This is a genomic window from Cupriavidus sp. FW306-01-F10A, from assembly GCF_058782785.1.
The window spans coordinates 163,142-220,812 of the sequence record NZ_JBYSYA010000010.1 but is presented as its reverse complement, the minus strand read 5'-3'; the positions used below and the strand labels follow the sequence as shown (position 1 = coordinate 220,812).

The 57,671-nt window shown below is 59.4% G+C and carries 43 protein-coding genes and 2 pseudogenes (1 of these 45 cut by a window edge); 20 read left to right on the top strand and 25 right to left on the bottom strand.

From position 1 onward, the window contains the following. Positions 1 to 275: 275 nt before the first annotated feature. Complete coding sequence (locus AC3WLF_RS17025; RefSeq protein ID WP_492352509.1) at positions 276 to 1,268, bottom strand: Bug family tripartite tricarboxylate transporter substrate binding protein; 993 nt, start codon at positions 1,266 to 1,268, stop codon at positions 276 to 278. A gap of 106 nt (positions 1,269 to 1,374) precedes the next feature. Here AC3WLF_RS17025 and AC3WLF_RS17020 point away from each other — a divergent pair, with 106 nt between their 5' ends. Further along, positions 1,375 to 2,316, top strand: a complete 942-nt coding sequence (locus AC3WLF_RS17020) for a LysR family transcriptional regulator (RefSeq protein ID WP_492358544.1) — start codon at positions 1,375 to 1,377, stop codon at positions 2,314 to 2,316. Between the two features lie 29 nt (positions 2,317 to 2,345). On the opposite strand, the gene AC3WLF_RS17015 is transcribed toward AC3WLF_RS17020, so the two are convergent. Further along, entirely contained in the window at positions 2,346 to 3,668 is a 1,323-nt protein-coding gene (locus tag AC3WLF_RS17015) for an MFS transporter (RefSeq protein ID WP_492358543.1), read from the bottom strand. 186 nt (positions 3,669 to 3,854) lie between these two features. Here AC3WLF_RS17015 and AC3WLF_RS17010 point away from each other — a divergent pair, with 186 nt between their 5' ends. Continuing rightward, a complete protein-coding gene (locus AC3WLF_RS17010) occupies positions 3,855 to 4,490 on the top strand; it encodes a TetR/AcrR family transcriptional regulator (RefSeq protein WP_492358542.1) in 636 nt (211 codons plus the stop codon). 257 nt (positions 4,491 to 4,747) lie between these two features. On the opposite strand, the gene AC3WLF_RS17005 is transcribed toward AC3WLF_RS17010, so the two are convergent. From AC3WLF_RS17005 to AC3WLF_RS16985, 5 genes and pseudogenes are all read right to left on the bottom strand, one after another. Further along, positions 4,748 to 7,009 carry a TnsB C-terminal domain-containing protein gene (locus tag AC3WLF_RS17005; protein WP_492358541.1) on the bottom strand — a complete coding sequence of 754 codons (2,262 nt, stop codon included), beginning with the start codon at positions 7,007 to 7,009 and terminating at the stop codon, positions 4,748 to 4,750. Between the two features lie 968 nt (positions 7,010 to 7,977). Further along, positions 7,978 to 9,678, bottom strand: coding sequence for a TniQ family protein (locus AC3WLF_RS17000; protein WP_492358540.1), 1,701 nt, complete (start codon positions 9,676 to 9,678; stop codon positions 7,978 to 7,980). Next, entirely contained in the window at positions 9,675 to 9,893 is a 219-nt protein-coding gene (locus AC3WLF_RS16995; RefSeq protein WP_492358549.1) for a hypothetical protein, read from the bottom strand. The genes AC3WLF_RS17000 and AC3WLF_RS16995 overlap by 4 nt, the downstream gene beginning before the upstream one ends. A gap of 147 nt (positions 9,894 to 10,040) precedes the next feature. Beyond that, a pseudogene (locus AC3WLF_RS16990) lies at positions 10,041 to 10,397 on the bottom strand (TnsD family Tn7-like transposition protein); the annotation flags it as partial. Positions 10,398 to 11,461: 1,064 nt separating this feature from the next. Beyond that, complete coding sequence (locus AC3WLF_RS16985; protein WP_492358539.1) at positions 11,462 to 12,745, bottom strand: hypothetical protein; 1,284 nt, start codon at positions 12,743 to 12,745, stop codon at positions 11,462 to 11,464. A 1,075-nt stretch (positions 12,746 to 13,820) separates the two neighbouring features. Here AC3WLF_RS16985 and AC3WLF_RS16980 point away from each other — a divergent pair. From AC3WLF_RS16980 to AC3WLF_RS16950, 7 genes are all read left to right on the top strand, one after another. Continuing rightward, complete coding sequence (locus tag AC3WLF_RS16980) at positions 13,821 to 14,345, top strand: DUF6471 domain-containing protein (protein WP_492358538.1); 525 nt, start codon at positions 13,821 to 13,823, stop codon at positions 14,343 to 14,345. A gap of 423 nt (positions 14,346 to 14,768) precedes the next feature. Continuing rightward, a complete protein-coding gene (locus AC3WLF_RS16975; protein ID WP_492358537.1) occupies positions 14,769 to 15,251 on the top strand; it encodes an HAD domain-containing protein in 483 nt (160 codons plus the stop codon). 8 nt (positions 15,252 to 15,259) lie between these two features. Next, positions 15,260 to 15,634: a helix-turn-helix domain-containing protein gene (locus AC3WLF_RS16970; RefSeq protein WP_492358536.1), complete on the top strand. Its 375-nt coding sequence runs from the start codon at positions 15,260 to 15,262 to the stop codon at positions 15,632 to 15,634. Positions 15,635 to 16,177: 543 nt separating this feature from the next. Next, positions 16,178 to 17,602, top strand: coding sequence for a Wadjet anti-phage system protein JetA family protein (locus AC3WLF_RS16965; protein WP_492358535.1), 1,425 nt, complete (start codon positions 16,178 to 16,180; stop codon positions 17,600 to 17,602). After that, on the top strand, positions 17,589 to 18,284 hold the full coding sequence (locus tag AC3WLF_RS16960; RefSeq protein ID WP_492358534.1) for a DUF4194 domain-containing protein: 696 nt from the start codon (positions 17,589 to 17,591) through the stop codon (positions 18,282 to 18,284). Before AC3WLF_RS16965 ends, AC3WLF_RS16960 begins: the two co-directional genes overlap by 14 nt. Next, complete coding sequence (locus tag AC3WLF_RS16955) at positions 18,281 to 21,973, top strand: SbcC/MukB-like Walker B domain-containing protein (protein ID WP_492358533.1); 3,693 nt, start codon at positions 18,281 to 18,283, stop codon at positions 21,971 to 21,973. The genes AC3WLF_RS16960 and AC3WLF_RS16955 overlap by 4 nt, the downstream gene beginning before the upstream one ends. Then, a complete protein-coding gene (locus AC3WLF_RS16950) occupies positions 21,970 to 23,100 on the top strand; it encodes a Wadjet anti-phage system protein JetD domain-containing protein (RefSeq protein WP_492358532.1) in 1,131 nt (376 codons plus the stop codon). The genes AC3WLF_RS16955 and AC3WLF_RS16950 overlap by 4 nt, the downstream gene beginning before the upstream one ends. Positions 23,101 to 23,409: 309 nt before the next feature. Here AC3WLF_RS16950 and AC3WLF_RS16945 read toward each other — a convergent pair whose 3' ends face one another. The 4 genes from AC3WLF_RS16945 to AC3WLF_RS16930 all read right to left on the bottom strand — a co-directional run bounded on the left by AC3WLF_RS16945 (position 23,410) and on the right by AC3WLF_RS16930 (position 28,795). Further along, complete coding sequence (locus tag AC3WLF_RS16945; protein ID WP_492358548.1) at positions 23,410 to 23,991, bottom strand: DNA-binding protein; 582 nt, start codon at positions 23,989 to 23,991, stop codon at positions 23,410 to 23,412. 152 nt (positions 23,992 to 24,143) lie between these two features. Further along, positions 24,144 to 24,422 (bottom strand): helix-turn-helix domain-containing protein, encoded by a 279-nt coding sequence (locus AC3WLF_RS16940; protein ID WP_492358547.1) that lies wholly within the window; start codon positions 24,420 to 24,422, stop codon positions 24,144 to 24,146. Positions 24,423 to 24,788: 366 nt separating this feature from the next. Beyond that, on the bottom strand, positions 24,789 to 27,110 hold the full coding sequence (locus AC3WLF_RS16935) for an AAA family ATPase (protein WP_492358531.1): 2,322 nt from the start codon (positions 27,108 to 27,110) through the stop codon (positions 24,789 to 24,791). Positions 27,111 to 27,592: 482 nt separating this feature from the next. Next, the gene (locus AC3WLF_RS16930; RefSeq protein WP_492358530.1) at positions 27,593 to 28,795 is read right to left on the bottom strand and encodes a hypothetical protein; all 1,203 of its coding nucleotides are present in this window, start codon (positions 28,793 to 28,795) and stop codon (positions 27,593 to 27,595) included. 251 nt (positions 28,796 to 29,046) lie between these two features. Here AC3WLF_RS16930 and AC3WLF_RS16925 point away from each other — a divergent pair, with 251 nt between their 5' ends. The 4 genes from AC3WLF_RS16925 to AC3WLF_RS16910 are packed head-to-tail and all read left to right on the top strand — an operon-like array spanning position 29,047 to position 36,347. After that, positions 29,047 to 30,888 (top strand): type I restriction-modification system subunit M, encoded by a 1,842-nt coding sequence (locus AC3WLF_RS16925; RefSeq protein WP_492358529.1) that lies wholly within the window; start codon positions 29,047 to 29,049, stop codon positions 30,886 to 30,888. Then, positions 30,885 to 32,246 (top strand): restriction endonuclease subunit S, encoded by a 1,362-nt coding sequence (locus tag AC3WLF_RS16920; RefSeq protein ID WP_492358528.1) that lies wholly within the window; start codon positions 30,885 to 30,887, stop codon positions 32,244 to 32,246. The genes AC3WLF_RS16925 and AC3WLF_RS16920 overlap by 4 nt, the downstream gene beginning before the upstream one ends. Further along, positions 32,243 to 33,175, top strand: a complete 933-nt coding sequence (locus AC3WLF_RS16915) for a DUF5655 domain-containing protein (protein ID WP_492358527.1) — start codon at positions 32,243 to 32,245, stop codon at positions 33,173 to 33,175. Before AC3WLF_RS16920 ends, AC3WLF_RS16915 begins: the two co-directional genes overlap by 4 nt. A 55-nt stretch (positions 33,176 to 33,230) precedes the next feature. Further along, positions 33,231 to 36,347: a type I restriction endonuclease subunit R gene (locus tag AC3WLF_RS16910; protein ID WP_492358526.1), complete on the top strand. Its 3,117-nt coding sequence runs from the start codon at positions 33,231 to 33,233 to the stop codon at positions 36,345 to 36,347. Between the two features lie 197 nt (positions 36,348 to 36,544). On the opposite strand, the gene AC3WLF_RS16905 is transcribed toward AC3WLF_RS16910, so the two are convergent. From AC3WLF_RS16905 to AC3WLF_RS16865, 9 genes and pseudogenes are all read right to left on the bottom strand, one after another. Next, complete coding sequence (locus AC3WLF_RS16905; protein ID WP_492358525.1) at positions 36,545 to 36,817, bottom strand: NUDIX domain-containing protein; 273 nt, start codon at positions 36,815 to 36,817, stop codon at positions 36,545 to 36,547. Positions 36,818 to 37,048: 231 nt separating this feature from the next. Further along, positions 37,049 to 37,717, bottom strand: a complete 669-nt coding sequence (locus AC3WLF_RS16900; RefSeq protein ID WP_492358524.1) for a hypothetical protein — start codon at positions 37,715 to 37,717, stop codon at positions 37,049 to 37,051. 118 nt (positions 37,718 to 37,835) lie between these two features. Beyond that, on the bottom strand, positions 37,836 to 38,921 hold the full coding sequence (locus tag AC3WLF_RS16895) for a hypothetical protein (protein ID WP_492358523.1): 1,086 nt from the start codon (positions 38,919 to 38,921) through the stop codon (positions 37,836 to 37,838). Between the two features lie 477 nt (positions 38,922 to 39,398). Then, positions 39,399 to 39,639, bottom strand: a pseudogene (locus AC3WLF_RS16890) (H-NS histone family protein). 173 nt (positions 39,640 to 39,812) lie between these two features. Next, complete coding sequence (locus AC3WLF_RS16885; protein WP_492358522.1) at positions 39,813 to 40,706, bottom strand: hypothetical protein; 894 nt, start codon at positions 40,704 to 40,706, stop codon at positions 39,813 to 39,815. Positions 40,707 to 40,890: 184 nt separating this feature from the next. Continuing rightward, positions 40,891 to 41,976: an SAVED domain-containing protein gene (locus AC3WLF_RS16880; protein ID WP_492358521.1), complete on the bottom strand. Its 1,086-nt coding sequence runs from the start codon at positions 41,974 to 41,976 to the stop codon at positions 40,891 to 40,893. A gap of 25 nt (positions 41,977 to 42,001) precedes the next feature. Further along, a complete protein-coding gene (locus AC3WLF_RS16875; RefSeq protein ID WP_492358520.1) occupies positions 42,002 to 42,484 on the bottom strand; it encodes a Mov34/MPN/PAD-1 family protein in 483 nt (160 codons plus the stop codon). Next, the gene (locus AC3WLF_RS16870) at positions 42,481 to 44,181 is read right to left on the bottom strand and encodes a ThiF family adenylyltransferase (RefSeq protein WP_492358519.1); all 1,701 of its coding nucleotides are present in this window, start codon (positions 44,179 to 44,181) and stop codon (positions 42,481 to 42,483) included. The genes AC3WLF_RS16875 and AC3WLF_RS16870 overlap by 4 nt, the downstream gene beginning before the upstream one ends. After that, positions 44,178 to 45,191 carry a nucleotidyltransferase domain-containing protein gene (locus AC3WLF_RS16865; RefSeq protein WP_492358518.1) on the bottom strand — a complete coding sequence of 338 codons (1,014 nt, stop codon included), beginning with the start codon at positions 45,189 to 45,191 and terminating at the stop codon, positions 44,178 to 44,180. Before AC3WLF_RS16865 ends, AC3WLF_RS16870 begins: the two co-directional genes overlap by 4 nt. 204 nt (positions 45,192 to 45,395) lie before the next feature. Here AC3WLF_RS16865 and AC3WLF_RS16860 point away from each other — a divergent pair, with 204 nt between their 5' ends. Further along, positions 45,396 to 45,872 (top strand): hypothetical protein, encoded by a 477-nt coding sequence (locus AC3WLF_RS16860; protein ID WP_492358517.1) that lies wholly within the window; start codon positions 45,396 to 45,398, stop codon positions 45,870 to 45,872. Between the two features lie 213 nt (positions 45,873 to 46,085). Here AC3WLF_RS16860 and glmS read toward each other — a convergent pair whose 3' ends face one another. Both glmS and glmU read right to left on the bottom strand, forming a co-directional pair. Then, positions 46,086 to 47,924 (bottom strand): glutamine--fructose-6-phosphate transaminase (isomerizing), encoded by a 1,839-nt coding sequence (gene glmS, locus AC3WLF_RS16855; protein ID WP_492321194.1) that lies wholly within the window; start codon positions 47,922 to 47,924, stop codon positions 46,086 to 46,088. Positions 47,925 to 48,042: 118 nt separating this feature from the next. Next, positions 48,043 to 49,407 (bottom strand): bifunctional UDP-N-acetylglucosamine diphosphorylase/glucosamine-1-phosphate N-acetyltransferase GlmU, encoded by a 1,365-nt coding sequence (gene glmU, locus AC3WLF_RS16850; protein ID WP_492321193.1) that lies wholly within the window; start codon positions 49,405 to 49,407, stop codon positions 48,043 to 48,045. 290 nt (positions 49,408 to 49,697) lie between these two features. Between glmU and AC3WLF_RS16845 the strand changes: the two genes are divergently transcribed. Then, on the top strand, positions 49,698 to 50,525 hold the full coding sequence (locus AC3WLF_RS16845; RefSeq protein ID WP_492356939.1) for a DUF6279 family lipoprotein: 828 nt from the start codon (positions 49,698 to 49,700) through the stop codon (positions 50,523 to 50,525). Positions 50,526 to 50,589: 64 nt separating this feature from the next. Here AC3WLF_RS16845 and ttcA read toward each other — a convergent pair whose 3' ends face one another. The 3 genes from ttcA to AC3WLF_RS16830 form a co-directional block, all read right to left on the bottom strand. After that, the gene (gene ttcA / locus AC3WLF_RS16840; protein WP_492352513.1) at positions 50,590 to 51,531 is read right to left on the bottom strand and encodes a tRNA 2-thiocytidine(32) synthetase TtcA; all 942 of its coding nucleotides are present in this window, start codon (positions 51,529 to 51,531) and stop codon (positions 50,590 to 50,592) included. 109 nt (positions 51,532 to 51,640) lie between these two features. Further along, on the bottom strand, positions 51,641 to 52,042 hold the full coding sequence (locus AC3WLF_RS16835; RefSeq protein WP_011614433.1) for a dihydroneopterin aldolase: 402 nt from the start codon (positions 52,040 to 52,042) through the stop codon (positions 51,641 to 51,643). Positions 52,043 to 52,128: 86 nt separating this feature from the next. Further along, entirely contained in the window at positions 52,129 to 52,983 is an 855-nt protein-coding gene (locus AC3WLF_RS16830; RefSeq protein WP_492340224.1) for an SDR family oxidoreductase, read from the bottom strand. A 15-nt stretch (positions 52,984 to 52,998) separates the two neighbouring features. Between AC3WLF_RS16830 and AC3WLF_RS16825 the strand changes: the two genes are divergently transcribed. The 5 genes from AC3WLF_RS16825 to AC3WLF_RS16805 all read left to right on the top strand — a co-directional run. Beyond that, positions 52,999 to 54,198 carry a class I SAM-dependent methyltransferase gene (locus AC3WLF_RS16825; protein ID WP_492321189.1) on the top strand — a complete coding sequence of 400 codons (1,200 nt, stop codon included), beginning with the start codon at positions 52,999 to 53,001 and terminating at the stop codon, positions 54,196 to 54,198. 16 nt (positions 54,199 to 54,214) lie between these two features. Further along, on the top strand, positions 54,215 to 54,409 hold the full coding sequence (locus AC3WLF_RS16820) for a DUF2905 domain-containing protein (protein ID WP_492321188.1): 195 nt from the start codon (positions 54,215 to 54,217) through the stop codon (positions 54,407 to 54,409). 201 nt (positions 54,410 to 54,610) lie between these two features. Continuing rightward, positions 54,611 to 55,894: an amino acid ABC transporter substrate-binding protein gene (locus AC3WLF_RS16815; protein WP_492321187.1), complete on the top strand. Its 1,284-nt coding sequence runs from the start codon at positions 54,611 to 54,613 to the stop codon at positions 55,892 to 55,894. A 25-nt stretch (positions 55,895 to 55,919) separates the two neighbouring features. After that, the gene (locus AC3WLF_RS16810) at positions 55,920 to 56,816 is read left to right on the top strand and encodes a branched-chain amino acid ABC transporter permease (RefSeq protein WP_035820609.1); all 897 of its coding nucleotides are present in this window, start codon (positions 55,920 to 55,922) and stop codon (positions 56,814 to 56,816) included. Further along, on the top strand, positions 56,813 to 57,671 hold the 5' portion of the coding sequence (locus AC3WLF_RS16805) for a branched-chain amino acid ABC transporter permease (RefSeq protein ID WP_492321186.1). The gene runs 158 nt beyond the window's last position; only the first 859 of its 1,017 coding nucleotides appear in the window; it begins with the start codon at positions 56,813 to 56,815; its stop codon lies beyond the right edge, outside the window. The genes AC3WLF_RS16810 and AC3WLF_RS16805 overlap by 4 nt, the downstream gene beginning before the upstream one ends.

Sequence of the window (57,671 nt, the reverse complement as noted above, 5' to 3'; positions counted from 1 at the left end):
TCGAAACTGATGGACCTACTCTCATTTTCGTAAACACGAAAACCCCGCAGTGATTATCCCGCCGCGAACTTCATGGTAGTCCGGCAAGAGCGGACATCAAGCAAATTCGGCCTCGCCGCCGCATTTTCGCCGGGTTTTCACGCGCTATTGCGGATGCGAATACCAATGGTTTCCATTCGATTTTCAAAAGCGCTTCGCGCGGCATCGTGCAAACAGAAAAGCGGGCGCACACGGCAATTGCCGCGCCGCCCGCCGTCGGGAGCCAGCCGTGAAAATCAGTCGAGCTTCGCGCCTGAATCCGCCACCAGCGTCTTCAGCACCGGCCAGTCGCGCGCATACAGCGCCTGCGCCTCGGCCGGCGAGCTGCCCACCGTGCGCAGCCCCAGCGCGACCAGTCGCTCCTGCATGTCGGGCGCCTGCAGGATGGCGCGCACTTCGCCTTCAAGCCTGGCGAGAATCGGCGCGGGCACGCCCACCGGCGCCACCAGGCCGATCCAGCCGACGGTCTTGAAGGCGCTGTCCTGCATGCCGGACTCAGCGAAGGTGGGCATGTCAGGCAGCGCGCTGCTGCGCTGCGTGCCGGTCACCGCCAGTGCCTTGAGCTTGCCGCTCTGGATATAGGGCTTGGCGGTCAGGATGCTGGCAAAGCCGAACTGCACCTGCCCGCCCAGCAGGTCCTGCATCATCGGCGCCTCGCCCTTGTAGGGCACGTGCGTGGCCTGGCCATGCACCAGCTTGCTGTAGTAGGCGCCGCTCAGGTGCGACAGCGAACCCACGCCCCACGAGGCATAGCTGAGCTTGCCCGGCCGGCTGCGCGCGTACTCGCCCAGTTCACGCACGGTGCGCACCGGCACCGACGGATGGGCCACCAGCACCAGTTGCGCATCGGCCAGCACGCTGATCATGGTCAGGTCCTTGCGCGGGTCGTAGGGCAGTTTCTGGTACAGGAACTGGTTGGTCAGCACCGACTGCGTCAGGGTCATCAACAGCGTGTAGCCATCCGGCGCGGCCTTGGCCACGGCGTCGGTGCCGATGATGCCCGAGGCGCCCGCCTTGTTGTCCACCACCACGGGCTGGCCCAGGCGCTTGCTGAGTTTTTCGCCCATGGCACGGGCGATGGTGTCGGTGCCGCCGCCGGCCACATAAGGCACCACGATGCGGATCGGCTTGGCGGGATAGGCCTGTGCGGCGGCGGGCAGGGCCAGGCTGAGCGAAAGCCCGCCAGTCAGCCCGCCAGCGGCCAGCGCGAGCCATGCGCGTCGGTTCATGTCGTCTCCAGGTCGTCTTTATGGTTTTGGAGGACAACGTTAGCGGGCTTGAGAAATTACGTCCAATGCAATATTTTTCAGTTTTTGATGCATAAAAGATTAATTCATGGGACTAAGGCAGCTGCATCACTTCGTCACGCTGGTCGAGCAAGGCAGTTTTGCCCGTGCCGCCAGCGCCCTGCACCTGTCGCAGCCGGCGCTGACCCGCAGCATCCAGGCGCTGGAAGCGGACCTGGGGCCGCTGATCGACCGCAGCTACGGCAAGGTGAGGCCAACCGCCGCCGGCATGCTAGCGCTCGAGCGCGCGCGCCGCATGCTGCGCGAACAGCGCGAGTTGCGGCGCGACCTGCAACTGCTGGAGGAAGTAGAGATCGGCACGATCCGCGCGGGCTTCGGGCCGTTCGCGGCATCGTTCCTGCTCGATCCCGTGCTCGAGACATTGGTGCGGCGCTACCCGCATCTGCGCATCGACCTGGAGACCGCGGACACGCCGGCCATGCGGCGTTCGCTCGAAGCGGAACGCCTCGATGTCTTTGTCGGCGAAAGCCGCAGCCTGGCGGAACTGGGGCACCTGCAGATTGACCGGCTGCCGGCGCTGGAAACGGCATTCTTCGTGCGCAGCGGGCACCCGCTGGCGCGGCAGCGCGAAGTCAGCCTGGCCGAGCTGCGCACCTATCCGGTGGCAGGGACGCGGCTGCCGGCACATATCCTGCGCTTCTTCCGGCAGGCACTGCATGAAGCCAGCGGTGGCAGCGGTCCGGTCTCCGAGGACGCGCCCGGGCTGATGACCGTCACCTGCAACGACATGCACGCGCTGCGCTCGCTGCTGCTGGCCGTCGATGCCGTGGCGCTGGTACCCGTGGCGATGATGGCCGAGGCCTGCGCGCAAGGCATGGCCGTGGCCCTGCCGATGCACTCGCCAACCGAGCTGAGGGCGCAGTATGGGATCGTGTCGCTGGCCGGGCGCTCACCGTCGCCGGCCATGCGCGTCTTCGCGGCGCTGGTGCATGAAGCGGTGGCGCAAGCCGGCGGCGATGCCGGGCGGTAGGCCCGGGTCATAGCCCGGGCGTTGGGGATTCAGCCAGCTGCCACCGCGGGCTGCCCCGCTTCGGCACGCGACGGCAGGTGCGCGGCCAGCCGGCGGCGCGAGCGCTCAGGGTTGACCACGTACAGGCCCGCCAGCGCCGCCACCACCATGATCGCGCCGCAGACGGCCAGGCCCAGCTCGAAACCGTGTGCCCCAGGGACGTTCTGCACCAGCACGCCCGTGACCAGCGGCGCCAGCACGCCGGCCAGCGACGACACCGACGCATCGATGGCGAGGATCGCACCGCGCTGCCCCGCCGGCACCACCTCAGCCAGCATCGCCGGGCCCAGCGAATAGATCGCCGGCGCGCACACGCAGGCCACTACCAGCAGGCCCACCCGCATGACCGGCGTGGTGTCCGGCCACAGCAGCAACAGGAAGAATCCGCCTGCCAGCAGCAGCATGCCGGCCGAGACCCGCCCGCGCGCCACCCGCGACGACACGCCGCGCGCCAGCAGCCGCTCAGAGAACCAGGCAATGGCCAGCGTCAACGGCAGGTTGGTGCCGATGATCAGCGCGAACAGCTTGCCGCTGACGGCGTGGTCGAAGCCCAGCCCGCTCTGCAGGTAGGCCGGGATCCAGGTCAGGCACAGCGCCAGGCCCCAGTACGCCGCCAGCCGCAGCGCGAAGCAGCCCAGCACCGTGGGATCGCTCAGCAATACCCGGTACGGCAGGCGCAGCGGCGCGCTGGCGGCCACGCAGGCGTGGGGCGCAGCGTGCCCCGCCGGGCGCTCGTCGAGCGTGCCTTCGCGCCCGAGCGCCAGCCAGGCCACGGCCCACAGCACGCCCAGCGCCGCCAGCACGTAGAAGTTGGCACGCCAGCCCCAATGCATGGCAACCGCCGGGATCAGGAAGCCCGCCAGCACGATGCCGATCCCGGCCCCCTGCGTCAGCACCGCCACGGGCAGGTTGCGCCGGCGGTCCGGAAACCACTTGTAGCAGGCGTGGATCGCCACTGGCGCAGCCGGCCCTTCCATGAAACCCAGCAGGATGCGCGAGACGATCAGCACCGCCAGGCTGGACGACAGCGCCAGCGGGATCTGGCACAGCGACCATGCCAGCGCCATGCAGACCAGCAGCCGCGAGGTCGGCGTGCGGTTGGCAAGAAAGCCGCCCAGCACGCCGGACACCGCGAACAGCCAGAAGAAGCTGCTGCCGACCAGGCCGAACTGCGCCGGCGTCAGCCCCAGTTCATCCATCATCGGCGCGGCCAGCAGGCCCACCACCATCTTGTCCATGGCGTTGACCACCAGGAAGAAGAACAACAGCACTGCGGTCAGCCACGCGCGGCGCGGCTGGTAGGACATGGTCATGCGAGGTCTCCGGGAGGGCACTTATCGATCTCCGGGCGGCACCCGATAGGCTTGGCGCCGCTCAATTCGTAATATTGATTACGTTTTTGAGCCAGTATGTTGGCCTGATACAGTTCACGACATCCGTAAAAACGCGGACATGACGGGGCGGGCCCAGGCCACGCCCCGCGGGGAGAAAGGGTCGTCATGGAAAACAAGCTGACCGGGCTGGAGGGCCACGCCGGCTATGCCGCACCGCGCTATTCGCGCGGCCTGCGCACCACGCTGCTGCTGCTGGAAGCCGGCCGCCGGCTGCTGCGCGAGCGCACGCTGGAACAGGTCTCGATCCACGAGATCTGCGCGCACGCAGGCGTCACGACCGGCGCGTTCTACAGCCGCTTCGAAGGCAAGGAGAGCTATTTCAAGGCGCTGCAGGCCCTGGTGCTGACCACGCTGCGCAAGGCCATGGCAGAGCGCCTTGCGCAACTCGACACACACCCGCCGACGCTGGAAGACGCCGTGTGCATGCTGGCGCGCGACAGCCGCCTCTGGGCTTACCGCAATGCTGGAGTGCTGCGTGCCTCGCTGGTTGCCCGCGTCACGAGGGGCGAGGATCCGATCCGGCAGCTCAACCGGCAGTACATGGACGACCTGGCTTCGCGCCTGGCACGGCTGCACCCGGCGGGCGCCTCGCCGGAACTGGAACTGCGCATCCGCTTTGCGCACCAGGCGCTGGCCGGCACCCTGCTGTACGCGCTGATCAACCGCGACAGCACCTTTGCGCTGTCGGACCGGCGGCTGGATATGGAGATGGCGCGAGCGTTCCTGCTGTACGTGGCATAGCCAGGCGCCGCCAATGCAAAGAGGCCCCGCGGGGCCTCTTTGTTCTTCCAGCAAAGTGTCCTCTACAAACAGAATCGCATAATAGAAGTTTCGAATAACGAGCCAGATTTTGATTAAGTCATTGTTTCTTATATGATTTTTCCCCGCCGGTCGCCTGCTAACGGCCGCTCCTAGCGCCTGCACAACGTAAAAGGCCCGTCAGAAAATTCTGACGGGCGCTAGACAGGAACACTATCGCATAACGAAGCCGCAGCTCCTTAGCGCCGGTGACTCTTATCACCGAGAATCTTGGCCATGAACGAACCAAGAACGCTGTCGCCACTCGTGCTGGGCTCCACGACGACAGCTTCCTCCGCGAGATTGAGTTCGTCCGACACGTCCCTCTCTCGGCCATCGTGCTTCCGAGGGTCGGGCAGATTTCCGAACTCGCCTTCGCCCTTCTGAAGGGGACGAACTCCAAGACCCAGGATGTCCCGCTCAACAGTTCCACGAGCGGCAGACTCTTCCTTGGCCAGTTCTTGCCGCGCCTGAGTCACGGTCGCATCCGTCTTGTATGTTCCGGATGCCCCGCTCGACCTCTCAGAAGCGTCCCGCATCAAGCCTGCCTTCCAGTTTGCAAGCTTGTTACCCGCCGCGTTCGTTGCAGCTTGTACACGTCTCTGCGCCCGCCGGAATAGATTGGACAGTTTGCGGTCAAATCGAAGCGCGCGCCCGAATCGGTCAGTAGTCCGGGCCGTTTCAGCGAGCTCGATGAATGAGCCATCATCACGCTCCCACAACAGATAGGTAGCATCATCCATCGGAATCCGAATACGGATGACGGGATTGTCAGGTCGACGTGGCCGCTGCATTTCCGCGTTGTAAAAGTCAACGAGCTCCTTACTCGTATAGAAGCCCCTCCCATACTGAACCTTTCCATCCCGAATCGTTCGAGTATCCGACTCAAGCAGACGCAAGTACAGCTCGCGCTCCGTCCACTCTTTTGATGCTCCACCCAGTCGCTTCCTTCGATACCAGCCAAAAATGGAGGCTGGATTGGGTTTCACGCCGTCGGCAATCATTTCATTCGTCAAGATTTTGTCAACATCCGCAGTCAAGTTGTACTCGTTGATTGCGTAGACAAGGGTCCTTTCGAAATCAAGCGTCGTCAGTGTCGCTTCCTGCTGAGCCTCATCCTGGCGCTCCTTGTCCGCCCGCTCTCCGGTTCGCTTGTACGCTCCAGGCAAATCAGCCGTCCGTCGCTGAAAAATTCCGTTGACCCCCTCAACCACTCCCTTCAAATCAGCTCGCTTTGGCGGAGCGATAGCTTGGTCGAGCTTCAGCTCGTTCACAACGGCTTCTGTGACAGAAACCGATATACCGGGGCCACGGTCAAAATAAACCTCATCGCAAGTTCCGTAGACAAGACCTCGGAGTCTCTCTGTAATACCGAGTCGCGCCAGGGTCCGAGTTTTCGATGTGAAGCTGCTGAATAGACAGTGCTTGTATGTGTTCCCCGACTCCGACCGTATCGTTACATACCACCCAACCACAGCTCGGCTACGCCGGCAAACGGCAAGAATGACAGTCGGCTTGCCAACACCATCCAGACGCTTCTTTCCAAAAACAAGATAGATGTTGTACTCCATCCCGTCCAGGTCATACGTATCGACCACGCCAAAGCCACCGTCAGTGGCACTTCCCGTTCTCGCGGCGTACTCCTGAGCCCACGCGATATAGCCGACCCGCGCCTCCTTTAACCGTCTCTCTTTGACAATTCGATACCCGTGCTCGAGAAAGAGGCGTTCATCGGGGCGAAGGTGGAATGGGATGTTCCGCAATCGAGGAAGCATATGGTCGCGAAACACCTGAGAGACCTCCTTCCCTTCTGGATAGTGACCCTCCAGAATGACTGCCCACTCTTCACGCATTTCCTGCTGCATGTTTGCGCCGCGGTAAATGGTGTTGGGGTCAAGTACCACGTTTGCGTTGGGTCTACCGAGCTTCACGTCCGTCGTGTCCAGCCGGCTTACATCCGGCGCACCCTGCAGTGGTCGAAGTGGGTAGAGCGCGCCGCGTCCGCCGCCGTACCAGAAATAGCGAGTCAGCACCGTCATCAGGCGTGGAACTGGCACCCCAACGAGAGCAGAGACCTCTTTCAGCCGCTCCGTGCGGAACTCCTCGCAGGACAAGTACCGCTCCAAGCCATCCCCAATCAGCAGTGTGACCCACTCCACACGAAGCGCCAAGTTGGTCTCGTCCGTGTCACTTAATCGCAGCTCCTTATCCATGAACTCGTGTCTCACACAGTCGTCGGTCTTCCCGATGGCGAGATTGACCAACAGGCCGATGTCGTTCCTCTTCCAGCACACCGGAGCTCTACTGCTTCTCGGCGTTACCTTCGGTTCCACCTGCAGGACCCATAAGTCGACTCCATCTTTGCTATGAATCAAATAGCGCCAATACGTAGGCTCTTCGCCAGCCGTGGTCCACTTGAGAAGCGACATTGGCGAAAAAGGTAGATATTCAGAGTGTTCCATTACGTCGCCCCCAGGAATGGCGGCTTATCATCGTAGAAGGGGAGTCGATGGTCGCATCGAAGTCGAGTCAAATCCTGCTCTGCTAGGAATTCCCACGTTATCCCTCGTCCGGAAAAAAATTTGGCTTCGAGTTCATTCCGTATCACAACCTTCTCATGGAGCAACATAGTCGAATAATTCAGGTATTTATAGCTTTCCATTACACCCTCTCCAGGAACAGTGGCTTGTCCTCGCCAAGCGGGAATCGATGGTCGAGTCGAAGCCAACCCATAAGCACTGAAATTCCGAACATTTGATAACATTCCAGCAACGTCCATCGGCGGTTTGCACATTTCAGCCGATGATTTAACGACCCAGACGCGCTGCTGCAACTGACTCGCTCCGCATACTCGCGAGCATCCGCCATCTGATGCGTGATATTCGCTTCCCGAAGAAAACGCTTCAGCACTTTATGGTTCCCGTACTCTGTATCCGCGAAGTCCTGCTCTGTTAGGCACTCCCACGTAATCCCTCGTTCAGCGCACCATTCCGCTTCGCGTAGGTGCCGCCTAACAACCGCCGCATCGTCTAGTTGTTCGTTTGGCTTGATGGATACACAGTGGTAAAGGAGTCGCTGAGTCCATGGGTTCCAGAGCGTTAGCATGAAGTCGAACGTAGCAACACACGTCTTAGGGAACTCACGCCCAGCCCTGTAGTACCTTAGATACTTCTCAGCATCCCAGAAGGGATACTGAGAGCGAGCTTCTAGGACCCAGGTATGAAAATCGAACTTCGCGAGGGCCTTTGCTTCAATCAAAGAGTGCTGGGGAGAACCGGTCCCAGTCTTTATCCGGACCCAGTTCCCTGACAATCCGCGCGTGCCAACCCTTGCCGAATGCCAAGGCTTATACTTCCGCCCGGTTGGAATACCGCAAACGTCCCACTCCGGCAGTTCACGACCCCACTGGAGAGGATGGGTCTGTGGCAGTTCAAGTATCTTCATCCATACCTCCACGGGAAAACAACGCTGTCCCGGACCCCGATGATTTCAAATCGATTCTTTCCGCGTCGCGACTCTTTATCAGCTTTTTGAGTCGCGCCCTGAGGTTCTTGTGCTGTTGGTTTGTCATGCTCTCGAGCATTTCGGCGCAGGGGATGAAGTCACTTGCAATTCCAACGCGATTCGCCTCCCGTATGAGGCCATTCGTTATCCGCGCATGCCAGGACTCCAGGGTCTCCACTTCACCGTCAAGCGCCGCGTGCGTCTGAGGGTATCGCCAACTATTCTTCCCGCAACAGACATTGCCTCCCGGGAATCCCTGAAGCAGAATGTTCTTAGAAATGCGCCCTGTGAACTCCGCTGCTCGCAATACACGTGCTCTTGATTTCACGTGAGCAGCCATCCTTGCATCTCTATCAGCTAAATCACCAGATGGATTCTGGTTTCTGGCATACATATAGCTATCCGGCGGGGGTAAGAATTCTCCGCCGTATTCCTGAAACCAGGTGTAGATGTAAACTCCGGCCCTCTTCTTAAATTGCGTACGGGTCAGTTTGCCTTCGCCAATTCCGGGAATCTCCAGCCGATGCAAGTAGCCAAGTGTCACTTCGTGACGTTGTGCAGGAGTCATCTGGCTACCCCTGCGCCGAATCGCTTCTTTGCATACTTGACGATAGTTCGGTCTCACCCGCTCAGCGCTCGTCGTCCGAGCCAATTCCTCGACAGAGCCAAACAGCGCGTAGCAGACTGCAAGCGCTGTCGATGCGTCGCCGAACGGCTGCAGTCCCTTGAGCGCACGTCGAAATGGCGGCGACGTGCGCGGGTCCGGCAGCATGTCAAGGACGCGTCGGCTAAGCTTTGATGCAAAGACATCCCGGAGGCGTCCATAGTGCAACTGTGATTCACCCCGAGCACCGATGTGCCCAAGCCTGTCCCCCACTGCCTCGGCAAGAAGCTCCCCGTTCAGGTGCTCGACCTCAGTGCTGTTGAGGAACTCAAAGGTGAATACCGAAAGACCATGGTCAGCATTCTTCTCGTTGCGGACGGTCGGTCGCCTGGTGGTCAGTAATCTCTCCCCACAAATACACGCCAGACTTGGCATTGGCAGCCGTGTTGTACGCCGCACGCGAAGCAAGCAGGACTCGCAATACTCGAGGATTGGCTCACAATGCAGGGCGCAGACATTCGATAGGCGTAGAAGATGTTCTCGATGCCATACCGCCGACTCATATTCTTTGAAGTCTTCCTCGATGCAAGCCGCACATAGCCCCAGTGCCCAGGTTATGCCGGCCTGACGGCGGGAAAAGTGGAGTTGGTCAGCTCTTTGCGGACGAGACATGGTCCGCACCTCGACTCTTCCGCGAGCTGCACCATCTCCAACGAGCCTAGACAGCGGAAACAAGGTGTGGAGACGCCTAACCGCGTGGGCGGCGGGAATAACCTCGCCGAGAATCTCAACAATCCCGGGGATGTTGGCAGGGATGCACAGATTGACCTGCCCCGTTGGATAGCCCAACGTGCGGTCCGCAATTTGTTGGACTGCATTTGTCCATGACAGATGGCTCACACGATGCAGGTATGGTCCAAGGGCTTCGTGCATTGCGATTCGCGGAACAGCCAGAAAGAGATTGGATGGCTGGCGAGCATGTGCAATTGCCGCATCTAGCAATGCATTATTTGGGTTCCTCATTCTTCTCCGGCTTCGACATCAGACTTCAAAATCCTTTCAACGGTCGTCTCGCGCAAGATTGCGCTACGCGCCAGTTCCCAAACAGCCTTGCAATCATTTTGGCGCTGTCCTCTGGCCCATTCCAGACGGCGGCGAATGAACTGGTCACGCGCTTCAAAAGGAGCCCTCCCTGTATCTGCGTTCGCAGCGATGTACTCGATTTGGTACTCAGTCATGCTGGCAACTTTCCGCAGGCGATACTTCGACGCTGGCAGTGGCCGACCGTCATCTCCCGCAATTGCCTTCGCTCGCTCGAGAGCAGCCTCGCTTCTGTCGAGCAAGCCTCCTTGAATCGGGCTATTGGCACTTCCATGCCTTCGAACTCGTTGTGGCGAGTGTTCTCCCAGCCAACTCGGGTCACCTCTACGCAGCCTTGACCACAATGCGCAGTTGGATTTCCTCAACGCCGTCCTACACATCGTGGGATTTGCTCGCACGTGCAACTCCCAACGTTCCTTGTCTCTCTCGAGCCGAACGCGACTTCTTTGCTTCCGCGCCAGGTCTATACGCGCGTGATAGACGGAGCAGACTCTTTTTACTGTTGTGACGGAAGTGTGCAGACGGACCGCCACCTCCTTTGCAGTCGCTCCCTGTGCGGCGAGTCGACAAACGCCGTTGACCAAGTCTTCTCCTTTGCTTCCGACTGCCCCAAAGCCAAGGCGTCTGGCTTCGAAGGCCATGGCGCTCGGGTCTGTATGAAGTAGTCTTGCTGCGGCAGCTATGGAAGGTGTGGAGGCCAGAGCGCTTTGGACTGCGTCCACACACGGTCGTCGAACCTGGGGTCGGATGACTTTCGTTGGGCGCGCGCCTTGGTGACATTCGCCTTCTTCGCAGAACCAGTGAACTAGGCACGCGGCAACTGGATGAAGGCTCCTGTCGTTACGCTGGATGGCCCTGGCTGCAGCCAAGACGAAGCGTTCGTCCGTCGCCAGCGTCCGAAGCCGAACGTCAAGAAATCGACCATGGAAATACCGGCAGAAGTCCGCAGAGAACTGCCCCAGCCTCCATCGACCGGAGGCTAAGATATAGCCTGCGCCGAGCAGTTGCTTTCCGAGGTTCTCTTTTCGGAACGGTGAATGCGCACTGGAGGCTTCAACGCAGTTCAGAGTTACGTGGGCGTACTTGAGCTCATCTTGTTCACCCGCCTTCCCAGAGCCGGAGTAACCTTCTACATAACTATCTGGAATGCCCGCTCGACTGCGAAGTCGCTCACCATGCCAGGGGCATACGTGCATAAATGGTGGCACGTGAATCCGATGAATGTATGTCGTGCCGTAGTGGACTGTGTCAACCTCGTCGCACACGGGGCATGACGCACCAGCATATAGCCCCTCCATCAAGGAAACGGGGAGACGAGTTGGCCTCAATGGTCCATTTTCGCCAACCCGCATTCTTCGTAGAAGCGACCAAGCTGCCTCCTCTGACGCACAGCACGCATGGTAGTCATACAGCGAATTCCCATTGATTACGGCCTCAACGGTTGGAAACAGCGGAAGGCGCGCGCATATAGCAATCAGCGCGGACGCCATACCCTCTATCCCCATTCCCGTCCTACCGGCGACCAGTTGCAGAAATTTCCTCTGCGGTAGTCCGGCTAGCTCAGCTCCACGTCTGAGCGCACTCTGCACGGTCTCTCCGGGTAGCAATCCTGTTTCTGCAAATAGTCGCGGCTCGTCCAAGCCGGGGCCGTTACCACGCGGCACGGATTTCATGTCCGAGCATGTTTGAGATGAAGTCGTCATCATCAGTTTCTTGCGTACGGCAGCCGATTGGGTTCGTCTTCACTCGGCAGATGGTCAAACGCGCCAAGCGGCAGGTAATCACCCCAAGCGACCCTGTCTTTAGGCGCGATGATGGAGGTAGATTCCTGGCGTTTCAGTAGCCTCAACAACGGCCGAAATGGCATCATCACGTGGGTCGCGATATTCTTGGCCAGTGCAGTAATATCAGCAGCTGATGCATGTTCAGCGCTTTCACTCCTAATGAGCTCAATAAGGAGTTTTTCCATGACGGTACGCAAGAACGCGATGTTTCCGAGTGTTGCTTCGTGGAGCACCCTCGGCAGGGCAGCCGGCATCGACTTGTGTTCCTTTCGGAGGTCGTGCGCCCAGAAGAACTCGACCATCTGTACCCACCCGGCGCCGTATGGCATGTTGTCAAACCAGTAAGCTCTGGTGACTCCAAGGCGCATCCCTATTTCTCCCATCTGGGCAAGCCGCGCCGCGATGGAGAAGGTGCACGACAGGACCACGGGGATACCGGTGTAGTCCATAAATTCTGCAAGATATGTGAACAAGCTCTCTGAGGCATCGCTTACATTGGACGAGTTGACACCGTCCACAAAGAGAAGCGCCGGCGAAACCAGTAGGGCAATCGACTTTGTCGACGGAGCGAGATGACTCCTCTTGAAGTTGCGACGCGTTGCATCCTTTAACAATTCCGTTCCGAGTGCGGAATCGATTAGGGAGCGCATTTCGTAGTGAAATCCTTCGGGCGTGCCACATGAAGGCCACCGCGTGTACAAAGCGGGAATTTGATTCAAGCCGACCGGCACTGCGACGGTCCCCCGAAGTGGCTCTGCACTCGTGCCGATGATTTGAGCCGCCTTGGCCATGAGTGTGCTGCGCCCGTTTCCCGATGCACCCGCCAGCATCATCCCTTCGACCTTCTGGTAATGTCGCATCGGGCTCGCAGGCAGTGGACCTGACTTCTTGCTTTTAAGCATGCCTGCTTGCAGCAGCAGCGAATTGGCAAAGACGCCATCATTAATGTTTCGATAGCTCAGTGCCTTCCGCCCTTTCTTGATGACCTCTTGCACGACGCGACACGCCATCTCGGTGGGCGCGTAAGCTCCATTGAAATCGGTGAGAGCGGCGAACCTCGTTTCGCGCGATGCAGAGCGGATTTCAGGGTCCCTCAGTAGAGACGTGTTCTGCAACCGCGAAGAAACTTCGTCATCGGACGGTACCGATGAAAAGACATCCAGCGCTGGGTTGTAGCCAGCACCTTCTAAAGTGATTTCTGACATCGCTAGAGGGAAGTGTGCTACGGACGCACCTGCTTAGAGCACCCGGGAAGCACGCGCTACTCCATGAAAGGACGAGATACGTCCTCGCACGAAGTGCGATACATTGATTACATTCCTTGTTTGCCTTGAGGGCAGGTCTACGTGGTCAGCAAAACCACGGGCCGTGACAACTCAAAAGATTAGCGGTCGTGCCGTAGAGGTATCGGGTGCTGTTGGGCAGCTAAGCTGCCCAACAGCACCCGATACCTCTAGCAACGCACAAAAAAAATTGAAGCGCTCGACAGCATTGAACCGGCGAGACGAAATGGGGGCCGCCGCGTGCAGGCGCGGTGAGATAGAGGCAGTCACACAACTCTCCTTGAATCAGTGCCCACCCATAGGGGCGAGCGAAAACACTTGACCGAAAGAGGCGCGTGTGGCAGGATACGCGCGCGTGGCTGAAACACGCGGTCCCTGTAACACGGGGCCACCCCAAGGGCAAGCACCGTTTATCGGTCCTTGCCCTTGTTCTTTGGTGCGTACGTACTGAGCCACCAAATCTTCCGGGCAAGAGCCAACACTGATTGTTGACCGACGCACGAAATGTGCAGTGCTATCAGTCAGGGTCAGCATCGTAAACGTCTAACAAACGAAATTCAAGCGCCTTTCTCCGTTTCTGAATTTACCCATTTTTACGTAATACTAAATCTATCACTGCCAAGCTTTTAAAAAGCACAAATAGTGATATGCCAATGCGTATAGCGATAATTGTCGCAATATGCAACTGGTGACACTTGGCGAATCAACCAGAATCCTTACCAGATAAGGAATTGGGACAGATTCTAAAGAGACATAACGGAATCGGCCTACTGCTATAACTTCCTTCACTGCGAGCTTAACTCTGAGAACACCCGGACCCTCATAAGACGGATTCTTGCATCCCTTCTGGCGCCCGCCGCCCACTTTAGGCAAGCGGTGTTCGTCACCACACATCGCCTTTGAGAGGTACACTAATACCTCTTCGCCAGGACGCTGCTTGGCGCACATCTGTCACCGTGAAGTGCTGCTACGGGCAAGCCCGTCAGGGAACGCAACTGTGAGCTACGTGGAAACGCCATGGACACGCCTGGCTTCGCGCGCCATGCGAAGCCTTCTCGTGCGCAAAGGTGCAACGTACGAAACGGCAGCCGATTGCCTTCGAGAACTCGGCGTGGAGGCATCGACGAGAAGCGTTGAAGGCAAGGCGACGAGAGGAACATACTCGTTTGCGTTCTTCCTGCAGGTACTGGAAGCATTGCGCGTCGACCGCCCCAAGCAATGGGACGAAATTCTTAACGCGTACGCTGGTGCAGAGGAACAAGCTGCGCATATCGTTCTCCACGAGCTTCGGAGGCAGCGTCTGACGTCCAACAAAGCCGCGAAGCATCTCGCCCGCGTTGGCGCCCCCGTTGCTCCTGACGCATTTGTCGCCCAAGTCGAATCCGGAACTTTCCAGTTCTCCCTTGTCCTGCAACTTAGCAGCGCGGTACCGATTGATGGGCTTGAGCGCTACGTTGACCATAGCGATGTCCTTGCCGCCGCCGCTGATGCTAAGCGAGAGCAAGTCACCGCGCTGAGATAGCGTACACTCGGCGCCAACCGCCTTTGCCTAGCTCGCTTTGGCGTGGAAATTTCCACACCATCAATCTAGCTCGTCGCTGCGAGAATGCAAGGAAAAGATTGGTCGTACGTACGCCGCCGCCACTCGGCACACTCGGATTGCGGCCGCGTAAGCCCGGGACATTACCTTGGGTTGACGCATCGACCGGCAAGCCCCGCCTTGATACGAGGCGCCACCGGCTACGTTGCTGCCATTTCGCCATAGTTGCTGCTTGTAGATGAGCGAGCATCTTGCCATTCAAAGCCGGCGGACTAGACTCTCATAGCGATGCCTAGCTCGGTTTTGTGCGCCCGCTTCGAAGCTGGCGCCGCATTAGGGGCTATTTGGTGGGGAGAGTCGACGCGGCCCGCCCGCGCTGATTTGTGCCTCTACGAGAGAGATACCATGAGCAACGAGTCCAAAGTGCCGGCACTGGTTCTCGACAACCCCACGCCAACTCTATTCGTTGACTACGACGGAACACTTCACCGTGGTCGTGCACTGCTCGATGGAAGCGGCCAGCTATCTCTCGATACAGGGAACCCACTGTTTGAATTTGCCTCACTGTTGGAGAGCCAGCTCAATCCCTACCCTCGTGTCGAAATCGTCCTCACCACATCTTGGCTCGACACACTGCCTTTCGAACAAGTAGTTTCGTTCCTGACGCCGCCCCTCGCGAAGCGGGTAGTAGGCACAACCCAGGGTATCAAGCCACGCTTCGGATATTTGCAGAATGGCTCCGCGCGGACCTACATCATTCGCTCATATGTTTTCGCGCATCGCTTCGGCGAGTCCCACTACGTTAGCGCAACCTTTGGCTCAGCATTGGCTCATCGCCCCGCAACAACCGGCAGTATTTTGCCGTTTGTCTGGCCTAGCGGGTGTTAAGAGGAGCAATGTTGCCGGTTGTTGTAGGCCGCCTGCGGGGGCATCGGGAGAAACATGTGAAGACGAGCAATGCGCAAAGGCATCGGACTCCAGCCGAGATTGAAGCGGAACTGGGGGAGCGATTGAAGACGCTTCGGCTACACCGGAACCTGGACCAGGCCACGCTTTCTGCGAGGGCGGGCATCAGCGTTCGCACTTTGCGCAATCTCGAGAGTGGCAGCGGTTCCTCGCTGCGTACTCTCATCCAAGTTGTTCGCATCCTTGGGCGCGAACAGTGGTTGGAGATGATTGCTCCAGTCCCGACTATCAATCCTCTCATGCTGACTCGAACTGCGTCCCCCCGTCAGCGTGCTAGCAAGCCAAGGCTCAGGAGGCCGCACTGAACCCGAGGACCTGGGCGCCATAGCCAGGATGGCGAGTTAGCGCTCCCTTTTGGAATGTCTCCGCGCCTCGGACTCTTCTCACCCGGACTGCTTACCTGCATCGTCTATTGCGAATTGGAACCTCGGACCTGGACGCGCTGCAGACTTGAGACGATTTGGTCGTGCATCTCGATGACTGCTGGAAAGTGTCGGGAATGCTTCGCCGCACTCGCAGCATCCCGGGTACGGCTCTTCTTGTTGTCCCTCAATGCTCATTAGAGCATCGTGCCTTCGACATCTCAGTTAACGCGGTCACGCATTACCCTCCCCTCTCGCTGTCCGCTGCTCGGCCCCGGCAACCAGGCGATATTTGGACTGCAAGCCCCCCCCCTCTAACGTGGGGTGCCCGCGCCCGTCATTCGGCAGCTCACGGGTAGCTCAGCGTGGACAGTCGCCTTTCACGTCGTCATTCGTTGTGCCCTCAGTAGCAAAGCCATACAGTGGACTTACCTTGCACGGGGGCGTTACAGTCCCACATCCCCGACGTGAACTCCAGGAGTAGATGTGTTTCTTGAGGGTGACCAGCGTGATTTCTTCAAGCCCTTGGCACTCAGTCAACGAGAGCTCTTTGTGGCATGTCTACGCTCCTTATATGAGCGCCTACAAGGCCCGATGGCGGACCATAATCACAAGCTCACAAAGGCCGACCTCATCGACATCCTTGTGCCTATCGTGCAGGCGACGCCGGTACGAGCCAGGGGCGATGCAGATGAAGTCCTTCCGGACCTCGGCATGGGCGACGATGTGCAAATCGCCAACAACATCCGCTCAGCGCTGCTGAAGACCGGCTGGCTGGAAACCTTCTCCGATAGAGTCGGCCTGGTGATTGCGTACCGATTCACGCGTCCCGGAAAGCTCTTCGCCGAAGCTCTTTGGCATGTTGACCGTCCCGCCTCCCGCTCCCGTCTGCGCAACATGCGTAGCTGCCGCAACGCTCTGGAAGCGGCGTTGAGTAATGCGGATGCTAATGACTTGCTCGATTCCTACCATCACGCCGAGCGCGTCTTGAGCGACCTATCTGAGGGTGTCGATTATTTCCAGGACCTGTTGCGCCGCCTGATGTCGGAAATCGCGGGCACACCATGGTCAGAGTTCGCCACGTTCCTGGACCGCTTCGACAAGGAATTCAAAAAGCAGTTGACTGCTGACAACGCACAGCGTCATCGAACGAGCATCCGGGACACGCTCACCAAACTGCGCGCCCTGCCGGATGAGATGTGTTTAGCCATCGAAGACCAGCTGAACGACATAGCTCCGTGGGCGCAGCAGGAAGCGGTTCACTCCCTAACCACCTTCGACTGGCTACTGGACCGTATCGAAGACATGATTGATGCTGCGTGCACCATTAAGCAGCCCGAACTATTAAGTGCGATGTCTGGCTACACGAGCCGCGCCGCTAGCATCATTCAGCAAGCGATGCTTATGAAAGGCTCGACGCGGCAGAACGCCTATATCAAGCTCATACACAATATCGCCACTTTGGCAGGCGAGGCGCAGGATGACTATATCAATCGTATCGGTCGCCATGTTGGCAACGTTGAGGTAAGGCTTCTCGACCCTGCGTCGTTCAAACTACGTGCAACTCCGGTTCGTCGAAAGGTCAAGTCTATTACCCGAGCGCCCTATATCTCCCGGGAGGCTCGCAAGGAGGCTGCGCTACGTCGTGCTGAAGCAGAGGCGTTTGCCATATCAAACCGGGACGTTATTGCGTATCTGACCACAGAACTCAAGTTGCGCAATCGTCCTATCTTGCTGTCATCGTTGCCGCTCAAAGATGCGCTAGACGTTTTGCGCATGATGCAGGCGGTCGAAGCAACTCGGGCCCTTCGTGACAAGGCAATCGTCGCAACCAAGCTCCCCCAACGCATCCAAAACGAATACTTCAGCGGCAACGAGTATCTAATCCAATTCGCTCATGTCAATCCTTGAATCAGCGTCCGCCGCTATCGAAGGTACCGGCATCACATCCGAACGCTTTGCTGAACTGATTTTGCGCTATCTCGCTTCTGGCATCGTCGTACGAGACGAATCAGAAACAGAGCTCCGTCTGTACGACGACACGCTGCGCGTTCAGCAAGCCATAGTGGACTACTTCGAAGTTGCTCGAATGAAGTTTCTGCATGACCGCGAAAATCAGTACTTCCGCCTATACCTACCCGGCGCGCAGATACCCGGTCAAGACATTGATGAGACGCCGGGAATTCCAACCTTGCGGGCGAGATTGTCTACGCAGGCCGTTGTTGGAGCTCTGGCATTACGGTTCCTGTACCAGAAGAGCTTAGAGGACGGAAAACTATCTGACGCCGGCGAAGCAATGACTTCTCTCGAGGAAATCTTGCTTACCATGGTGACGCAGTTTAGGAGACCAGAGCTCACTACGGATACGGACCGCCGTCTACTACTAGCGGAGCTGCGCCGACATCGGCTCGTCCACTTCAAGGGCAACGCACCGTTTGAACAGGACGATGCCCTGGTTGCCATTCGCCCCACCATACTCGGAATCCTTAGCGAAGCGACGTTACAGGATGCACTCGAGCTAGAGCCGCTGGAAGTCGCTGAACTTTCTGCAGCCATCATTACCGAGCCGATTGACGGCGGAGAACTCCAGTGAAGCTTGAAAAACTTATTGCAGTAAATTGGGGGGCCCTACCGCCTTGCGAGTGTGACATGGGCAATATGACCATGTTCACCGGTGAGAACGGCGCAGGCAAGTCAACACTGATTGACGCCATGCAGGCCATGATGACCGGCTTGAACCACAACATCTACAATTTTAACTCCGCTCAGGGCGAGCAATCCCAACAGGCACGTAATGGGAAAAGCAAGCGCACGCTTCCCTCGTACATTGTTGGAGCGGAAGATAATCTGTTTGCCCGACCAGATGGGGCTCATGGCTACGTGGCCGGTGTATTTCAGCCTAGCGAAGGGGAAGCAGGCGAGCCATTCACCGCAGTGCTCGGCGCCATCGCCGATGTGGAGACAAACGGCAAGACACGCACAGCTGTGCTTGTAAAGCTCGTTCTTCTTATCGTCGATAAAGCAAGGCTTCAGTTCGAAGATTTCGCTGAGATGGAGAATGGCGAACTGTCTGTGCGTGAGGTAGACACCATCGAGGAGCACTTGAAGAGAAAGTATGCGCACGTACAGAATTGGCGCGACAGCCGCAAGGAATACCTCTGTCAACTGTACGGACGCTTTCGAGGCTTGAGGTCGGTGAGCCACGCCGAGGCCGAGAAGGCTGCCAAGGCGTGGGTCAAGGCCATTGCTGTCAAGGAAATCGGCAGTGTAGGTGACCTCATCAAGAACGAAATCCTGGAGTTCAACCAGGCCGAACATGCGCAGACCATCAGCCAGTTAAGCTCGATGATGTCCGCCATTGCGGACTTGACCGAGGATAGCGTTCGACTTACAAACAATATCAAAAGACTAGAAGTTCTTGAGCTTGAGGCGGCGAAAAGTACTGAAGCCTTTCAGGAGGCCGCAGCTTTTCGCGCCGCTTCTGCGGCAAAGGTCAAGCAACTCGACGAAGAGGAAATCGCAGCGCTCGAGCTGCAGAATGGGAAAGACAACAAAGTTATTGAAGATTCCCAGGCGCAGCTGTTCAAGTTGGACACCAGCAAGCGCAATGTCGAGACGAGCCTCATTGACGTCAAGGTGACGCTCAAGAGTTCGTCTGCCCATTCGGCAATGGAGCAGGCAGACATAAGTATTGACCGAGCGAGGAAGGTTGCCGAAAGCGCCTTGGCAGCCCTCTCAGCCAGCATGGTACAGCTCAGGAATCTCGAGCAGGCTTCAAGGGCCATCGCAGAGATGGCAGTGACAAAAAAGCACTTGTCGCTGTATGCGGCGTCACAAGATGTCATTCGCGCCCAACTTGGAGAGAAGATTCTCGAGCGGGACCGAATCCATGAACTCATCGGTTTGATGTCGCAGGAAAGCGGCCTCAAAGCGGAGTACGCGGAGGAACTTGCATTGCTCCTGGATGGCGTAGAAGAACGCTTTGCATCGAGCTATGACGCCATCGCTGCGCCCCAGAACAGCTTCGTGGACGCGCTTCGAAAGGAGAAATACTCCGTTGACCGAGCCTTGGAAGAGGCGAGGAAGAAGGAAATTTCAGCTGCTCTTGAGAAGCAGAAGCTCGCAAAAGGCGAGTTCAACTACGGTCCAGCAGTTGAGCGAGCATTGGCTGCCATCAAGAGTGAGTTTGCTGCTGCGAACCCAATTGTCCTGGCGGAGCTCATCGACGTTGTACCCGGTACCAAGTGGCAAGACGCGATTGAGCGCTACATGGGACAAGCCCGTTTCAACCTCGTTGTAGACGAGAGTTACGAGGAGCGAGTCACGTCCTATTTGCGCCGGAACCAATTTAGCCAGGTACGTGTAGTGCAAGGAACGCTCTGTCTGAAGAATGCTGCGCTTCGTAAGATTCCGGAAAACAGCATCTATCACGAACTACGTACGGCGCATCCGATTGCCAACGCTTACCTTATTGAACAGTTTTCCGGCGTTGTCAAAGTGGATAGCGTGGAAGCGCTTCGTGTCACTCCTCGGGGTGTGACTATTGACGGCGTCGGCTCCGGCAGCCGCACCATGCACGCTGCTGGCGAAGTGCAGCTCGCCTTCGGACATGCGGCTCGGCAACGCGCCTTGCGTAAGGCCATTGACAGGCATGCGGAGGCAGAACAGGAAGTCGGCAGCCTGGAAGCTCAAGAGAAGGACTTGCGCGGTGCAGTGACAATTACGTCCGGCCTGGCCAAGCCATCGTTCGAATCAACCATGAGCTTGTGGGAGGCGGCGTCCGAATACCAGAGAGTGATTGCTTCGAAAGCACTGCTCGATGTCGCGGACATCAAAATCATTCTCAGCCAGCAGGAAACGCTAGAAGGGGAGCTGAGGCAGCTCGACATTGAAATAACAGCTCAAAACAACGCCCAGGCCAAAGCGCAGCAGCGCATTGTCACGACAGGCTCTCAAATTAATCGACTGCGCGAGGGTCTTTCGGCTCGTGATATTGCAATCGCCGACGCCCGAACCGCGATGAGAGGGCTATGCCACGTTGACAATACTCTACTTTACTCGAAGCTGGAACAGAAGACCGATGAGGCCACAAGTCTATATACGCTTGGCGAGCTCAATAACCGCGCAGTAGCCTGCCGGGAAAACGCTAGGGGTTCGTTGCTTCATCTGACGGACCTGGTACGTGAATACAATGGCAATGCCAAGGAGGCAGAAAGAATCAAGGCGCCCCTTGTACTCACATATCAGGATGCGGACCCGGGCCAGCTCTACGATGTGGCATGCCAGGTTCGCCAGCAGACTTCAGCACAGCTCAAGGACCAGAAGAACATCGGACTGGCACAAAACACAGCGAAGCTGCAGAAGGCACAAGAGTCTTTTTCGGAAGTCTTCACCGGTCACTTCTGCATGTCGATTCGCAACAGTATCGACACTGGCCTGAGGAGCCTGAAGGAACTGAACAAGGAGTTGGAGCGGCTCGTGTTTGGCACAGACGTCTTCTGCATAACCTTCGATGAATGGGTACCGGAGTTTAAGGACTACTATGACCTATTCACAGAAGTGCAGTCTGTTGGAGATGGGCTTCAAGGCGGCCAGCAATCAATTTTTGGTGACAATGCGCTCAGCGAAAAGGGTACCGCCGTTCTACACAGGCTGAGGTCACTTCTTACCTCCAAGAATGAACGAAATGAGAATGTTGCCAAGGAGGAACTCCTTCGTATCGCCGACTATCGGAACTACAAGGTCTTCGACATTCTGAAACGAAGTACACAAAGCAACTCCTCCATCGAGCTGTCAAAATGGGGGGTAGGTTCCGGCGGACAGTTGGAAACGCCGGCGTACATCATTCGCGCGGCTGCGGTTACTCACAGGCTGAAGCATTTCGAAAAGGGCATGAATCTCAAGCTTCTAGTCAGCGACGAGTCATTCAAGAACATGGATGAAACGCGAGCTCTGGATGTCATGCATTTTCTTCGCGACAAGTTGGGCTTGCAGTTCATTTGTGCCATGCCAACAAAGCATGCGGGGGCGCTCAAGCCGGTGTTCAACAAAGAGTACGCCTTTACTCGAACCATTGCCCTCAACAACGGAGAGGTCAACTTTATGTCTGAGTTCGACGAACGTGACTTGAATTCCGATAGGCTGCGAGAGCTTTGGGACCGCCGTCGCGCAGAAGCTAGGCAACAAGCGGCTTCCTTGTTCGACCTGGATAACCCACCTGAGGTGCACGCAACCGATGACCCTCCGGCCAATGATGCTTCTGAGCACGTGAGGGCGGTGTGAATCGACCTCTCTGGCTGCAAAGCGCGGAGATTCAAGCGCTTCTCAATCGACTTCTTGACCGCGTTGACCGGGCGCAGAAGCAAGGGACGGACGTTCGAAGCATCAAGCTCGACGCCAAGATATTTCCGCCCCTCCACAGGGCCCACACCGAATCTGACAAGGCACGTCTGTGGGGCTACGTGAAGGAGATGCAAGCGTGGGGCTTTTTCGTAATTAAGACCGACAAAGGCTCGTCGTCCGATGCGCCGTACAACCTCAACCCTCGCGTCAAGCTCACGGACGTTGCGTCATTGCGCGAGGCAGCAGGCAGGTTGCAGCGCATACTCTCACCACAAGAACTCTGGCGATGCGCGGTATCCAGTCATCTGGAAGCCCCCGAGCAGGTAAAAGCTGATATTGGTCGCATGCGTCCCATTGAAATCTCAGGGTACAGTGCTGACGAGGTGGTCAAGCGTCTCAACATACTGCGAGGCTTGAAAGATGATGCTCGACTGCTACGAGAAATATCTGCCCATGTGTTCTGGGGGCTCTCAAAGGTGTTGGACAGCCGCCAGCAATTGGTCGCGCGCGTCCTCGAGACAGAACAGTGCCCATTTCCGCAGGCTCCTATTCAGCTGAATGTGTTTCTTCCCTCTGCGGCATTTCGTGGCGTCCTCTTCATTGAGAATAAGACGACTTTTGAGAAGGCAACTTGGAATTCTGAAGCGCAATTCGCCGGTCTGGCTCTAGTTGATGCCAGTGGCTTCAAATCGAGCGCAGAGCGGATTCGACAACCCCGCGGGGCATCAGTCTACATTGCATCTCATGGCATCCAAGATGCTGATACGACGGCTTACTTCCTTCAATGGCTGCAGGGCGAGCGTGAGCTTCCTAGCTGGTTCTGGGGCGACCTAGATGTTGCCGGCATGGAAATCCTTGCCAGCATGCGCAAGCAGTTTCCTGATATGCGAGCCTGGGAGCCAGGCTATAGCATGATGCTGAACGTAATTGACGAGGGCCACCTTCCAGACTCCGCTGGCAAGGAGCAACTTCGGGCGGCGATGAATACTGGCTGTGCCTTTGCAGATACTGTGCTGATTCCTGCAATGCGGGAGACGGGCCGATATGTAGACCAAGAGCGATTCTGACAGATGCGCCGAGGACCAGTAGATGGCCGACGTATCTTGCAGAGAATCCGTCCTAGCGCAATTGCCGATTTTCCACCCCAGGTTGCCGGATGCGCTGCCGCTCCGCTCGTCAGCGGCTTGCTCACACCGACTCCGGCGGCACACTCCGCGTCGCCCTGCACCATTCCGCACCAAAACCCCACAAACCTTGCCACCTGTCTGTATGGCCGCGCCTGGTGATACGCGAGCGCGGCAAGCGCTGGGCCAGCAAACGGGCGAGGAGTTGGCAGCGTAGCTCACCGAGGGGCGGGTCCCCCCCGCGGGTAGGCCTCAATCAATCTTCGCTGATTTCACTTCCATCAGTAGTTCGTTTGCCCGGGACTCGGCAAGAGCGCGCATAGCTCTCTCTCGTTGAAGCTCGGTCTCCAATCCTGCAATCCGCTCAGCCCATGGCGCCAACTGCTCAAGCTCATATCTCGCGGCAACGACTACTTCTTGCAGCTTAGCAACCGCCTGTCGAAAGGTTACTTCGCATTGACGCAAGTCTTTGAGGAGCGATTCTGCGTTGCGCAGCTCGTCCCGAATGATGTGTAAGTTGCACTCAGTCGCTTGTAGCGAAGTTTTCCCAATCGTCAGTCGTTCAGCAACACTTCCTAATTCGGTGCACGCCGCATTCAGACTATTCTTCAATTCAGCAACCGCAGATTCCGCTGCGCTCAGATTGCCCTGTATAGGCGCTACGACGAGTTTCGCGGCTGGTTCGCTCGACTCGATGACCCTCTTGTCTGCCCAATATTGCCGCAAATGGCGGCCAATAGTCTCCATTGCGCCCGTGTCACCGAGGGCTCGCCTAACGTTCCTCACCGTTGGCGAGAGGCCGAGGGCGACAAGCATGTCGGCTCTTGCTTTCACGTCTTCATATGTAATACCTGGCCTACCCACCTTATTCTCCGTTTCCACAACGTCATGATATGGCGTCGCGGCGCTCACGTCAGCAATTCGACTCAGAAGTTCCTGCGGCTTTCAATACCCCAACTTGATGGCTCAATACGAGACGTAAGTTTTCACGATGGCTTCTTGAGTCGTGGCTTGCTAGCACGCTGACGGGGCGAGGCCATTCGAGTCAGCATGAGCGGATTGATGGTTGGGACCGGGGCAATTGTCTCGAACCACGGTTCACGCCCGAGGGCGCGAGCAACCTGGATGAGAGTGCGCAGCGACGAACCGCTGCCGCTCTCGAGATTCCGTAAAGTACGAACGCTGATGCCCGCCCTGGCAGCAAGCGTGACTTGGTCTAGGGTTTTGTGTATCCGGAGCGTCTTCAACCACCCCCCTAACTCCACTTCAATCTCGGCCGAGGTCCGATGTCTCTGCACATTGCTCGTCGTCTTCACATGTCCGCCCGTTGGCCCCGCAACCAGTTGCGACGCTCTTCCGCAAACGCATTAAGTATTCAGGGTGTCCGGTCATTGAAGAAGACCCCACGCCGATGGACTGTGCTTACGCGTCCGACTGGCAGAACTTTTTGACGGGCCGGAGATAGCGCGAGAGAGCGCTCTCTGCGGTTCCGCGGCGGAGCTTTCGACCGCCGGAGGGCATGGCATGCTCGACTAAGCCGCTACGCCGCTCTAGGTATTCGCAACCTCTGCCTATCGAAGCCTCCGAGGGAAACTTGCACTGAAGTCGTAGCGCTATCTCTCAGCTTCGCTTTAGTTCGGGCTCTTTACGACAGATTCCATTTCGACGAGGTGTACCGGGTCAAGCTCTCCCATCCATTCGAAGATTAGGGCGATGACGTTTCGGCTCTCTCCATGAAGGTTCTCGGATGCATCCGAGTCAATCTCAATGTAGTCGCTGTGCGAGTACTTGTTGATGAACCTGTAGATGCGCTCTTTGGTTTCTACAGTTGTCGTCTTGCAACCTTCAATCGCCGCGGCCATCAAGCTCGCAATGTCGCCGCGCTGACGTGGGAACTTGAATGATAGGAATGCTTCTAGGAGCTTCCGGGCGAGATTCGCTGAGAGGAACGAGTCTTCAATCGACAAGGACTCATGTTCTCGGAGCTGGTGCAGCCGGGAAAAGATGTAGTGATATTCGGAATGGTATCTGACCAGCGTTTCATTCGCGTTCGTGAGCTGCGAGCATCGCGGTAGGGCGTTGTCCGTCTCAAGCACATAGAAGAATGCGGCTGGGGCCTTGCCCTTTTGCGCCCGATTGCTGTTGGCCTTGGCGTACCAGTCGCGGACCAGTTTGTAGAAGTTGAAATTGTGGGTTAGGACGAAGAGCTGCTTTGCCTTCTCACAGTTTGCACGCAGGTATGAGTAGGCATGGAAAAGGTAATTCGAGTCGAAGCTTGAGATGGGGTCGTCGACGACGATGATTGAGTCCTCGACGCGGTTGTCATTCTCAGTCAACTTCGTGATGAAGTAGACGAAGGCGATGGCTGTCTTCTCGCCTTCGCTCAGGTTACCGTCGTGCTTAGACCCGTTGTGACGAACGATTTCGTATCCGCCGTTCTCGGGCTTGAAATGCAGTGAAATTTCGGAGCGACCGAGGAAGCGGTGGAGAGCCGCATTGAACTGCTCGGCGCCAATGCCAGCACTCGACAGAGATTGCTCGAGCTGCCTGACCTGCTGCTCCAGCTTTCGGCGGACGCTCGCAGACTCTCCTCGCTTCTTGTTCTCGGCGTCCCGCTCATTGCACCTGTCAACATAGCCGAAGTCTCTCGCCTCAACGGCCGCATAGTGCAATTCGAGGCGCTCCTTGCTCTTCTTGGTTTCTGCTTGGAAGTTCGCCGTCTTTTTGTTATGCGCGGCGACCTGCGCGGCGACGGCATTCATGCCTACCTGGACGGATTCAATCAGCTCGTGAGGTAAAGGGGAAACCTGGAGGTTGGTATTGAACTGGTTGGAAATCTTCCCGCGCAGGGTGTCGTGCCACTGACCGATGCAATTGTTAAGTTTCTGCACTGCAGTCCGCAAGCCAGTGGCCGCGTCCTGGTAGGGGCCGCGAAACTCGTCATAGAAGTCGGATTCCGACGGCAATGCGGAAACGTCGACATACTTTCCCTGCAACCAAGAGTCTGCTGAGCTGAGGCGTTCCTGGAACTTCTTGTACTCCTCGTTGAAGTGCGCCTGCAGCTCTTGCAATCTTGACGGGTGGAGAGCGCCGCCGCAGAACTCACAGGCTTCGCTGGAAAGCTCCTGGTGCAGTTCAATGCCGCTCGCAACCCACGTCTGCAACCCAGAGTGCTGGGTGAGGCGAGGGATGGCGGCATTGACTGCACTTGCCCCAAGGAGGTCTGTCAGTCGTTCATGTGCCTTGGTAAAGCCTTCGAACTGCAGCTGATTGAACGATACCCCTATGTTTGGACGATGTTCGGGCCTTGCCGCTTGAGTTTGAGCTGCCAGGTCCTTTGTCGAGAGGATTGAAGCAACGTCTTTCACTGCAGAGGCATGACTGCCCAGGAAATCCTCAAGCTTTGTCTTGTTGTAGTTGAAGTAACGGTTGTCGCTTACATCGATGACCTGAAGGCTCGTCTTAGTCCGCTTCGCGCTGTCGGTGAGGAACTTGGAGATGGCGGCGTCGAGCTCACCGGCCTTCTTGACGTGTTGTTGTTCTTGAGTGGTGACCTGTTCAAGCTCCTTGCGCAGGGCGTCCAGAGCCTTCTTTTCTTCAATCTTCTCCTTTGCTACCAGGAGAATTCCCTTCACTGACTTGTCCCAATCAATGTTCTTCTTGATGAAGCCTTGATTGAAGGTGTGAATATTGAGAGTGCAGTTGGAGACCGTTGCTCCAGTAATCGGGCCGCCTTCCGCCAAGTCAATTTGAATCTCAGCGTTGGGAAACCTTGTTTGCGACAATGGAGTTCGAAGCTGCAGTGTTTCGAACACCGTCGAGAGCGTGGACTTGCCGCTGCCGTTCCATCCGTAGATGAGATTGAGCTTTCCAAACGGCTGCGTTTTCGTGCCATCGAAATTTCGAAAGATGCCGTAGTTTGTGAGCCGTCGAATCGATGTGATTGTGGACATGGAAAAGGCAGGCTGCTTGCATCGTGACAGGAGCAGCCATTATGCCCACGAAAAGATGCGGTGCTCACCCCACTGCTGGCGGGGCGGCACCGCCAATGCGCGTCAATGCAATCCCTTGCAGTCTCATGTCCGTCCTGGACCGATGCGAATCCCTTGTTCCCCCGCTGAAATGTGGGGCGGATGACCGTACACCCGCAGTTTCGAAGGGGCTTAGCACGGGCGGCCAGAGGGAAATGGGGAAATTTGTGCGACTCATACCACTCGGAGCCTGGTGGCTTCACCCCATCGGGTGATGCGTGACCTTGCTCATGTTTCACGAATGCCATATCCCAGCTACAGCTCCTCAGCCGACCGCTGCAGCTCCGCAGCCGTCCGCATGCAGCGCAGTGCGAGCCAGGTCGGCATTCCGGGCAAGGGAGGAGCACTGACCCTTGCCGACAGGCATTGTGCTGCTCGCCAGCGGGTTCGTAGGAGGTCCATTACTAGCGCTCCTCAGGCGCTTTCCATGAGCGAAATCGCTCAAGTGCATCTGCACTGCCAATGAGCTCTCGAGCGCGCCTTAGTCGCTCGAGCATCTGGTTTTTCTTCTCTTCGCTCAAGTCTGGCAATCTCTGTTCGGCATCGAGGAAGAACTCTGCCAATCGCCTCGACTCGGCCCAGCTTTCAATGATTTGGAGGAGCTCATCCTTACTGTCCTTCAACGCCTTCGCCGCTCGCTTTTCCTCTTCTTCTCGGCGCCATTGCTCACGTTGAGCCTCCCAGCGCTGATGTTCAAGCTCAGCTAGCCGCTCGCCCTCTGCAGCTAACCTAGCGACCTCGGGAGACGACTGCCTCAGCTCCTTCACGATGACTGGAATGAGAGCAGTAATGTCACGGCCCGGCTTCTCCCGCCACTGCCTACTCCACTCCGCACGCCAGTACGGAGAGTAGGCCTGCAAGCAAAGGCGGCCGGTTGGCAAATCTTGTTTGCTGGTCCACCCATGGTCAGAAGCGTAACGTGGCCGCTCGGGAGGAACGTACTCACTGAGTCGCACGTATTCACCGTTGACGTACCTCACTTCTACCTCTTCTGACATCTCAAAAATCGTGAGGCCGATGGCGACTGTACCGACGTAGACAACCGTGCAGCGGCCAGGTGACCATCTGTCACGGTAGCTATTATCCTTCCGAGGTACTTCGCGCTCATCGAAATTACTTCGCGTGAGATGCTCGCCATGGGGGGCGAGGACAACACGATAGCCATCCTCTTCCAAGGCCAGGAACAACTCATTTGCAAATGAAAGAGCCTTATCAAGGCCTGTCTTGGTGGCAACTATGTCAACAAGCAGCCTCTTTCTTGGCTTGAGGTATCCAACGCCGTAGGCTACCCGGCCTTCTTCGAAAAGTGCCTTGGCCCCTGTAATTATGGCGTGCTCGGTGTTTGTCCGTTTGATGCGCGTGGGTCGCCGGGTAGGCTTCTCCGAAGGTGGTTTGGGGAGTGGGCGCCTAGTTTCCCACTGAGCGTCGCCCCGAGCCCACACGAGCTCATCCCCTGGACGAGCATTGGGTAGACTCGGTTTCGGGGACGCCTTTCCAACGGCCAACTTCGCCCAATATCCGCGTTCTGGACGAGGTACATTGAGCAATGTACACACCCTGGCCAAATAGCTGGACGAAACCTCGAACCGGGCGGCCACTTTCAGCATCGGTTCAGACCAGACAAGCTCGTAGAGCGATTCGCGACTGACTACGCTGGAAGTCGACTCGGCGCTTCCGCCCTGGGACTGATTGCCACCGGAGGTGTCTCTTTTGTGCATACGTCAAATTCGCAAGGGGCTTTCCATCCGGGTCGTTGGCCCTCCCCCAAACCGATTGCCCCCCCGCAAGGTAAAATCCACAGCGCATCCGCGCCCCATAAATCGGCTGCGAGACCCCGAGGCCCAACGTCCTAGAATAAATGAACCAACAAGCACTATCCTCATTCATCTGGTCCGTTGCTGACCTACTGCGTGGCGACTACAAACAATCGGAGTATGGTCGCGTCATCCTACCGTTTACGGTGCTTCGACGGTTGGACTGCGTACTGGAATCGACCAAAGCGGCAGTGCTCGCGGAATTCGAGGCCAAGACCAAGGCCGGACTCAACGCAGAGCCATTCCTGTTGCGTAAGGTCGGAGACGCCAAGTTCTACAACACCTCACCGCTCGACCTGGTCAAGCTCCTTGGCGACCAGGACCACATCCGGCAGAACCTGTACGCCTACATCCAGGGCTTTTCACCGGCGGCGCGCGACATCTTTGAGCGGTTCGATTTCCACAGCCAGATTGAGCGCCTCGCCAAGGCCAACTTGCTTTATCTGGTGACGGAAAAGTTCGCCAATATCGACCTCCATCCGTCCACCGTAGACAACTCCCAAATGGGGTTGGTCTTCGAGGAGCTGATTCGCAAATTCGCCGAAATCTCGAACGAAACCGCCGGGGAGCACTTCACCCCCCGCGAGGTCATCCGGCTGATGGTCAACCTGCTGTTCATCGAGGACGACGATGTGCTCACGCCTGGCAATGCCGTGGTGCGTACCATCTACGACCCCACGGCAGGCACCGGCGGCATGTTGTCGGTGGCGGGCGAATACCTGCTGGAGCACAACCCTGCCGCCCGCCTGACCATGTTTGGCCAGGAACTCAACGACGAGTCCTATGCCATCTGCAAGGCGGACATGCTCATCAAAGGCCAGGACGTCGCCAACATCGTCGCGGGCAACACGCTGTCGGATGACGGCCACGGCGGCCGCAAGTTCGATTACATGCTCTCCAATCCCCCGTTTGGTGTCGAATGGAAGAAGGTTGAGAAAGCGGTGCGCCAAGAACATGAGCAGAAAGGTTTCGACGGGCGCTTTGGGCCCGGCCTGCCACGCGTGTCCGATGGCTCAATGCTATTCCTGATGCACCTGCTTTCGAAGATGCGCCCCGCGCAGGACGGCGGCAGCCGCTTCGGCATCGTGCTGAACGGGTCCCCGTTGTTTACTGGCGGGGCTGGCAGTGGCGAGAGCGAAATCCGCCGCTACGTGCTGGAGAACGACCTGGTGGAAGCTATCGTCGGTTTGCCGACCGACATGTTCTACAACACGGGCATTGCCACCTACGTGTGGATTCTTTCAAACAAGAAGCCAGATGACCGCAAGGGCTACGTCCAACTCATCGACGCCTCGAGCTTCTGGCAGAAGATGCGCAAGAGCCTGGGCAGCAAGCGCAAGGAGCTTAGCGACGACCATATCGCCATGGTGACTCGGCTATTTGGCGATTTCCTTGAGGCGGAGCTGGCGACAGTGCTGGACGCCGAGGGGAAGGAAGTCGGTCGGTACGTAGTGACCGCCACCGCAACCGTGCCTAATGCGCCGACCGGCGGCAAAGTCAAACTCGTGCCCATCTCACGCATCTTCACGAACGAGGAGTTCGGCTACACGACGATTACCGTAGAGCGACCACTGCGCGACGAGCAGGGGCAGGTGGTGCTGGGTGTCAAAGGCAAGCAAAAGGGCAAGCCGCAGGCGGACAGCGCCTTGCGCGACACAGAAAACGTGCCCCTGACGGAAGACATCGCTACCTACTTCAAGCGCGAGGTGCTGCCGCACGCGCCGGATGCGTGGATAGATGAAGAGAAGAGCAAGGTCGGCTACGAGATTCCGTTTAACCGGCATTTCTACGTGTTCGAGCCGCCGCGCGACTTGCACATCATCGATGAAGAGTTGAAAGCTGTGTCGGCCAACATCATGAAGATGCTCGAGGAGTTGGCGGAATGAGCTTGCCAAGTTATCCAGTGTATAAGGACAGTGGAGTGCAGTGGCTTGGCGTAATACCAGGTCATTGGACAGTCAGGGCAATAAAATCGATTGCACAAGGCCCGGGAACTCTGTTCATTGATGGTGACTGGATTGAGAGTCGACACATTGCGGATTGTGGAATCAGATACATTACGACTGGCAACGTGGGAGCGGGTTCATACAAAGAGCAAGGCAGCGGATTCATTTCGGAAGAGACTTTCGACCTCTTGAATTGCACCGAAGTGTCGCCGGGCGATGTCTTGATTTCGCGACTTAACGCGCCGATTGGTCGAGCCTGCATTGTTCCAGATTTGCAGGTTAGAATTGTTACGTCCGTTGATAACGTAATCGTCCGACCGGCGACCGGGTTCGAGCGGCGGTTTCTTGTGTTTCGCCTATCCTCGCCTGACTATTTTCACGAGGCAGGGAATCTTGCGAGCGGCGCGACCATGCAGCGTATTAGCCGGAGCGAGCTTGGCAATATTCGCCTAGCATTTCCACCTCTCCATGAACAAACCGCCATCGCCGCCTTCCTCGACCACGAGACCGGCAAGATTAACGCGCTGATTGCTGAGCAAGAAAAGCTCCTCACCCTGCTGGCAGAAAAGCGCCAGGCGACTATCTCACACGCCGTTACGCGCGGCCTGAACTCTCGCGCGCCAATGAAGGATTCCGGCGTGGCGTGGCTAGGAGCGGTGCCAGCGCATTGGCGTGTATCTCCCCTGAAGTATCTTGTCTCCCTAAAGAGCGGAGGTACGCCAAGCAAGGAGAATCTGGACTTTTGGGATGGCGACGTCCCGTGGGCATCGGCAAAAGACTTGAAAACGGAGCAGCTTGCTGACACGATTGACCACATAACAAGTCTTGCAATTGAGTCGGGAAATGCAGCTGTTGTGCCTGCGGGAACGGTTCTCGTCGTCGTACGGGGAATGATATTGGCCCGCACGTTCCCAGTTGTTGAGACTCTCGTGCCAATGGCAATCAACCAGGACCTGAAAGGTGTGGTACCTCTTGATGGATTGCTGGGCCGATTCCTTGCTTGGCTATTGCGAGGAAGTGCCTACGAATCGCTGCTTCGGCTTGATGAGGCCGGACACGGAACTAAGGCCTTGCGGATGGATGCATGGACGTCAATGCGATTGCCGGTACCTCCTATCGACGAGCAGGCTGCCATTGTTGGCTTTCTCGACACAGAAACTGCCAGGCTCGACGCCCTTACAGCCGAAGCCGAGCGCGCCATCGAACTGCTCAAAGAACGCCGTAGCGCCCTGATAGCCGCCGCCGTCACCGGCAAAATCGATGTGCGCGACGCAGTGCCGCGGGAGCTGGCCGCATGAGCGACATCCAGTTATTCCGCCTGTCCAATGGCACTGCAGACGAGCTATCGAGCCAGGCAGCGAAGTTGGAGAAGCAACTGCAAGGTCTCATCGAGGCGAACATGCCGACTTTTCTCGGCGTACGTTTCTTGGCCAGCGAGTACGCGACTGGCAAGACCCACAAGGGCCGCATCGATTCGCTAGGTCTCGACGAGAACGGTTGCCCAGTCATCATCGAATACAAGCGCCATAGCAACGAGAACGTCATCAACCAGGGGCTGTTCTATCTGGACTGGCTATTGGACCATCAGGCAGAGTTCCGCTGGTTGGTGATGGAAAAGCTCGGCAAGGATGTGGCTGAGCAAATCGAGTGGGCCGGTACGCGTCTGTTGTGCATCGCCGCCGATTTCACCCGCTACGACCAGCACGCCGTACAGCAAATTCCGCGCAATATTGAGCTGATTCGCTACAAGCTATTTGGCGACGACCTGCTGTTGCTAGAGCTGGTGAACGCCCAGAGTGTTCCGGACGCGATGGCGGCCAAGCCAGCCGCTACTGAGGTACCCAACGAATCCGACAAGCCAAAGCAGGCTGGTAAGGACAAGTCTCTGGAAGAGCAGCTTGCACTTGCCTCGACAGACATTCGCGACCTGTACACACAAACGACGAGCTATTTGACCACTCTGGGCGACGACGTACAGGAAAAGCGCCTGAAGCTCTACACCGCCTTCCGGCGTCTAAAGAACTTCGCCTGCGTCATTGCCTATCCGAATCGCCTGCTCATCACGCTCAAGCTCGACCCGGCGTCGGTCACGCTTGAAGATGGCTTCAGCCGAGATATAAGCCACGTCGGCCACTGGGGCACCGGCGACGTCGAATTGACGCTGCGCACTCTGGCGGACTTGGCGCGGGCCAAACCACTCATAGAACGCAGTTACGCCGAAGGCTAGGTTGCACCTCTGGCCTGCCCAGGAAACAAGAATATCGAATACGTACGGGTCAACCATGAGCAATCTGCACCAGGAACACCACTTCGAAGCGGAAATCTGCCAGTCCTTGGCAGCCAACGGTTGGCTCTATGCCGAGGGCGATGCCGCACACTATGACCGCGCCAGCGCGCTTTACCTGCCTGACCTGGTGGCGTGGATTGAGGTTAGCCAGCCCGATACTTGGCAACGCCTTACCAAAACTCATGGCCCTGCTCTCAAGGAGCGTCTGGCTGACCGAGTACGCAAAAGCCTGAACGAGCGGGGTACGCTGGATGTGTTGCGCCGTGGTGTGGAAATGCTAGGACTGAAGGAACCGCTGTCGCTGGTCCAGTTCAAGCCCGCGCTGGCCATCAACCCAGTTATCCAGCATCATTACGCCGCCAACCGCCTGCGCGTGGTGCGTCAGGTGCGACATTCGCCAAACCATCCGCATGACGCACTGGACTTGGTCCTCTTCGTCAATGGCATCCCGGTGGCCACTGCCGAGCTGAAGTCGGACTTCACACAAAGCGTACACGATGCAGTGGACCAGTATCGGTTTGACCGTCACCCCCAGCCAAAGGGTGGGCAGGCGGAGCCGCTGCTGAGCTTTCCCGGTGGGGCACTCGTGCACTTCGCGGTTAGCCAAGCCGAAGTAATGATGACCACCCGGCTGGCCGGCCCGGGTACGCGCTTCCTGCCATTCAACCGAGGCAACCAGGGCGCAGCAGGCAATACGCCGAACCCGGACGGCTTCGCCACCGCCTACCTGTGGGCAGAAGTGTGGGCGCGCGAGAGCTGGCTCGACATCTTGCACCGCTATCTGATTGGTAAGCGCGACGAGAAGAAGCAGCCGAAGACCGTCATCTTCCCGCGCTATCACCAACTCGATGCGACACGCAAGCTAGTGGCAGATGTGCTGGCACAGGGTCCTAGCCAGCGTTACCTGATTCAACATTCGGCGGGCTCGGGCAAGACCAATTCGATTGCCTGGACCGCCCACTTCCTCGCCGACCTGCACAACGCCGAACACCAAAAGATGTTCGACAGCGTGCTAGTGGTATCGGACCGCACAGTGCTCGACGCGCAGCTGCAGGAAGCTATATTCGACTTCGAGCGTACCACCGGTGTGGTGGCCTCCATCACTAACGAGCACGGGAGCAAGAGCGCGCGACTGGGCCAGGCGCTCAAGGACGGCAAGAAAATTATTGTCTGCACCATCCAGACATTTCCGTTCGCCTTGCAGGCCGCACAGGAACTGGCGTCGACCGAAGGCAAACGATTCGCGGTCATCGCCGACGAAGCCCACAGCTCACAAACAGGCGAGGCTGCCGCCAAGCTTAAGCAGTTGCTCTCTGCAGAAGAATGGGCTGAGCTGCAGGATGGCGGCGAAGTCGACACCGAAGCACTACTGGCTGCCCAAATGGAAGCGCGGACCGGGGCCAAGGGGCTGACCTACGTGGCATTCACTGCCACCCCCAAACAGAAGACCCTTGAGCTGTTCGGCCGCCCTGGTGCGGACGGGTTGCCCCAGCCCTTCCATGTGTACTCGATGCGTCAAGCCATTGAAGAGGGCTTCATTCTCGACGTGCTGAAGAACTATACGACCTACAAGCTCGCCTTCAAGCTGGCCCATGATGGCCAGGAATATGACGAGAATGAGGTCGAGCGCAGTGCCGCGATGAAGGGAATCATGCAGTGGGTCCGGCTGCACCCGTACAACATCGCGCAGAAGGTGAAAATCGTCGTCGAGCATTACCGAGAGAACGTTCAGCCTCTGCTGGAGGGCAAGGCCAAAGCAATGGTCGTGGTAGGCAGCCGTAAGGAAGCAGTGCGTTGGCAGAAGGCGGTTCGCGCCTATATCCAGAAACAGAACTATCCACTGGGCGTGCTGGTGGCCTTCTCCGGCGAAATTGACGACCCTGAGAGCTACCCAGCACCGGTCGCCGAGTCCAGCAAAGTCCTGAATCCTGACCTCAAGGGGCGCGACATCCGTGACGCATTCGCCGAGCCCGAGTATCACCTGCTCCTCGTTGCCAACAAGTTCCAGACGGGCTTTGACCAGCCCTTGCTGTGCGGTATGTACGTCGACAAGATGCTCGGGGGCATCCAGGCCGTGCAGACGTTGTCTCGGCTGAACCGCGCCCATCCTGGCAAGGACACCACCTACATCCTCGATTTCGTTAACGAGGCCGGCGACATCCTGAAGGCGTTCAAGACTTACTACGAGACCGCCGAATTGGAGGCCACCACCGACCCGCATCATGTATATGACTTGCGCGCCAAGCTTGATGCCGCTGGTTACTACGACGATTTTGAGGTCGACCGTGTGGCGAAGGTGGAATTGGACCCGAAAGGCACGCAAGCGCAGTTGAGCACTGCCATAGCGCCAGTGGCCGACCGTCTGCTCAAGCGTTACAAGGCAGCGCAGGAGGACAAGGCAGCCGCCGAAGCCCAGCAGGAGGACAAGGCCGCGCACGCAGCTAAGGACACACTCGATGCACTGGTCCTGTTCAAGAACGATATGGGCGCGTTTGTGCGCTTGTATGCATTCCTGTCGCAGATTTTCGACTACGGGAACACCGACATTGAGAAGCGCTTCCTGTTTTACAAGCGACTTATCCCACTGCTGGAGTTCGGCCGAGAACGCGATTCCGTCGACCTGTCCAAGGTCGTGTTGACCCATCACAGCCTCAGGAATACAGGCCGCCAGCCGTTGAGCCTAAGTCATGGTGAAGCGCCCAAGCTACCCCCAATGGACGCCGTCGGCAGTGGTGCGGTTCAGGACAAGCAGAAGGCTTTCCTTGATGAAATCATTCAGAAGGTCAACGGCCTGTTCGAAGGTGACCTCACCAATGACGACCAACTTGTGTATATCAACGGCGTACTCAAGGGCAAACTGCTTGAAAACGAGACGCTTGTTCAGCAGGCCTTGAGTAATAGCAAAGAGCAGTTCGCCAACTCACCGGACCTCAAGGACGCGCTAATGCACGCCATCATGGATGCGCTCGACGCTCACAATACGATGAGCACACAGGCTCTCGGCTCGGAGAGGGTGCGGGAAGGACTCAAAGAGATTCTGCTGGGGCCCGCGCAGCTATATGAGGCACTTCGAGCAACGTCGGCAAACCATAACGGGGCAGCACGAACGTAGGATGCCACGGACATCTGGCTTCTGGGATGACTGGGCCGCGGCCAAGTCAAACGCTCGCGGTACCCACGACGGACTGCGCCCAGCGCAGCATCGGCCAGAAACGCGGTGGCAAAAGGTCTCGAGCTTTGTCGAGCGGCACCCACCGAAACTCATGATGTTCCGGCCGACCGAGCTCGGCGCTGACTGGTAGACTCACATCACCCTGGCTCGACAACGCAAGATAAGCGCGCGACCTTTCCCTTCGAATACGGCTCAGTTTCGCGATAGTACTCGCCCCAAGGCAATTCCAGCTCAGACAGCCCCGTTTCCTCTGTGGTTTCACGCAGTGCGGCGTGCAACAGCTCTTCGCCAGGCTCGGGCAGCCCTTTCGGGAAGTCCCAGTTTCGATACGCGCGCAGGACTAGACAGCGCCAATGGTCGTCAAATTGGCGCACCACAACCAGGCCTGCCGAACGCTTCACTACGGTCATCTTCTAATGGGCTTGTAGCAATGGTGGCCAAATCGCGCAAGAACCGAGGTCCTGGTAAGGCGCGACTATGATGCTTTCTTGCTCAATCGGCATTGGCAGATTCCGGCATCCAGGTCCATGTGGCTCGACTTGCAATGGTGCATGCGTGAACGGTTATTCGCGATACCTTGGCCATCACCAGTAAAGGCCTCGGTCGGCCAGCGCGGCTCAGGGCAACGTCATGGGCAAGTCCTATCGTCCCGCAAAAGCAGCGGCAGCCATTGCAACCTGCTCAACCTTCCCCTGCAACAGCGCCTTTAGCGGGGTAATGTTGCCCAGCGATGCCTTGGGCGTCGTGAAGAACTGCCATTTACTCCATCCGGGCAGACTGCCCAGAAGTTGGGTTATCTTTGCTAGCGTCTTGCGGTCCACGTCCGCCGTAAGATAAAAGGCTGGATAGTACTGGGCTGCTCCGACGTCGACCGTGAAGATTCGCCCCGAGGCGACAGCCTTGTTGAGGGCCTGTCGCGTCACACCCAAGACTTCCCAGACCTTCGCGGCGGGCAGCAGCTTGCCTGAGTCAACCAGCGCCTGCCGTTCAGGCAAGGCGCGGCACTTGAAATCGACCTGGTTGCTGTTCTCAGCCGTACGTAATGCCGCCGTCTTTGCGCGCCCAGACCTTTTCGTATTGCTGGTGGCGAGTTCCTCGCGGCCGAACGTTACCAATCCGGCGAGGTCAATGACCTGCAGAATGCCGAGCTTGAACAGGCGCCCCAGCTCCTCATCCGGCAGCGCGAGCAGCGCCTTGGCCTTTTTCGGCCCGAGCATGGCCGCAGCGCCAACGGCACTACGCAGCGCATCTTCGGCCTCGGTATTGAGAGGGGCCCCATGGGCCTCAACGGTAGCGGCCTGGTTCATCATCGCCTCCTTGGAAGCATGCAACCCAGCATAAGTCGAGACCGCAACTACGTCAACTTTGTCAACCTTACGCAGCCCAAAAAACTGCCTCCTCCAAATGGAGGTTTCGTCTCGATGTCCTTCAGCGCGGCTGGTAGTGAATGACGGCTATCCGTCGGGCATCGTGGTTGCCCAAGCTGTTGTGGTCGACAACCCAACGCTCGGCTTTGGACAGCGCTTTCAAAGCCGAACTTATGCTGGGCGATGCGTCAGGGAACAGTGGAGCGATGGACGGCGGCTTCGCAACGTTGCAAAGTTGACGCGCGGACTTCACCAACAAGGCCCCGCTCATAGCAAGACTGCCGGAGCGTTCGGAGGGATACGTATGCCCCGCACGTAGCACTGCGTCAGTAAGGTCAACGTAATGTTGTGACGGAACTGATACAGCGGTGGCCGACTGAAAGGCCGAGATGAAATCGTCCCTGTCTACCATGCGTGACTGAGACCGCAGCACTGCGCGGCATAGGTGTCCAAATAGTGCGTCGTAGGACTTCGAAGCCGCTGTTGCTTCTGCACGCACGTATGACCTCATCCTGACTAGGAAATTTCGCCCATCTTCTTCTAGCTCTTCCCAAGATGGTTCGCCGCACGCGAAAGTCATTCGATTAAGTACGCGATTGCGAAACTCGTCTTCTGAACAGCTCGTTAGAAATCTGCCAAGGTCGCCTTCAGTAATCCGAGTACGGAGAGCCTCGTGCAGTTCGGCGACTGGGTACTTTGCTTCTTTGGCGAGTGTCCATGCCTCCAGCGCAGGAACACCACTTAACAAAGGAACACGTCTTTCATTCCCAATCGGTGAGGTGGTTAGGAAAGTCGCAAATACCTGCCTCCCCGTATTCTCCTCTTGCAACGAGAAGAGAGAATCCAAGGTCGTCAGCACATCTTGTGAGTTCAGCGTGACCTTTCCCGACTCTCGAGTATCTTTGACCTGCACAGCATGGAGAATTTTCTCAATGTTGCCCGGAACGGCCAGCAGTTCTGCGTAATCTTCGGCGACCTCAAGATGCAGCTCCCCATCGGGGGGCAGGCGCATCCACGCCCCAAGAGAGGCGTGGATTTGGTAGACATATCCGCGGAGGGAGGAGGTTGCTTGTCTGGCCGCTTGTTCTGCATTCAGCTTCCAAGTATTCGGCTCCGTGCCAAAGCTGTCAATTTTCTGCGCTGCCATGTCGGGGGTTAATACCGGTATTCGGAAACTTCGGGGAGTAGACACCTGTAAACAGGGACGCCATTAGCTACCGACGAGTTAGGCCTAGGGCAGGACCTCAAACCGCCACCCGTGGTAGCTGTAGAGATACTCGCCACCATCCTCCCTGTCGGTCAGCTTCACCTGCAGCCGGAATCGCGTGCCAACGGGATAGTCTCGCGATAGTCGTTTGGAACACGCTACGTGAAGGCTCATCGGGTATTTTCCGCCGTCTGCGGGACGAATGTGGACATCACCATGGAGTCCCGAGGTGCTCGCCGAGCGAAAGCTCTCTACCACTACATACTCATATGCACCGTCCTGAGCCATAAGACCTCCTAAGAGTTAGCCGCCCGCATCGGCCCATGCCACGGACGCCGCCAGCACCGGGGATTCAAAACGTACGCGACTCTAGGCGGAATCGGAAACACCACCCCCTTACTCTTCTGCGATGATGAATCAGTTCGGGTTCTTTCCGAGCCATGCTGGCGCACGCCCGCGGCCAGACCAGGTCTTACCCATCTTCGGGTCGCGACATTTGGGAGGCCACGCACTCTTCTTCGTTGCTACCGAGCCACTCCCGGCAGGACGGCAACGCCGGCGCTTCGTAACAATGCCTTTGTCTTCTGTGGTAAGGCGGTACTCATTCATCAAGGCTTCAATGCGCTCAATAACGCTTGCCGGCCTCACTCGCGTCCACCTCTGCCTTGGCTTCGAGAGCTTCCTAGTACGTCGCCACGCAACTACCTCTCTACGTGATTGGTCAGCTTGGGGCGAATGCCGCCGGGTTGGGCCTTGTTGATGGAGCGGATGAATCGTACCACTCCACTGTGGCTCCTCCGCGAGAATCGGGAAGCCGTCCGCTGCAGTTCGTCACTTCGGCAGTGCTCCAAAATGGGAGGCGGCCATGTCGAGAAGACGCCGACGTTTGAAAATCCTGTTTCGGAAGTACGTGATGTCGCTGCTAAAGTCACGCTTTACTCTTAGGAGCTCCGTCGCCTTCCCCGCGATGACCTCTTCGATGACGAGAGTCATTCGCTGGGTCGATGTGCCATCCTGCTTATTGACTCGTATCTCGTGCTCGGTAACGTAGAAGCTCAATTTTCCCTTATGTCCCGCGCGACGCTTGATTCGACCTGGAGAATATTCGAAGCCCGAACTTTTTTGTAATGCTGTTGCGAGCGGGGAATTTTCCGTTGGTTTGCAGAAGAATGGGTCCTGACTGCCACACATGTAAAGCAGGGCAAATGGCAGGTTCGACGTCGTGACGGCGCGGTATAGATGGCCTTGTTCGCGGCAAAAAACCTTTAACATCGAATCGAACACCGAATCCGGAACTCGCGCCCCTAGAAACTTCTCTACGAACATGAGAACAATATCTGGGTACTCGAGTATTAGCTTAAGAATTTCCTTGGCGTTCTTGCTCGTCGTTCCACGCTTCTCAGTTCCATTGAAGGACTTCGGGTCGGCCAGATTGCAATCCTCGTATTGCTCTTTGTCGTAGTCAGCAATCCCCTGGATGTTGCGCGTGGCATGTTTGGCGTACAGAGGCAGATTTTTCCCATTCTCATCGACTCGTGTATCTACATCAAGATTGACGATTTGAATTGGGTTGTCGCACTCAGGGCAGACGGCATAGTGGCGCGCCTTTCTATCGTCACCTACCTGATACCAAGGAGCGCGCTTGCCCGTTTTCGCGTGAAATACGTCGTCGCTCGTCAACTCGAAGGATTCGAAATTTCCAGGAGAAAGCTTGAAAACATTCATCTCATGAATCTCGCACACACAGTCTCAGCATGTTTCAATAATCACATTTCACCGGACGGTTTGCAAGACGCCCATGCCACGACATGCGGGGGAACTGAACGCCGCTGCGACAACACCGCAGTCACGCAAACTAGCTTCCAAGCCGACGGAGGCTCATGCCAAATCCCCGATACCGTGGAGGCTATCATTTGAGCCTGAGTGCGTTCCTCCATGTCGGCGCTCTCCATTCCCAAACGTGTACTTCCTCAAAAATCTTTGGCAGCAGCAGGCGACCAACCTCGACGCTGGCACACAGCGGCGCGGCGGGGTACACATGGATTACGCGGGCGCCCGCTCTCTCGACCCTCAGCAGGAAGTCATTGAACTCGCGCCGGAAGATGCGCAGATGTTCTTCAGTCCTAATGATTCCTCTGCCCGGCGAGACTGCTTGAAACTCCACCGCGTTAATCCCCTCGGGCGGTTTCGCCCGGTTCGAGATACTCACTACAACTGCGACTTCCGTTGGCAGCGTCGCTGGCACTTCGAAGGAGAACTTCGGAGCCGAGCAGTCTGGCGATTGGTCCCACAGCCATCGCTCGGTAGGCAAGTCGAGCACCGTTGCCTCGGTCTTATCACCCAGCAACGCGCCTAGCTTCATTAGCATTGGAATGGGTGCGAATGCAGCAATGGTCAGGTGTGCAGCACCGTTCCTAGCTGTGATTTCAGGGTGAATCAGCCTCTCATACGCGGCCACGACAACTTGCTCGGCACGAGGCCAAAATTCTGGCGAGTCATCCTGGGTATCGAAGTCGCCTTTGTCAATGTGTATGGACTTGCCGGAAGGGAAGCGGGTGTATCGGGTATTCTCGAGCATCGCGTAGTGAATCTCCCCAAGCTCGATGACGGGTACATGCGAGCCTATCGGGAATGTCATCAGTATGGGCAGGCTCTCCTTTACTCCCGTGGCGGAATAGATTAGCTCCATGCGGGCCTCATGCTCGCGCTTCATTGCCCGGAGTTGCTCAGTTGTGTACTCGTTCTTCTTGCCATTACGGTCGATGCGGCTATGGCAATCGAAGCAGGCAAGCATCAGATTGCTCGGGTCCTTGGCCAACCGCTCCGACTCACCCTCAACCCCACGCGAGCCGTCCGGACTATCCGCAATAATGTGCGCGTATTCTCCGACGAGGCATTTGGCTTTAGTGAGGAAGTCCCGGTCAACTCGTTTGCAGCAGCCTCGGAATTGGCAGCGGCCGGCGGCAGCCACCCAAAGGTCGCGACGAACGTTCACGGGGATGTGAGCACGCCCTTGTGTTCTAGGCATTTTTGACTTCCTCTTTCAGTTCGCGAAATGTGCCTCGACGGCTCAGACACCAGACCCGGAGGCGGTGGGTGCCGATGATGGGAAAGAACAGCCGGTCACCTTCGAACTTGTCATTCGACACCGCCTGCAGCCAATCTGCACGGTCCACGCCACTCGGCGATGGGTCGGATTCCGGATGGGTGTGCCAAAGGCCGAGATAGGCCATGGTGCTCGACTGCTGTTGCCAGCGCTCCCGTGCACGTACCTCATGCTTCTTCGACCGAAAGAAGCCAAACCTGCTGCGCCGGTCTGCATCCTGTGGTGTCGTCACTTCGTCGACCACCACATCCGGCGAATCGAGCAAGAAGCGACCAAGCAAAACGCCACCTGCCTCCTTCTGCCACCATTTGTGCTGGGCAAAAGCGGTCATCTGCTCGACAGCATGTTCAACAATGATGAGCCGCTGCCGCGGCGTGACGCGAAAGACGAGCTTCACGTTGCACCTTTACAGCGTTTGCATGGTCGACCGAGCACCCGCTGCGATGCGTCATCCTGCGAAGTCTTCTTTGCGGCCGTCCACCAGTGGGTGGTCCGCAGTCCTTCTTTCTGCGCGACAACGCCGTCACCGACCCAGAATCTATAAGACGGCTTCGGCTCGCTGCGGAGAGCGCCGAGGATATGCTCCGCCGCCATGAGGCCGGTTTTGCGAGCTTGGAGTGCGCCGTACGGAACGAAGGTATTGGCGCATCCCGTGAGGTTGCGAGAGACATGCTGGTCTGGCTGCAGGAACGAAGTTCTCGGAGAAAGGGCTGGTTGTCCCTCATCGTCGCGATACAGGCAATCCAGGCATCCCTCCTGGTCGCACCATGTGAGTACGGAGTGACCGCCAAGGTCGAGGGCTTCCAGCCAGGTGTAGACCACGGGCAGATGCGCCGCGCTCTTCCGGATAATTCGGGCAATTGCCCTTTCAATGGACGGCGCTCCGATGGCAACAACGATTCCATCGAGCTCGGCCAGCTTTGCCGTCTTCAGCCAAGTCTGGGCAGCCAGAGGAACTTCCTCGACCTTAATTCCTGGATACCTTCGTTGAAACGTGTGCTGCAAGGCGAAGACCTTGTGGGCGTCAGTCCACAAAGGGTCAAGCACGTGTCGGAAGACGTTGTCTTCGGAAAACTCATCGTGGTCGACCAGTGTCAGCTTTCCAACACCCGCTGCGGCGAGATTGTCAGCGACAACTGCGCCAACGGCTCCGCAGCCCAGCACCGCGATGTGTTTTCCTATCAGGTCGAGAGACGCTCCCCCACGTTCACGCATGTAGGTTGGAGTGTGTCGCCGCATGACGAGCGGTACGATTTGCCCGCTGGGGTCCACTGAGCCTCGATTGGCAGTAAAGACCATACCCACCAGTGAGCGACCGCCAGCAGCTCTCGGAACAGACACCAATAGCGCTAGCCGCTTCGGGCCACCCTTCGACGGCCCGAACAGCTGGGCCCAGAGTTCCAGTTGTGTCGCGGAAAGCTTGGCGCGGACCGCTTCGATAAATTGCGCGTCGAGTTTGCGCGGATTCTCCGGCGGCAACGGAAAATCACCCAGGTGCAGATACAGCGCCCGTTTCGTGGCGAGGTCCTTGCCGTACAACTCTGGCGGAAGCGACTGGTTTTGCTCGGCGAAGTACCACTTTGGCAGCTTCCCCCTGGCATTCAGGTATGCCGAGATAAGACGGTCCTTGCCGTCCACCTCGAAGGCAGCCCGTCCGAGCAGTGTCCCGTGCATGCCGGCCCAGTAGCCCTCGAGCTCATTGAAGAACTCTGCTCTTCCCGAAGCAGCATCCGCCGCGGATTTTTCGAGCAAGTCGTATCCGGCCAAGAGCGTGTAGGCGACGATGTCAGCGCGCCGGTCCGGGTCAATGGACAGTCCTTGCCCGTCGTTCACGCAGATGGTGCCAGAGTATGAGACGTGCGCCAGGAGCTCGCCGGGCGAGACAAGGGAGACATGCGGTAGTTTCAGCAAGGTCTCTGTGCAATCGACGCTCATGTCCCAAGCACGCGTTGCACTTTGAAGCCGGACAGCAAGGCGCCCGTCTGCAGCGCCATCGAGACGAATGGCCGCCAAGCCGCGCTCGGCGCATTGCGACTCGACGACCTGGAAGCACGCGTCCACCTTTTCTTGGGCAGCGGACACGGGCGTAGTCACGCAGAATTCCCGGTGCTGATGACAGGTGCGGAAACCGCTTTGGCCGTCGCCGCCTTTTCGGGAATCTTAAAGTCGTCGCCAAACTGCTTGTTCAGAATCTTGCACGCATCCTCAGGCAGTTCCTCGTAATAAGCCTCGCTCAAGGCGTCGCGCATCGCTTCCAGCTTCTCCTTGAAGGTATTCATCTGCGCTTTTGTCATCCAGCCCATCGTGTCGTTGTACGGCGTCACGGGAAGCATGACCTTCAGCCTTTCATGCAAGCCATCCTCTTCGGTGTAGCTGTGGACGAACTGAGACAGGATGGCTTCCACCCAGTCAAGCATTGCCAGGAGGTCAGCGGGCTTCCCGGAAGTCTCGAACCGAGGCTGAAACCATTGCTTGGCCGCAATCGTGAGAGAGATGCTCAGGGGCGCTCCGCCGTTGCGGAACTGGACGTGGCGCCAGCGCTTGAGGTAACGGATGCTGCGGCGATACTGCGCCAGGTCAGCATCGTCGTCAAAGGCGTCGCAGATGAGCTTGGTCAGCTTCTTCGGGTCCGCAGCATCCCAAACCTTGTAGTCATCGCCGGAGTTTTCCTTGCCTTTAGCGAGGTCCAGCAAGTCGTCGTGGCGCTTAACATAGATGGCCAGGTCGACGTGGTATTCGGGCTTGTCGTCACGCATGTAGTTCACCGTCACACAAGGACGACGGATGGCAACGGTGCGCCCGTTCGAGTTCAGGGCGTCACGGACCTTCTTCTTCAAGACCACCGGGTCCGGATATTTGTCCTTCTGGCAGTCGAAGATGAGGCCAACATCAATGTCGTAGTTCCGGTCGGGCGGCAAGACGCCCGTGTGCATCGAATAGCTTCCTTGGTTGAACGACCCGAAGGACGGAACGTCTTCACCCAGGTTGTCTTTCAGCGCCTTGATGAGCCCATCGCGCTTTTCCCGGAGTTTCGCCTTGTCATCATCCTCGTCGAGCTTGATGCTCGAGTGGAAGTCTTCGAATTGCTTTTGCACTGCAGGCATCTTGGAGTCCTCGTCGTAAGAGCACAGCAGGCTGAGGCGGCCGCGAACAGCCCGGAGCCAATTAGATGGTGAGCACGCTTGAAACTTACGCGGTAGTCACGTGCAAGCCAGAACACTACATATAGTATCAGAAACAAACTTTCTCACTATATATAGCATACGAGGCTCATAACTGCACTTTTCATGTCACACATGACGAGCATCATGCAGCACAATTCAAGTGTGCTGCACTACATGGGTGCAGAAGCAACAACTTTCAAGAGACGGTCGACCGGGTCTAGCGAGCCAATGAGAAAGTCCGAGACCAACCGGCAATTGGCGGCCCTTCAAACGAAGATGAAGGAGGCAGCAGAGCGGCGGCAGAAGCCGAACAGTTTTGGATATGCCTTTTCACCATTGGCCTTACGGGCAGTGAAGCGGGCGTTAGCCGAAACCCAATTGCTTAGAAAAATCCGCAACCATTCGATGTCGACGCCGTGCATTCACAGCGCACGCGAATGCATAGGCGTCGCAACAATTAATCAGAGTTGCCATCTGCTGGCAAAACCACCGGCAGCTTTTCGACATGGCGCGCGCCCGCGATGCCGACGCGGCACCACGCCTTGCCCGAGTCCGAGTTATTCGAAACTGTTCCGTCGTCGTGGTGTCGCTCCACTTCCGTGGGAGGCGACGCCTGAATGATACGCATCAAGCATTTATTGGCAAAAAAATGGGCCGGCCCATGAAGGTCGACCCTGATTTTTGCTATACGCCAAGTCTACTGGAACAGTTTCGATTAATGGCGTCTGGCTGCGGTTCGCAAGGAGTTTCCTGCTCTCGTTATGCGAATCTTCCGCTGGGCATTATGCGAATCTGTTTGTAGATGACACAAAGCGCGGCGGGGCTTTCCTCGTCTTACTCCACCGTGACCGACTTCGCCAGGTTACGCGGCTTGTCCACGTCGGTGCCACGCGCGCAGGCCGTGTGATAAGCCAGCAGCTGCAGCGGCACCACGTGCAGGATCGGCGAGAGATCGCCGTAGTGCTCGGGCAGGCGGATCACCTGGATGCCGTCGGACGACTGGATCTGCGTGTCGCTGTCGGCAAACACGTACAGGCGGCCACCGCGGGCGCGCACTTCCTGGATGTTGGACTTGAGCTTTTCCAGCAGTGCGTCGTTGGGGGCGACGGTGACCACCGGCATGGCTTCGGTGACCAGTGCCAGCGGGCCGTGCTTGAGCTCGCCCGCCGGGTAGGCCTCGGCATGGATATAGGAGATTTCCTTGAGCTTGAGCGCGCCTTCCAGGGCGATCGGGTAATGCAGTCCGCGGCCGAGGAACAATGCGTTCTCGCGGCGCGCGAAGTCTTCCGACCAGGCGATGATCTGCGGCTCCAGCGCCAGCACGCCATGCAGCGCGGCGGGCAGGTGGCGCAGGTTGGTCAGGGCCTTGGCCTCGGCGTCTTCGGTCAGCAGGCCGCGCACCTTGGCCAGCGCCAGCGTCAGCATGTAGAGCGCGGCCAGCTGCGTGGTGAAGGCCTTGGTCGAGGCCACGCCGATCTCGGTGCCGGCGCGCGTCAGGAAGCGCAGCTCGGTCTCGCGCACCATGGCGCTGGTGGCCACATTGCAGACCGCCAGCGTGTGCACGTGGCCAAGCGCGCGCGCATGGCGCAGCGCGGCCATGGTGTCGGCGGTCTCGCCGGACTGCGAGATCACCACCACCAGCGCGCGCGGATTGGGCACGGTCTCGCGGTAGCGGTATTCGCTGGCGACCTCGACCTGGGTCGGGATCCTGGCAATGCTCTCCAGCCAGTATTTGGCGGTGCAGCCGGAGTAGTAGCTGGTGCCGCAGGCCAGGATCAGCACGCTGTCGATGCCGGCAAAGACCTCGGCGGCGCCGCTGCCGAACAGCTCCGGCGCAATGCTTTCAATGCCTTCCAGCGTGTCGCCCAGCGCGCGCGGCTGCTCGAAGATCTCCTTTTGCATGAAGTGGCGGTACGGGCCCAGCTCCACCGACGCGGCGTGCGCTTCGACCACGCGCGCCTCGCGCTCGACCGGGTGGTCGTCGATGTCGTGGATGGTCACGCCGTCCAGCGTGAGCTCGACCACATCGCCCTCTTCCAGGTAGATGATGCGGTTGGCGGTGCCGGCCACGGCCAGCGCGTCGGAGGCCAGGAAGGCCTCGTTCTCGCCCAGCGCCACCACCAGCGGCGAACCGGCGCGCGCGCCGACCACGCGGCCGGGCTGGTCCTTGGCGAACACGGCGATGGCGTAGGCGCCGTGCAGGCGCTTGGTCACCGCGCGCACCGAGGCAAACAGGTCGCCGCGCGTGGCACTGCTGGGGTAGGTGTAGGCCTGGTGGATCAGGTGGGCAACCACCTCGGTATCGGTCTGCGATTCAAAGCCGTAGCCGACCGCGCGCAGTTCTTCGCGCAACGGCTCGTAGTTCTCGATGATGCCGTTGTGCACCAGCGCGATGGTCTCGCCCGACAGGTGCGGGTGCGCGTTGACGGTATCGGGCTTGCCATGCGTGGCCCAGCGCGTATGCGCCACGCCGGTGAAGCCGGACAGGCCGGAAGCCTGCGTCTGCGCCTCCAGGTCGGCCACGCGCGACACGGTGCGCGCACGCTCGACCGCATCGTCGCGCACGACGGCGACGCCGCACGAGTCATAGCCGCGATACTCCAGGCGGCGCAGCCCTTCGATCAGGACCGGAACGATATTGCGCGTGGAAACCGCGCCGACGATGCCACACATGCTGAACCCCCGTTTGCTGGCGCCCTGCCCGTAGACCTCAGGCGCCGGTATGAATCCTGTGGCGCCGCCTCGCCGAGGCGGCGCGTGCCCTGGCCGCCCGCGGGCGGCCCTCTGACGCTTACTTCTTCGGTTGCTTGACCGGCCGCTGCCAGGCGTCGATGGTCAGCTGCTTGGCCCGCGACAGCGTCAGCTTGTCGGCGGGCGCCTCCTTGGTCAGCGTGGTGCCGGCGCCCAGCGTGGCGCCGCGGCGCACCGTCACCGGGGCCACCAGCTGGGTGTCGGAGCCGATAAAGACATCGTCCTCGATCACGGTGCGGTGCTTGTTCACGCCGTCATAGTTGCAGGTGATGGTACCCGCGCCAATATTGACGCGCGACCCCACCGTGGCATCGCCCACATAAGCCAGATGGTTGGCCTTGCTGTGCGCGGCCACCTGGGCATTCTTGACCTCGACAAAGTTGCCGATATGCACGTCCTCGCCCAGCTCGGTGCCGGGGCGCAGCCGCGCGTACGGCCCGATGCGCCCGGCGGGGCCAACCCTGGCCTCGTCGATATGGCAGAACGGGTGTACCTGGGCGCCGGCCCCGACGGTGCTGTTGCGGATCACGCAATGGGCGCCGATGCGCACCCCGTCTTCCAGGTGCACGCGCCCTTCGAATACGCAGCCGACGTCGATAGTGACGTCGCGCCCGCAGCTCAGTTCGCCGCGCACGTCGATGCGGGCCGGATCCAGCAGCGTCACGCCGGCTTCCAGCAGGCGCCGGGCCTGGTTGCCCTGGTGGATGCGCTCGACCTCGGCCAGCTGCAGCTTGCTGTTGACGCCGAGCGTCTCCCAGATCGCCGCCGGCTGGGCCGAGACAGTCTCCACGCCATCGGCCACGGCGCGCTCGACCGTGTCGGTCAGGTAGTACTCGCCCTGGGCATTGTCGTTGCGCAGCGTCGACAGCCACTTGCGCAGGTGGCCGGTGGGGCACACGATAATGCCGGTGTTGATCTCGCGGATTGCCTTCTCGGCCTCGCTGGCGTCCTTCTGCTCGACGATGCGGACGATGCTGCCCGCGGCATCGCGCACGATGCGGCCATAGCCGGTCGGATCGGGCATTTCCACGGTCAGCACGCCCAAGCGCTGCGTGCCGGCCTCGGCCACAAGTGCCTGGAGCGTGGCAGCGCTGGTGAGCGGCACGTCACCATACAGAACCAACGTGGGCTGGCTGTCGTCCAACAAGGGAAGTGCCTGCATCACCGCATGGCCCGTGCCAAGCTGCTGGGGCTGTTCGGCAAAGGCGATATCGTCGGCGGCAACGGCCTCGCGCACGCGCGCGGCACCGTGGCCGACCACGACCACCAGCCGCGACGGCGACAGCGCACGTGCCGTGTCCAGGACATGCGCGAGCATGGGCCGTCCGGCGACCGGGTGCAGTACCTTGGGCAAATCGGAATACATCCGCTTGCCCATGCCCGCGGCGAGAATGACGATATTCACAAGGAGACCCCTAAGTGAGTGTGTCCGAAAATATTCTTGAAAACGCCAGCCGGGTGTTTGGCGGACTGCGCCGCCGGGCTTGGCGAAAATCTGCGGCCAGGCCTGCGCATAATCCCGCAAACCCTTGCCAGGACTTGGCTGGCAGTCATCTGGGCGCCCCGGTTGCGATGCGCGCCGATTTTAACATGGCGGTTTCTGCGCATCGGACCGTCGTTTCCGAATTTCACAATTGCTGGGCCCGGCGGATTTTCGCGATTCTGGGCGCAGCGGCCTTGTGCGCCTGCAGCGCCATGAAGCTGGGATACCAGCAGGGCGACCACCTGGCGTACTGGTGGATCGACAATTACGTCGATGTCAGCACGGCCCAGGAGCCGCTCACGCGCGAGGCCATTGCGCGCTTTTTTGCCTGGCATCGCAAGGCGCAGTTGCCGGAAATCGCCACCTTGCTGCAGCAGGCCAAGGCCGAGGTGCGGCAACCGGTGACCCCGGCCATGGTCGAGCACTTCCAGGACGCTTCGCAGCAACTGGCGCGCAAGTCGTTCGAACAAGCGATGCCCGACCTCGCCGACCTGTTGCTGACGCTGACGCCTGAGCAGATCGGCCGCATGGAAAAGAAATTTGCCGAGGGCAATGCCAAGTACCGCAAGAAATTCCTGAATCCAGACCCTGCCGAGCGCGAGGATGCGCGCTATGACAAGGTAATGGACTACGCGCGGCTGGTCTACGGCAACTTCTCCAGCGATCAGGAAAAGGCCATCCGCGCCAGGATAGGCCCGGTGGTGCAGAATGCCGAGTCGCGCTACGCCGAGCGCGTCGCCCGGCAGCAGGAATGGCTCAAAATGGTGCGCTACGTGCAGGCCACGCAGCCGCCCAAGGCGCAGGTGATAGACGTGCTGCGCCGCTTCCGCGAATACTGGCAGAACCCGCCGGCCAAGCATGCCGCCAGCCACGAAGCCAGCATCAATGCGGGCATCGCGCTGACCGTGGCCATCGCCAACATGACCACGCCGCAGCAGAAGGCGCACGCGCAAGACCGGTTCCAGAAATGGATCGACGACACGCATGCGCTGATACGCGAGAAGGCAAGCGCCCCGGTGCAGTCGGCGGCGACGAACTGAAACCCTGCCCCAAACGAAGCACGCCCGCGCAAGCGGGCGTTTTTCCATGCGGCGGGCGCTGGCGCTACTGCGTGCCAGCCTGCTCCGCCGGTGCCGCGGCAACCGCGGGCGGACGCTCAAACCGCACGAACTCCATCCGGTTCTCTTCCACGTTGCCGGCAAACATCAGCGGCTGCTGCTGGAAGGTGGTTTCGCCGAACAGTGACGCCTCATCCACCTTGGCCAGGCCGGTGGCCAGCCCGGTGAACGGGAACAGGTCGGTATCGGCCAAGTGCGACGGCACCACGTTGCGCAGCGCCGAGAAGATATTGTCGATACGGCCCGGGTTCTGGCGCTCCCAGTCCTGCAGCATCTCGCTGACCTTCTTGCGCTGCAGGTTTTCCTGCGAGCCGCACAGGTTGCACGGGATGATCGGGAATTCCATGGCGCGCGCGTACGACGCGATGTCCTTCTCCGAGCAGTACGCCAGCGGGCGGATCACGATGTGCTGGCCGTCGTCGGTCGACAGCTTGGGCGGCATCGCCTTCATCTTGCCGCCGAAGAACATGTTCAGGAAGAAGGTCTGGACGATGTCGTCGCGGTGATGGCCCAGCGCGATCTTGTTGGCGCCCAGCTCCTTGGCGGTGCGGTAGATCACGCCGCGGCGCAGGCGCGAGCACAGCGAGCAGGTGGTCTTGCCCTCGGGCACCTTCTCCTTGACGATCGAGTAGGTATCCGCCTCGACGATCACATACTCAACGCCGACCGACTTCAGGTACTCCGGCAGGATGTGTTCCGGGAAGCCGGGCTGCTTCTGGTCCAGGTTCATCGCGATCAGCTTGAACTTGATCGGCGCGCGCTTCTGCAGCGCCATCAGGACCGACAGCATGGTGTACGAGTCCTTGCCGCCACTCATGCAGACCAGCACGGTGTCGCCGTCCTCGATCATGCCGAAGTCGCCGATGGCCTTGCCGGTTTGCGATTGCAGCCTCGTCTCGAGGCGGTAGAAGTTGTTCGAGTGGCTCATGGAGCATCCTGTTGCGTGGCGCCCGCCGGATGGAATGGCCGGCGCGGCGCGAAGGGGCAACATTTTACGTCAGGCGCCCGCAAGCTGCAGGCGCGCAGGCACTGGCGACTCAGGCCTGCTTGATGTGGAATACCTCGACGCCGACCGAATCGCAATCCGGGTAGACATCGGGCTTCTCGGTCGAGACACGCACGGCGCGCACCTTGGGGTGCTTGAGCATGGCGCGCGCCACGTCGTCGCACAGCGTTTCCTGCAGGTGCACATGGCCCTGCGCCATGCGCTCGGCCACGGTGTTGCGCATGAAGTCGTAGTCGACCACTTCGTCGAGCTTGTCGGCCTGCGGGGTGCTCTGCGCCAGCGGCACGAACAGGTCGATATTGATCAGCACCCGCTGTTCGCCCTTCTTCTCGAATTCGTGCACGCCGATATTGATCTGCACTTCGTAGTTGCGCAGGAACATGCGTCGGCAGTCTTGCAGGCTGGGGTGGGAAAGGGCGGCGAGCATGGTCATGAGCGGGCTGCTGAGGGGGAAAAGGAAGCCGCGCCCGGCGGGCGCGGCACATCAGGCACTACGGTATTCGGTTGCTGGCTTCCAGCTTACTCGGTCAGGAACATCACGTCGCGCGCCAGCGGCATCAGGTGCTGGCCGCCGTCCACATACAGCGTGGTGCCGGTCACGGCGCGCGCCTGCGCCAGGTAGGCCACCGCCTGGGCGATGTCCTCGGGCGTTGACGACTGGCCCAGCGGCGTCACGCGGTGCGCGCGGCGGAAGCTCTGCTCGGACTGCTCGCCCGACACCAGCGTGATGCCCGGGGCCACGCCCACCACGCGCAGGCGCGGCGCCAGCGCCTGGGCCAGCTGCACCGTGGCGGTCTGCAGCGCGGCCTTGGACAGCGTGTACGACAGGAAGTCCGGGTTCAGGTTATCCAGCTTCTGGTCCAGCAGGTTGATCACCACGCCGCGCGGTTCGGCGGCCTTGTCCTTGCCGGCGGCAACGCCCAGCGCCTTGTGCAGTTCGCGCGCCAGCAGCAGCGGCGCGGCGACGTTGGTGCGCATATGCGTATCCAGCGACGCATAGGAGAAGCTGGTCGCCACGTCGTACTGGAACAGCGAAGCGTTGTTGACCAGGCAAGCGGGCACGCCCAGCGCGGCGGTGCAGTCGGCCACCAGGCGGCCGGTGGCGGCCTCGTCAGCCAGGTCGGCGCGCAGCACCGCGGCACGGCGGCCCAGCGCGCGGATCTGCGTGGCCAGGGCCTCGGCCTCGTCCACCGAGCGATGGCAGTGCACGGCCACGTCCCAGCCCTGCGCCGCCAGTTCAAGCGCGATGGCGCGGCCCAGGCGGCGCGCGCCGCCGGTCACCAGCGCCACGCCGCGGGCGGTGGCGCGCTGGCTACCAGTCTGGCTATGGGTCTGGTCAGCGGTCTGGCTGGCAGGAGTCTTGGATGCGGGCATTGCTACAATCGCAGGATGCAGAAAGCCGCTAGTTTACCCCTTCCCCCCGCCGACGCGCAGGCCGCGTCCGATACCCTTACGGCCCGCATTGGCGAATCCATCGATGCGGCCGGCGGCTGGATCGGCTTTGACCGCTATATGGCGCTGGCACTGTACGCGCCCGGCCTGGGCTATTACAGCGGCGGTTCGGCCAAGTTCGGGCGCGATGCCCGCGACGGCAGCGACTTCATCACCGCCCCGGAACTGAGCCCGTTCTTCGCGCGCACGCTGGCGCGCCAGTTCGCGCCGCTGCTGGCACAGGGATTGCCGCGCATGCTGGAATTCGGCGCCGGCACCGGCCGGCTGGCGGCGGACCTGCTGCTGGGGCTGGAGCAGGAAGGCCAGTTGCCGGACACCTACGCCATCGTCGAACTCTCGGGCGAACTGCGCGCGCGCCAGCAGGCCACGCTGGCGCAGCGCGCGCCGCACCTGGCGGACCGCGTCACCTGGCTCGATACGCTGCCTGCCAGCTTTGAAGGCGTGATCGTCGGCAATGAAGTGCTGGATGCGATGCCGGTGCAGCTCTATGCACGCAGTGGCGGCCGCTGGCATGAGCGCGGCGTAGTGCACAGCGTAGCGCGCAGCGACGATGCCGCCCCCGCCTTCCGCTTCGAGGACCGCCCGCTGGCCGATGCCGACGTGCCCGAGGCACTGCGCGCCATCCCCGGCGACCACGACCTCGTCACCGAGACCCATGCCGAGGCCGAGGGCTTTATCCGCGCGGTCGGCGCCATGCTGGCGCGCGGCGCGGCCTTCTTTATCGATTACGGCTTCCCGGCGGGCGAGTACTACCACCCGCAGCGCGCCGGCGGCACGCTGATGTGCCACTACCGCCATCACGCGCACCCGGACCCGTTCCTGTACCCGGGCCTGCAGGACATCACCGCGCACGTGAATTTCAGCGGCATTGCGCTCGCCGCGGTGGATGCGGGATTGAGCGTGGCAGGCTTTGCCTCGCAGGCGCGCTTCCTGATGAATGCAGGCATCACCGAGCTGCTGATGGCGCTGGACCCGTCCGACGCCCGCGCCTTCCTGCCGCAGGCCAATGCGGTGCAGAAGCTGCTGTCGGAAGCCGAGATGGGCGAGCTGTTCAAGGTGATCGCGCTCACGCGCGGCCTGGACGACAGCGAACCCATGGACGGCTTTGCCCGCGGCGACCGCTGCCATACCCTGTAACGGCACCGGAGCCGCCATGCTGCGCTGGACCCTGACCATTTTCCTGAGCGTGATCATCCTGTCCGCGGCGCTGCCATGGCTGCAGAAGATCGGGCTGGGACGGCTGCCCGGCGACGTGCGCTTCCGCGTTTTCGGGCGCGAATTCGTGCTTCCGTTTGCGTCGACGATCCTGATTTCGCTGATGGCGCTGGCGATCGGCAAGCTGCTGTAGTTTTCGGAATCACTTCGACGGCAGCGGCACGACCAACTTCAGGAGCGCGCCGGCCAACGATCTACCCGATCCACTCAAGCGCTGGCCTCATTTCATGAATAGGAATCCGCGGGAACACCTCATGGAGTGATGGACCCGTGACATACGGGCACTTCCCCTTTCAGAAACGGGTCCTACGTTGAAGAGAGTGAGGAGGTGATCATGAGAAGCGCATCCACACAACGCTCGCCAGGCGACCGCAGGCCCGCTATCCATTTACGCCATGCCACCGTCTGCGCCCTGGCCGGTCTTGGCCTGGCCGTGTCGGTCCCCGCCGCCGCCAAGGTCGAGGGCGACACCATCATCCTCGGTGCCGCGGTTTCCCTGACCGGCAAGTACTCCACCAATGGCAAGAACACCCAGGACGGCTACAACCTTGCCGTGAAGCGCGTCAACGAGATGGGCGGCGTCAAGGTTGGCGGCAAGGCCTACCAGTTGAAAGTCCTCTACTACGACGACGAATCCACCTCGGCACGCGGCGCGCAGCTGGCCGAGCGGCTGATCAGCCAGGACGGCGTCAAGTTCGTGCTGGGGCCGTACAGTTCCGGGCTCACCAAGGCGATCGCACCAGTGACGGAGAAGTACAAGATTCCGATGGTCGAGGGCAACGGCGCGGACCGCAACCTGTTCACGCAGGGCTACCGCTACATGTTCGCGGTGCTCAACACCTCCGACTACTACCTGCGTTCGGCCGTCCAGCTTGCCGCCGAGGAAGCGCAACGGGCAGGCAAGTCGCCGAAGGACCTCAAGGTGGCCATCGCCATCGAGAACGACAACTTCTCGCAGGACGTGCGCGACGGCGTGGAAGAGGATGCGAAACGCCTCGGCATGAAGGTGGTGATCGACGACAAGCTGCCGCCCGAGCTGAACGACATGTCGGCCACGCTGGCCAAGGTGAAGGCGCTCAAGCCGGACATCCTGGTGGTATCCGGGCATGAGAAGGGCGCGGTGCTGGCGGTGCGGCAGGTGGCGGAGATGCGCATCGATGTGCCGATGCTGGCGCTGACCCACTGCGACTCCGCGCAGATCATCGAGAAGTTCGGCAAGAGCGCCGAATTCGCGGTGTGCGGCTCGCAATGGGACCGCACGCTCAGCTACAAGGACCGCTGGTTCGGCACGGCCGACCAGTACGCGCAGCGCTTCGAGAAGGAGTACCACTACGAGGCGCCATACCAGGCGGCCGAGTCCACCGCCGCGGTGCTGGCCTTCGTCGACGCATTCGAGCGCGCCGCCTCGTTCGATACGGAGAAGGTCCGCGATGCCCTGGCAAAAACCGACCTGATGACGTTCTACGGCCCGCTCAGGTTCGACCAGAGCGGCAAGAACATCGCCAAGTCGATGGTGCTGTACCAGGTACAGGACGGCAAGTTCAAGGTGGTCGCGCCGGGCAAGTGGGCGTCGTCGAAGGTCATCTATCCGGCTCCTGCCTGGGCGCGGCGCAAATAGAGGGCTGCCGCGCGGCCTGACGCAGATGACCAATCTCGCGGTCCTGTTCCAGAGTCCTGAGCTGAACCTGCAGCTCGTAGTGGATGGCCTGCTGGCCGGCGCGATCTTTGCGCTGGCCGCCTACGGCATGGCGCTGGTATGGGGCGTGATGAACCTCATCAACGTGGCCCAGGGCGAGCTGGTGATGCTGGGCGGCTATATCGTGATCTGGCTGGTTGGCAAGGGCGTGCCCGCAATGCTGGCCGTGCCGGTTGCCGCAGCGGTGATGTATTGCGTGGGCTGGGGACTCTATCGCATCGTCATCTTCCGGCTGGTCGAGCGCGATCTCTTTGTCTCGGTGCTGGCCACCTTCGGCCTGAGCATCGTGCTGCAGCAGCTCGCCAACCTTGCTTTCGGCGCCAACGTGCGCACGCTCGATGCGGGGCTGGGCAGCCTGTTGCTGCCGGTCGGACTGGTGGTGCCGAAGATCAAGCTGGCGGCGTTCGCCGCAGCCCTGGCGCTGGGCGCCGGCCTGATGCTGTTCCTCAGGCATTCGCGCCGCGGCCAGGCGATCCGGGCGACCGCCCAGAACGCGCGCGCTGCCCGTGTGCTGGGGGTGGACGCCGATCGCATCTACGCCTCGACCTTCGCCCTCAATGCCGCCATCTGCGGCGCGGCGGGTGGGCTGGTGGCAATGACCTGGATCATCCACCCCTACCTGGGCCTGCCCTATACCGTGCGCGCCTTCATGATCGTGGTGGTGGCCGGGCTGGGCAGCATGCTGCCGGTGCTCGGTGCGGGAGGCGGGCTGGGCATCGCCGAGAACTATGCCGGCTTCCTGCTCGGCACCGAATACCAGACCGCCTTCCTCTACGCGCTGCTGGTGGTGATCCTGGTAAGCCGCAACCTGATGCTGCGCCGGCGGCGCGGCTACCTGCGATGAAGCTGCACCTGCGCGGCGCGCGCCGGTCCGCATCGGATGTTCCCCCCACCTCCCCGGTGGCCTGGCTGGCGCTGCTCGCGGGCAGCCTGGGCGCGCTGATCGCGCCGTGGCTGTTCGCCGGCATCACCACGCAACTGACCTTTCTCTGGCTGATGGTGCTGTTCGCGCTGACGTGGGACGTCATGGGCGGGCAGATGGGCTACAACTCCTTCGGCAATATCGTGTTCTTCGGCGTTGGCGCCTATGTCTGCGCGGTGGTGCAGCGCGACTTCGGGCTGGGCTACTTCGCCGGCCTCGCGGCGGGTACCGGCCTGGCGGCGCTGGTGGCCGTGGCCGCGGCGCTGGCGCTGGGCCCGGCCATGCTGGGCTTGCGCGGCCATTACTTCGCCATCGGCACGCTGGGCCTGGGCATCGCCTGCGCCGATGGCGCCGCCGGCTGGGACTTCATCGGCGCGGGATCGGGCATGACGCTGCCGCTGTTCCCGGGCGCGGCCGGCAGCCGCGAGCCGTTCTTCTACTACGCGATGCTGGTGCTGGCCGTGGTGACCCTGCTGTCGCTGCGCTGGCTCTATGCGCGGCCATTCGGCCTCGCGCTCAATGCCATCCGCGACGACGAGGACAAGGCCGAGGCGCTCGGCCTGCACACCACGCGCTACAAGATCCTGGCCTGGTGCGTGTGCGCCGTCTTCCTCGGCATGGCGGGCGCCCTGACGGGCAACCTGGTGGGCTTCATCGATCCGCGCGAGCTGGCCTTTGCCGGCGCCACCTTCGGCGTGTGGATGGTGGTGATGGCAATCCTGGGCGGCAAGGGCACGCTGTGGGGGCCGGTGATCGGCGCCGCGCTGTTCCACCTGA

What these genes read in the sequence shown, in the direction of transcription:
- AC3WLF_RS16970 (WP_492358536.1), top strand. Translation starts at nt 15,260, where the DNA reads ATGTTGCCGGTTGTTGTAGGCCGCCTGCGGGGGCATCGGGAGAAACAT.
- AC3WLF_RS17020 (WP_492358544.1), top strand. Translation starts at nt 1,375, where the DNA reads ATGGGACTAAGGCAGCTGCATCACTTCGTCACGCTGGTCGAGCAAGGC.
- AC3WLF_RS17010 (WP_492358542.1), top strand. Translation starts at nt 3,855, where the DNA reads ATGGAAAACAAGCTGACCGGGCTGGAGGGCCACGCCGGCTATGCCGCA.
- AC3WLF_RS16825 (WP_492321189.1), top strand. Translation starts at nt 52,999, where the DNA reads ATGCAGAAAGCCGCTAGTTTACCCCTTCCCCCCGCCGACGCGCAGGCC.
- AC3WLF_RS16910 (WP_492358526.1), top strand. Translation starts at nt 33,231, where the DNA reads ATGAGCAATCTGCACCAGGAACACCACTTCGAAGCGGAAATCTGCCAG.
- AC3WLF_RS16915 (WP_492358527.1), top strand. Translation starts at nt 32,243, where the DNA reads ATGAGCGACATCCAGTTATTCCGCCTGTCCAATGGCACTGCAGACGAG.
- AC3WLF_RS16975 (WP_492358537.1), top strand. Translation starts at nt 14,769, where the DNA reads ATGAGCAACGAGTCCAAAGTGCCGGCACTGGTTCTCGACAACCCCACG.
- AC3WLF_RS16900 (WP_492358524.1), bottom strand. Translation starts at nt 37,717, where the DNA reads ATGATGAACCAGGCCGCTACCGTTGAGGCCCATGGGGCCCCTCTCAAT.
- AC3WLF_RS16905 (WP_492358525.1), bottom strand. Translation starts at nt 36,817, where the DNA reads ATGACCGTAGTGAAGCGTTCGGCAGGCCTGGTTGTGGTGCGCCAATTT.
- AC3WLF_RS16830 (WP_492340224.1), bottom strand. Translation starts at nt 52,983, where the DNA reads ATGCCCGCATCCAAGACTCCTGCCAGCCAGACCGCTGACCAGACCCAT.
- AC3WLF_RS17015 (WP_492358543.1), bottom strand. Translation starts at nt 3,668, where the DNA reads ATGACCATGTCCTACCAGCCGCGCCGCGCGTGGCTGACCGCAGTGCTG.
- AC3WLF_RS16835 (WP_011614433.1), bottom strand. Translation starts at nt 52,042, where the DNA reads ATGACCATGCTCGCCGCCCTTTCCCACCCCAGCCTGCAAGACTGCCGA.
- AC3WLF_RS16815 (WP_492321187.1), top strand. Translation starts at nt 54,611, where the DNA reads ATGAGAAGCGCATCCACACAACGCTCGCCAGGCGACCGCAGGCCCGCT.
- AC3WLF_RS16860 (WP_492358517.1), top strand. Translation starts at nt 45,396, where the DNA reads ATGCAGCACAATTCAAGTGTGCTGCACTACATGGGTGCAGAAGCAACA.
- AC3WLF_RS16810 (WP_035820609.1), top strand. Translation starts at nt 55,920, where the DNA reads ATGACCAATCTCGCGGTCCTGTTCCAGAGTCCTGAGCTGAACCTGCAG.
- AC3WLF_RS17005 (WP_492358541.1), bottom strand. Translation starts at nt 7,009, where the DNA reads ATGGAACACTCTGAATATCTACCTTTTTCGCCAATGTCGCTTCTCAAG.
- AC3WLF_RS16885 (WP_492358522.1), bottom strand. Translation starts at nt 40,706, where the DNA reads ATGAATGTTTTCAAGCTTTCTCCTGGAAATTTCGAATCCTTCGAGTTG.
- AC3WLF_RS16995 (WP_492358549.1), bottom strand. Translation starts at nt 9,893, where the DNA reads ATGACTGAGTACCAAATCGAGTACATCGCTGCGAACGCAGATACAGGG.
- AC3WLF_RS17025 (WP_492352509.1), bottom strand. Translation starts at nt 1,268, where the DNA reads ATGAACCGACGCGCATGGCTCGCGCTGGCCGCTGGCGGGCTGACTGGC.
- AC3WLF_RS17000 (WP_492358540.1), bottom strand. Translation starts at nt 9,678, where the DNA reads ATGAGGAACCCAAATAATGCATTGCTAGATGCGGCAATTGCACATGCT.
- AC3WLF_RS16865 (WP_492358518.1), bottom strand. Translation starts at nt 45,191, where the DNA reads ATGCCTGCAGTGCAAAAGCAATTCGAAGACTTCCACTCGAGCATCAAG.
- AC3WLF_RS16985 (WP_492358539.1), bottom strand. Translation starts at nt 12,745, where the DNA reads ATGTCAGAAATCACTTTAGAAGGTGCTGGCTACAACCCAGCGCTGGAT.
- glmS (WP_492321194.1), bottom strand. Translation starts at nt 47,924, where the DNA reads ATGTGTGGCATCGTCGGCGCGGTTTCCACGCGCAATATCGTTCCGGTC.
- AC3WLF_RS16930 (WP_492358530.1), bottom strand. Translation starts at nt 28,795, where the DNA reads ATGCTGAAAGTGGCCGCCCGGTTCGAGGTTTCGTCCAGCTATTTGGCC.
- AC3WLF_RS16935 (WP_492358531.1), bottom strand. Translation starts at nt 27,110, where the DNA reads ATGTCCACAATCACATCGATTCGACGGCTCACAAACTACGGCATCTTT.
- AC3WLF_RS16820 (WP_492321188.1), top strand. Translation starts at nt 54,215, where the DNA reads ATGCTGCGCTGGACCCTGACCATTTTCCTGAGCGTGATCATCCTGTCC.
- AC3WLF_RS16925 (WP_492358529.1), top strand. Translation starts at nt 29,047, where the DNA reads ATGAACCAACAAGCACTATCCTCATTCATCTGGTCCGTTGCTGACCTA.
- AC3WLF_RS16895 (WP_492358523.1), bottom strand. Translation starts at nt 38,921, where the DNA reads ATGGCAGCGCAGAAAATTGACAGCTTTGGCACGGAGCCGAATACTTGG.
- AC3WLF_RS16920 (WP_492358528.1), top strand. Translation starts at nt 30,885, where the DNA reads ATGAGCTTGCCAAGTTATCCAGTGTATAAGGACAGTGGAGTGCAGTGG.
- AC3WLF_RS16960 (WP_492358534.1), top strand. Translation starts at nt 17,589, where the DNA reads ATGTCAATCCTTGAATCAGCGTCCGCCGCTATCGAAGGTACCGGCATC.
- AC3WLF_RS16845 (WP_492356939.1), top strand. Translation starts at nt 49,698, where the DNA reads ATGAAGCTGGGATACCAGCAGGGCGACCACCTGGCGTACTGGTGGATC.
- ttcA (WP_492352513.1), bottom strand. Translation starts at nt 51,531, where the DNA reads ATGAGCCACTCGAACAACTTCTACCGCCTCGAGACGAGGCTGCAATCG.